We start from the raw sequence: 55,965 nt of genomic DNA on the forward strand, positions 1-55,965 counted from the left end.
CGCCCTGCGCCGCCTCGTCAGGGCTTGCACAGGCGACAGCGCCTAGCTGCGCCGCCTCTTCGCGCGCCTTTTCAGACAGATCAAATCCCCTCACGACAAAACTCGCCGACAGAAGGTTTGCCACCATCGGCAGCCCCATCTGCCCAAGCCCAATGAAGGCAATTACCGAAGGCGCAGCAATCCTGTCCATGTCACTCTCTCCCACCCGAGGGAAATACCTCCCATGCAATCAGACAACCTGTCAATCGGGTTTCCAAGGATGGCCGCCAGATCGGATACGGCCAAGTCGCGGCCCGGTCGTCAGCAAGATCAATGTGAAGGAAATGCGGCAGCTTCGACGCCGAAGCCGCCTTCGAGGCTGCCGCAAGCGTTGTGGATCAGGAGCAGCTTATTGGCACGAAAACGCATTTTTACGATTGCCTGATGCAGGGCGGAAAGAACAGCTGTGTCACGCAGGTGCTGACCTCGCTTCAGGGATTTGCGCCACTGGAGGCGGCGATAGCTACACGGCTGGCTGCGCGGCGTGGCTCAGCACCTTGCGGATATCGTCGCGGGTCATCAGCCCTTCCTCGACCGCAATATCGGTCAGGGGCAGGTTCAGCTCCTGTGCGCGTTTGACCATGGCAACCACGCGCTTGTACCCAAGCGTTTGCAGGAACACCGTCGAGACACCGAAGGAGCGGGCCAGATTATCGTAACTGCGCGCCTCGTCCACGCGCAGCCCCGCGATGCATCGTTCGGCAAAGCCATGGGACACGGCGGTGATCAGGTCCATCTGCTCGAAAAGGGCCAGCGCGATCACCGGCTCGAAATGGTTGATCTCCATCTGGCCCGCCTGCGCGGCGATCGCGATGGTGGCATCATTGCCATGCACCCGCATCCAGACCTGTTGAACCGCCATGGGCATCACCGGATTGACCTTGCCCGCCATGATCGACGATCCGGGTTGCACGGCGGGCAACACCACCTCGCCCAGACCAGCAGCCCCATCGCTGCCGAGGATAACGAAATCGCCAGCCAGTTTCGCCATGGTGGCCGCCAGATTGCGCAGCTCGGCCGAGAGGCGCAGAAATCCATCGGCCGATTGCATCGCGTCAAAGGCATCATCGGCCAGCCTGATATCCCGCCCGAACGCATCGCTGAGCGCGGGCGCGATGGCCTTGCGATACCCATTGGCAGCGCCAAGGCCAGTGCCGATGGCAGTGCCCCCCATGGGCACCACGCAGAGCGCGGCCACGGCGGCCTGAACCGCCTCGAGCGCGCGGGAGATGGCACTGGCGTGGCCGGTGAAATACTGCCCCCATGTCATCGGCTGCGCCGCCTGCATGCAGGTGCGGCCCACGCGCAGGATATGCTGCGTCTCGCCTGCCTTGCTGCGCAGAGCGGCCAGCACACTCTCGACGCTGCCCGTCAGGGACGGCTCGGCCAGGACGCAGGCCAGCTTGATCGCCGTCGGCACGGTATCGTTGGTGGATTGGCTACGGTTCACATGGTCGTTCGGATTGACTCGCGCATATGTGCCCGGCGCATCGCCCAGCATCTGGCTCGCGCGGTTCGCGATGACCTCGTTGAAGTTCATGTTCGTCGTCGTTCCGCCTGACCCCTCCAGCAATGGCACCGGGAAATGATCGACGTGGCCACCTGCGGCAATCTCGTCGCAGGCGGCAATGATGGCCTGCGCGACGTCCTGCTCCAGCGCGCCCGCGTTGCGGTTGGCGACGGCGGCAGCGCGTTTGACCAGCGCCATGGCGCGCATGAAATGCGGCCATTCGGGCAGCGGCGCACCGAGGCCCGCAAAATTCTCGACACCGCGCGCGGTGTTCGAGCCATAAAGCGCGCCCTCAGGCAGCAAGACATCGCCCAGACTATCGGATTCGATACGGGTTTTCATCGGGGCGCCTCGAGCGGTTAGAGGATTTGGCTCAGGAATTCCTGCGTGCGCGGGTCCTGCGCGTTGTCAAAGAACGTCGCGGGTGGGCCGGATTCCACGATGACGCCCCGGTCGGTGAAATAGATGCAATCGGCAATCTCGCGCGCAAAGCCCATCTCATGCGTGACGAGGATGCATGTCATGCCATCGGCGGCCAGATCCTTGATGGTCGTCAGCACTTCCTTGACCGTCTCGGGGTCGAGCGCGGCTGTCACCTCATCAAAGAGCATCACGTCGGGATTCATGGCGAGGGATCGCGCGATGGCGACACGCTGTTGCTGGCCGCCAGACAACTCGCCCGGATACGCATCCTCCTTGCCCTCCAGCCGCACCTTGGCGATGAGGGCGCGGGCGCGCTGTTCGACGTCGGCACGGTTCTGGCGCAGCACCTTGATCGGGGCCATCATCACGTTTTGCAGCACCGTCTTGTGCGGAAATAGATTGTATTGCTGAAAGACCATCCCGACCTTCTTGCGCAATGACAGCTTGTCCAGCTTGGCATCGTTGACCTCCAGTCCCTCGACAGTGATGGAGCCGGCCTGAATGTCGTTCAGCGCGTTGATGCAGCGAATGAGGGTCGATTTGCCCGAGCCAGAGGGGCCGATGATGCAGATCACCTCGCCCTTCATGACATCGAGCGTGATGCCGCGCAGCACTTCGACCGTGCCAAAGGATTTGTGCACGTCCTTGAGCGATACGATGGGCTGATCAGGGGTCCAGGTCATGTTGGCCTCGCTCATGTGTTGACCGCGTATTTCCGCTCGAGCACGCGTGTGGCGGCGCTGATCGGATAGCAGTAGATGAAGAACCAGCTGAGGATGTAAAGATACATCGGGATCAGCATGTCGATGCGCCCTTCGGCGCTGAGGGCGGCGCGCGTCAGGGCCATCACGTCATTCACGCCGATGATCGACACCAGCGGTGTTGCCATCGTGAGGACGGCGTAAAGGTTCATCCAGGATGGCAGCACGCGCTTGACGGTCTGGGGCAGGATCACGTTCGTCATGATCTGGCGGCGCGTAAATCCAAGGGTCTCGGCCGATTCCCATTGCCCCGTCGGGATGGAGAGGATCGCACCGCGCACATACTCGGACATATACGCCATCACGGGCAGCGACAGGCCGATGGTCGCCTTGATCCAGCCTGGAAAGGGAATTTCCGTTCCGAACATCTCGATCTGGAACGGGATCAGCAGGATGCAATAGAACAGCAGCACCAGCCATGGAGAGTTGCGAAAGAACTGCGTGACGAGCCATGCGACAGCCCGGATCGGACGAATGGGCGAGACCTGAAGGACACCCAGAATGACCCCCAGGATCGTGCCGATTGCCATCGACATGATCGAGATCAGCACGTTGAAGCCAAACCCCTTGCCAAGCGTCGGCGTCCATTCCAGAAGCACGGCAATGATGCTGCGCTTTTCTGGCGTTGCATCCTGGGCAAAGGCGGGCGCGATCAGAACGGCGGCGAATGCCAGCATGAGCGCGGTAAAGGTCCACAAGTTGAACATGCGGTCAGCCAGCGGCAACGCCTCGGCCCGGATGCGCATGGGGTGCAGGACGGCCATGTGGCCGCGAACGTGGGGTTTTTGCTGCATTCTCATTCACCATACCCCGGAATGCGCATGGCCTTTTCCCAGCGGTGCAGAACCCAGACTAGGACCGCGACAAGGCCCACGTAAGAGACGAGAAGAACGTTCATCATCTCGCGCACATTGAGGTCTTCGGACCAGATCTGGGCCGAGACATACAAAAGCTCGGGCACCGCGATGGCATAGGCAAGCGTGGTCGTCTTGACCAGATTGACAAGGTTCGTGCCCAGCGCAGGCAATGATATACGGATGGCCAGCGGCAGCACGATATCGCGATAGATTTGCAGGCGGGTATATCCCAGCGCCTCGGCAGCCTCGACGGTGGAGCGCGGCACAGCCTCGACGCCCGAGCGGAAAATCTCGACATTCAGCGCGCCCGCAAAGAGCGACAGTGCAATCACCGCCCAGCCAAAATTGCTGACCAGAGGCTGCGGCAGGCCATTCTCGCCGGTGATGCGCAAGACGGTGCCGATGGCGAAATAAAAGAAGTAAAGCTGCACCAGCGGCGGCGTATTGCGGAAAAACGCCACGAAGGCGCCGACGAGAACGCGCACCGCGCGCGTTGGTGCGCCTTGTGCTGCGGCCCCCAGAACGCCGACGATCAGCGAAAAGAAGATCGACAGCACCGAAAGCTGGATCGTGGTGACCAGCCCCGCCAGATAGCGATTGCGGTTATAAGCATCGCTCACGACCACGAGGTCGAAAAACCAGTCAGGCCGCAGCCAGTCTATCAGGGTATTGGCAAATTCCATGCGGGGGGTGCGGCCTTCATGAGCTTGGTCGGTTCGACCCGGCGCATGGTGGAGCGCCGGGCCGGGGATCGGCTTATTGCAGCTTGTCGTGCTGCTCTTGCAGGAAGGGGCTGGACGCGATGCCATTGGCCTCGTTCCGCTCGATCAGATAGCCCGTCTTGTGCCAGTCGGTCACGATCTCGGACATCTTTTCGCCATAGGGGCCGTCGAGTTCGTCAAGCGGGACGGCAATCGCCCAGGCCTGTGGATCTTCGGTCTCGAACGGCATCTCGTAATCGGCCCACTGATCGTCCGAGGCCAGCTGAGATTCAATCCATGTGTTGTCATAGAGAAAGGCAACGCAGCTGCCGTTTTGCAGGGCTGATGTCACCTCGGGGATACCCGCGAAAGACACCAGATTGGGCCCGTAAAGCTCGGTCACGCGGCGGTTGTAGTAGCTGCCCTGCAAGGCGCATACATCCTTGCCGCGCAGATCCTCCCATGTGTCCAGTTCGGCGGCCTTGGGGGCGATGACATTGGTTCCGCCCGCGTAATAGGCAGGCTCGATCATACCCACGACTTCGCGGCGTTTCTCGTTGTCGCCCATGGTCGCGATGATCAGGTCGATGCGGCCCTGCTGGAGAAACTCCATACGGTTGGACGCGACGACGGGCACCAGCTCGACTTCGACGCCAAGGCGCTCCGCGACGTCGCGGGCCAGGTCAATCTCGAGGCCGGTCAATTCACCATCCGAGGTCAGATAGCCCCAGGGTTTGTAGTCCTGCTTGACGCCGACAACGATCTTGCCGGCATCTGCGATGTCCTGCAATTTGTCGGCCATTGCGCCGGTGCCGATGACGGCGGCGATGGCACCCGTCATTGCGGCCTTGATGAACGCGTTCATTTACGTCTCCTCTGTTGTTTCTATCCGGCGCGGCTGCGCCGGTTTTCATTTTGATGCGGCTTTGACAGCCGCGAAGCAAGTCAGAAATAAATATCAGATGAAATATTTCTGGCAAGAAAATATCATTTGCACCAAACTTGATGAACAACAGGAAAATGGACGGCGCAGGTCATGAACCCAACCAGCACGACAATCGTCGAAAAGCTGACGCAAGCCTTGCCCGATCTGCCGCGCAAGCTGGCCGTGGCTGCGCGATATGCACTGGATAACCCCCATCGCATCGCGCTGGAGTCGATGCGCGCCAGTGCGCAGGCTTGCGGCGTATCCGGCCCCACCCTCTTGCGTCTGGCCCGGCATATGGGCTTCACGGGCTACGCCGGATTCAGAAAAGAGTTCCAGCATATGCTTCTGGGGCAGGGTTTTGCGCCGCGCGTCCAGACGCTGCGAAGCCATTTCAAAGGCGCGCGGCAGGCCGACCTGACTCGCGACCTCGCCGAGGCCGCCACGCGTAACATTGCCCAGACGGCCGCACAGCTTGACCCCGGCGCGATCGCGGCGTTCGTCAAGTCCACCAGGCGCGGCGGGCGAACCTTCGTGATCGGCGCCGGGTCGATGTATTGGCTTGCCGGTTTGATGGAGGCATCGGGCCGTATCGCGCTGTCGGATATGGTATCGCTGACCGGTGGCACCGTGGCCGCAGCAGAACGGATCTCGACGATACGCGCGCGCGACACGCTTCTGGTGCTGGGCGTGTCCCCCTATGCCGTGCAGACAATCGATGCCATGCACTACGCGCGTCAGGCGGGGGCCGATGTGTTTGCGATCACCGACAAGCCAAGCTCCCCCTTGGCTCCGCTTGCCCACAGGGTATTCCTGGCACCGACGGAGAGCCCGCATTATTATCCATCGACCATCGCCGTGCAGCTGGTCATCGAGACCCTGCTGGCGGCCTGCGTCGCCACCAGCGGCGATGCCACCCGCGATCGGCTGAAACAGATAGATGAGATCCGGCGCGCCAGCGGCGCCTATATGGACTGAGACCGCGTTGCTTCTGGGCACACCATTCCGGCCCGAAACGCCCGGCGCCCCGTCCTTGATGCTGTTGTCCGAAGCGCCCCAAGGCATCAATCATCCACCTTTCTCAATGCGATATGGTCACGCGAGCCGGGGACGCGCCGGCACACTCACCGATTTCAACCCTTCGGCGAAAGTGATGTCACCAGAAGAGCGCCCCTGCCCGGTGTCAGCCCCGCAGCTTGGCGCCCTTGGGATCGAACGGCGGCTCGCCCAGTATGACCGCCTTGTGCGGGCGGCCCAGCACCATGACCTCGACGGCGTCCCCCGGCTTGGCGCCTTTGACGTAGCCCAGCGCGAGGCTCATTCCGACGGAGTAGCCATATGCGCCCGACGTCACGCGCCCGATGCCTGTCCCATCCCTGAAAATCGGCTCGCCCCCGGTCGCGTCGGCGTTCGATGCGGCTGTGTCTGCCTCGTCCAGATGCAACAGCACCAGCGCCTCGCGCGCGTCCTTTTGCATCACGGCTGTCACCGCGTCCTTGTGCAGGAAATCCTTGTCCATCTTGACCAGCGGGGCCAATCCTACCTCTTGCGGCCAGTATTCGGGACTGTATTCGCGGCTCCAACTGCCATAGCCCTTTTCGATCCGGAGGCTCATCAGCGCGCGGCTGCCGACGGGGCCGGCGCCGCACGCGCGGCCCGCCTCCAGAAGCGCGGTATAGAGCTGCACCTGATCTTCGACCGCGCAGTGCAATTCCCAGCCCAGATCGCCGGTAAAGCTGACACGCAGCGCAAGGCAGTCGACTCCGCCCAATTCGATCCGCTGGGACCGCATGAAGGGAAAATCCGCCGTGGCGAGCGATGCATTTGTCAGCCGCTGCAATATCTCGCGCGATTTGGGGCCCGCGACGTTGAAGCCGCACATGGCCTCTGTCCTGCTCTCGAAAACCGTTCCCTCGGGCAGCGGCACCATGTTGAAAAAGCGCGCGTGATAGCGCTCGGCCATGCCCGATCCGATGACATGGAATTCCTCCGCCCCGGTGCGCGTCACGGTAAAATCGCCCGCGATGCCCCCACGGACCGAGATCAGCGGGGTGAGGCAGGAGCGGCCCACCTCGCGCGGAATCCGGTTGGCGAAAACGGCGTTCAGCCAATCTTCGGCCCCTGCCCCCGCACAGCGATATTTGGCGAAGTTCGAGATGTCGATGATGCCCGCCGCCTCGCGCAGCATACGGCATTCGGCGCCCACGGGCGCCCACCAGTTCTGGCGGGTAAACCCCTTGGTGTCCTCCACGCCCGGTTGGTCCGCGAACCACAGCGGGTGCTCCCATCCGTAGTTGAGGCCGAAAACCGCGCCCATGTCCTTTTGCATCTCATAGGCGGGGCGGACGCGGCAGGGGCGGCCTGCCGCGCGCTCCTCGTTCGGGAAGTGGATGGCAAAGCGGTTGGCATATTGGTCGCGCACTTTTGCCTTGGTAAAGGCCTTGTCCGCCCAGTCACCGAAACGGGCCATGTCCCACGCGAACATGTCATAGCGCATCTCGCCTTCCACGATCCAATCGGCGACCATCAGGCCCATGCCTGCGGACTGGCTGAAGCCGGGGATAATGCCGTTGCAGCAAAAATAGCCCTTTTTCTCGGGCACCGGCCCGAGGATGACGTTCGCATCCGGGGTCCAGATCATTGGGCCGTTGATGACCCGCTTGATCCCCGCCTCGCCCACGGCGGGCACGCGGTCAATCGCGCGCATCATGTTGTCTTCGATGCGGTCCAGATCATCGGCAAAGAGCTCGTGCGCGAAATCCAGCGGCGTGCCTTCTTCGGCCCAGAAACGCACGTCTTTTTCATAGGCCCCGATCAGCAGGCCCTTCCCCTCCTGGCGCAGGTAATATTCACCGTCGCGGTCCGCGACAGACGGCAAGCGCCGGTCCATCGCAGCAATCTCGGCAATGGTTTCGGTCACGAAATACTGGTGCTCGGTCGGTTGAAGCGGCAACGTGATACCGGCCAGCGCCGCAACCTCGCGGCCCCAGAGGCCCGCCGCGTTGATGATCCAAGGCGTATGGATGTTGCCCTTGGGCGTCTCGACGGTCCATGTGCCATCGGGGTTGTGGACAGTCGCCATGACGGGCGTGAACCGATGGATTTCGGCCCCTGCGGCGCGCGCGCCCGCAGCATAGGCCGCCGTGACGCCCGAGGGGTCGACATTGCCTCCATCGGGCTCCCACATGATGCAGCGGATCCCGTCGAAATTGACGAGCGGATGCAGCTCTTCGGCGCGGGCGCGGTCAATCTCGCTGAAGTTCATGCCATAAAGCTTGGCCTTGGCCGCCTGCAAGCGCAGCTGATGCTCCCGCGCTTCGGTCTGGGCCAGATAGAGGCTGCCGGGCTGAAACACGCCGCAGCTCTGGCCAGTGTCGGCCTCGAGCCGGTTGTAGAGCGTCATGGTGTAATGTTGCAGGCGGCTGATGTTGGCGCTGTCGTGCAGACCATGGATGTTGGCCGCCGCATGCCAGGTCGAACCGCTCGTCAGCTCGTCGCGCTCCAGCAGGACGACATCCGTCCAGCCCAGTTTTGTCAGGTGGTAGAGGATCGAGCATCCGATGACCCCCCCGCCGATCACGACGGCCTGTGCATGGTTCTTCATCTGTGCGCTCTCCTGGATCCGATTCTGCGCCAACTTGGCGTCAGAGCGTGCTGCAAACTTGCCATATCGCGACACATTTCGTCGATATTCTCCCAATAGAGTGCGCCCCTGTCCCGCCCATCCGGCGCTGGGCGCAAGGATCATCCGCTGCACCCGCCCTACGCCCTACCATTACCAAGCATCGTCGACTGCGGCCGCCAACATCCGGTGACATCAGCCCAAAAGAGCATTTGCGCCTTGCATGCCCGGACCGCTGCTTGATTGAACCATCTTGGATATGACGATAAGCAAACGGTCAAATTTACAACGATACGGAGATGTCAGCGCATGCTGCGATATGTAACGAGCTTTCTCATTTCCCTGTTCATCACGCTGGGCGCCGCATCAGCGCAAGACAATGCGCCAGAGCAAGCGAGTGCAGTTGAACAGCTGTCCGGCGTCGATCTGCTCCTTGAGGTGATCGAGGATGACGCCGCGCGCGCGGAGTTGATTGAACGGTTGCGCGCGGCAGAGCAAGAGACTGCCGATACCGCGGAGGAAGCCATCGTCGAAACGCTGGCACCGGGGGACGTGCCGCCCGCCGATCTGTCATTCGGTCGCCGGGTCGCACTGATCACCCAGGAAGCCGCAGAGGGTCTGGCGGACTGGAGTGCCAGCCTATGGGCCCAGGTGAAGCGCGCACCGAATGTTCTGGACGGTCTCAGCGGCGGCGAGACAGCCGTGCTTATGGATGCGCTGGCCGATCTGGCCGTGGTTATCGCCAGCACCTTCATCGTTTTCATTCTGCTGCGTCGCTTCGGCAAGAGGATCTACGCCCGATTGAGCGCCTCGGCCTATGAGAGCGGTATGGTGCGGACGTTCACACTGTTCGGCCTGTCGGCCATGATCGACGCGCTGATCGTCATTCTGGCTTGGGCTGCCGGCTATGCGATTGCAATCTGGGGGCTTGGCGATACGGGGCAAATCGGGATCAGGCAAACGCTATACCTCAACGCATTCCTGCTGGTCGAAATGGCCAAGGTGGCAGTCAGATTGCTTTTGTCGCCATCGGCACCGTCCCTGCGGCCTTTGAATATCGGGGATCGGGCAGCGGCCTACCTGTCGCTGCGCATCAACATCATCGTGGGCGTCGTGGGATATGGCCAGCTGCTGATCGTGCCGCTGATCAACAGCAATGTCTCCTATGACGCGGGCCGGGCCGTTTCGTCGCTGATCGCCTTCGCTGTTCTTGGGTTCGCCATCTGGCTGGTTCTGGGCAACCGCAAAACCGTCAGTGACTGGCTTGTGGAAGATCGATATGTCCAGGTCGCGGAGGCGCAGCCGGTCGAGACATTGGCCGCCTCAGGGCCAGGCTCCAGCGACAGCTACGCAATTGATACGGCGCCCCTCCAGCGCTCTCGCGCGGCCTCGGCGGGGGCCGTGCTTGCGCGGCACTGGCACTGGCCCGTTATGGTCTATCTGCTGGTGATGTTCGTCATCGTCATGCTGCGGCCCGGCGATGCGGTGTTCCAGACGTTCCTTGCATCCGGGCAAGTGCTGGCGATCGGTCTGCTTGGTTTCATGGTTGCAGGCTTCATCAGCCGCCTGATGGTGCGCGGTGTGATGCTGCCCTCCGGGCTGTCCCAGCGCGTGCCGTTGTTGCAGGTGAGGTTGAACGCCTTTGTGCCCAAGATGCTCTTTGTGCTGCGGAGTGTAATCTTTGCGCTGGTCGTGCTGCTGGCACTGAATGCGGTCGGCATGATTGATCTGCGCGGCTGGATGGTAAGCCAGTTCGGTCTCAGGTTGACCGGAACGATCATCTCGGTGTCTCTTGTGCTGCTGGTGGCCTTTGCCATCTGGCTGGCCCTGACGTCTTGGGTGGATTACCGGCTCAACCCCGAATTCGGCAGCGTGGCCACGGCCCGCGAGCAGACGCTGATGACGCTGCTGCGCAATGCCGCGACGATCGCGCTGGTCATCATCACCATGATGTTCGTTCTGGCCGAGATCGGATTGGATATCGGGCCGCTTCTGGCCTCTGCCGGTGTGCTGGGCCTCGCCATCGGTTTTGGCGCGCAGAAAATGGTGCAGGACATCATCACGGGCATTTTCATCCAGTTCGAGAACGCGATGAACGTGGGCGATGTCGTGACGGTCGGCGGTACGACCGGGACAGTCGAAAGGTTGACAATTCGCTCTGTCAGCCTGCGCGACGTCCAGGGCGTCTATCACATCATTCCCTTCTCTTCGGTCGACATGGTGTCGAATTACGTCAAGGATTACGGGTATTTCGTGTGCGACATGGGGGTCGCCTACCGCGAGAATGTGGACGAGGTAAAACAAGCGATGCTCGACGCCTTCGCCCAACTCAAGGGTGATCCGGCGCAGGCGGACGGCATCCTGGACGATCTGGAGTGGTTCGGTGTGAACAGCTTTGGCGACAGCGCCGTGATGCTGCGCGCGCGCATCAAATGCGTGCCGGGCCGGCAATGGGGGATCGGGCGGGCCTATAACGGCGTGCTCAAGGAGGTCTTTGACGATCGCGGCATCGAAATTCCGTTCCCGCATCAGACCATCTATTTCGGCGAGTCCAAGGACGGCAAGACCCAGAGCATCAAGGTGGACGTCGACGACCAGGACAAGGGCGCAGCTCCGGCCTAAGGGAGCTGGCATCCGATGGGCGGGGGCCTCGGGGGACATCACTTCCCCCGAGGCCCCCGCCACTTCGCGACACGGTCAAAGACATCTGGACGGGCCGCACCCGCCATGCGGCCCATGTCCATGCGCGCGCCGCGATGACCCTAGTAAGGCGTCACCACGTTCACTGACGACGCCCGAAACTTCACTGGCAGAAGGCCACTCGCGCGCAGGGTGCGACTGCCTGCCCCGTTAGCNGTTCACTGACGACGCCCGAAACTTCACTGGCAGAAGGCCACTCGCGCGCAGGGTGCGACTGCCTGCCCCGTTAGCCAATGTGCAAAGGCCTCGGCGGCAAAGGCGGGACAGACACGCCCAAGTCCGTGGCGTTTTCTGCGCCAATCGCCTGTTGCCAAGCCAGAAGCATGTGCGTATGTCCAAATTGTTATGATATTACATAACGAATCAGAAGTCGAACGACGCAGAAAGGATCACTTCAGTGCAACGCGCTTTCCTCACCACGACAGGTGCCATCACCATCCATCTCATGCTGGGCCTTGCGGTGCCGGCGCTTGCCGAGTTCGGCAGCCATGACCATGACCATGATCACGACCACTCGCACGACCATTCGCAGAATCCCGCATCAACAGATATCTACAACGGTTACTTTGACGACGACCAGATCGAGGACCGCAGCCTTTCGGACTGGGCAGGCGATTGGCAGTCTGTCTATCCCCTTCTGAAGGACGGCACTCTTGATGCGGTGATGCAGCACAAGGCCGAGCACGGCGCCAAGTCTGCCGAAGAATACACCCAGTATTACGAGATCGGCTACGCAACCGACGTGGACCGGATTACGATTGACGGCTCCACTGTAACCTTCTTCCGCGAGGGAGAGCCGGTTCAGGGTGAGTATATGTCCGACGGCTACGAGGTGCTGACGTATGAGGCCGGCAATCGCGGCGTGCGCTTCATCTTCGAGAAGGCGTCCGGTGACGCCGAAGCGCCGGGCTTCATCCAGTTCAGCGATCACCGCATCGCGCCCGCGGAGTCAGATCATTACCACCTCTACTGGGGCGATGACCGGGCCGAACTGCTGAGCGAAGTCACCAATTGGCCGACCTACTACCCGTCGCAACTGAGCGCCGACAATGTCGCCCAGGAGATGATGGCGCATTGACCCGGCGATCCGGTCACGCCGGGATCCGGCGTGACCATCCCTTCGCCCACCCCCATCAAACCAAGACACGGAGCCCCCATGACACAGAACGACACCCGCCTTCCGGTAACCGTGATTTCCGGATTTCTCGGCGCAGGCAAGACCACACTTCTCAATGCGGTTCTGAACAATCGTGACGGCCTGCGCGTCGCGGTCATCGTCAACGACATGTCCGAGGTAAACATCGACGCCGACCTGATCCGCGATGGCGGCGCCGCGCTCAGTCAGACCGAAGAGACGCTGGTCGAGATGACGAACGGGTGCATTTGCTGCACCCTGCGCGACGACCTTCTGGCCGAGGTTCGACGCCTCGCTCAGGCCGCGCGCTTTGATTACCTGTTGATCGAGTCGACGGGCGTGTCCGAGCCGCTGCCCGTGGCCACCACGTTCGAGTTCCGCGATGCCGAGGGGCAGAGCCTGTCGGATGTGGCGCGGCTCGATACGATGGTCACGGTTGTCGATGCCGTGAATCTGCTGGCCGATTACTCCAGCCACGATCTGCTGCGCGACCGGGGTGAGAGTCTTGGCGCCGAGGATGAGCGCACCCTCGTGGACTTGCTGGTGGATCAGATCGAATTCGCGGACATCGTGGTGCTGAACAAGATCACCGCCGCAGGCGAGGACGCGCGTCAGGCCGCCCGCCTCGTGATTTCCGCGCTCAATCCGGACGCCCACATCATCGAGGCCGATTTCGGGCGCGTCCCGCCAAACGAGATCCTCGGCACCGGGCGCTTTGATTTCGCCACCGCCCACGATCATCCGCTCTGGGCCAAGGAACTCTACGGCTTCGCCGACCACGTGCCGGAAACCGAAGAATACGGCATCTCGTCCTTTGTCTATCGCGCGCGGCGGCCCTTCCATCCAGAGCGGGTGCACAGCGTGCTGAACGGGCCGCTTGCGGGCGTGATCCGCGCCAAGGGTCATTTCTGGATCGCCACGCGGCCAGATTGGCTTGCCGAATTCTCGTTGGCCGGAGCGGTCAGCAGCGTCGCGCCGATGGGAGGCTGGTGGGCAAGCGTTCCAAAGGAGAGGCACCCGGATCACCCGCAGGCGCGCGAATACCTCGAGCGGCACTGGCAGGAACCGTGGGGCGATCGCCGTCAGGAGTTGGTCTTTATCGGCGCCGCGATGGACCAAGCGGGCATAACCGCAGCGCTCGACGCTGCCCTTGTGGAGGACGGCAGCTTTCTGCCCGAGGCGTGGGACGGGCTTCCCGACCCCTTCCCGCAGTGGCGCAGTGCACCCGAGGCGGCATGAGGCAGGGCAACACCGCATCCGGTCTGCCCCGGCGGCGGCGCGCAGAAGATCCGATGGCCTCCTACGACAGGTTGCCGCCAGCTCTCAGGCACTGGCTGGCACAGGCTGCGCTGCCATGGTCCCCGCGCTCGGCATTGGCTCTTTGGCGCCGCCTTGCGGCACAGGTCGGCAAGGATCCAGCCGCGATCCTTGGGCGCTTGTCCGAGATCGAGGCGCGCATGTTGTCTCGCGACCGATATGCGATCAGCGCCAAGACCCGTGCACCATAGCACTTGAGAGCGCGGCAGGCAGGCCCTGCCGCGCTTTGCGCAAGTGCCTCAGACCGTCACGGACCAATCGGCCATCTGCGGCAAAAGCGCATCCAGGATCGCCTGAAAGGCCGCGACGATTGCGACCGGCGTGTCATTGGCCGCAGCGGTCTGGTTGCGAAACACGGCCGTCTTGATGACGCTTTGGTCCCTGTCGCGCAGCAACGTCAAGCTGAGGTCGATCTTGGCGATCACGGCTGCGCCAGCCACCTCCACCTGAAACGCGTCGATCCGGGTCAAGAGCGCCAGATCGGGCACCGGCCCGGCCTCATTGGGGCCGACATAGCCCATGCGCCCGGTGCCCGCGATCGAGCGCACCAGCAGCGATTGCACCAGCGCAGGCAATTCGTCGGACCAACGGGCCTCCGGCAGATAGGTGATCGAGGCAGCGCCCGGTTTGACCATGATCCGGTCACTGGCGATGGCGGCTGGCGCGTTGGGCGTTGCAATCAGCAGCGTGCCCCCCGATCTGCCACCCGAGGTCGATCCTGCGGCAGGCGACAGGTCGTAGGTGTCCAGCGGCGTCGCCGCCGCATTCAGCGAGGATAGCGCGCTGCATCCGCTGAGGCTGGCGGCGGCGCCCAGCATGGCGGCACGGCGGGTAAGGGTCAGGGTCTGCATCATGTCATCTCCGATATTCGGGAACGCGCTCATCCAGAAGGAATCGCGCCGGGTCTCGTTCAATGCGTCGCACCAGTTGTTCCAGCGATTGCACCAATACGCGCGCCTCGCTGCTAAGCCGGCCCAGCTCGTTCAGGCCATTACCGGTAAAATTGCTGATGCCCGGCGCGGCGTCGCTGATGGTCGTCTGCACCTGTGCGACGACGGCATCGGCCCGGGAAATCAGCGCGCGCAAGTCTTCGGACAGTTCGGGCAAGTCGCCTGATATCTGCTCCGCCGCGCCGCCGATCTGGTCGGTGGCAGTGCGGATGTCGGACAGCACCGGACCCAGGTCGGTCGACATGATCTCATCGGCGCTGTTGAACGCACGTTCGGCCGAGCCAAGCGCGCGATCTGCTGCGACCAGTGAGCCGTCGATGCTCCCCAGTGTGGCATTGGCCCGCTCGAAGAGGTCCGTGGCGGCAGTGATCGCTTCGCGCGTGTCGCTTGCCAAGGGATTGAGGCCATCGGCGAAATCGGTGAGGTCGCTTGCGGCATTGTCCACCGCAATGGAAGCCGAGGTCACGGCACTGCGAATATCCGCGACGACGACGGGCACGTCTTCGTCGATCACCACCTCGATCTTGGAAATCGCGCTTTGCGCGCTTGCCAGAACCGCGCGCGCGTCCGACACCATCAAGGTCCCATCCCCCGCAACAAGGGTGGTGACGCTGTTTGAGGCATCCGTCACGGCGCTGAACGACACGCTGGCATCGGCCAGCGTCTGCTCCAGCTCTTCCAGGCGCGCATTCAGCAACGCGGCCGTCTGGTCAAACCCTTCCAGCGTGCTTCCCGAGCGGTCCGAGATATCGGCAACCGCCTTGTTCAGAATGTCGACGGTGCCCGCGATCTGATCGACGATCCCCGGCACTTGATCCTGCATGAGGGCCTCGACCTGCGCAAAGGCCCTGCCCGCGCTGTCGATGGCTGTGCCGGTTGTGTCGATGGTCGCCTTGGCCGAGTCGAATGCGCCGGTCGCAGAGGCCAGTGTTTCATCGACATTGCCCAGCGTCGTCTCAGCCGCCGCGCCGATGCTTTCCAGACGCGTGCTGAAATCCGAGATTTGCGCCGTCGCGTCCGAGACGGTGCTGGTGATGTCCGAAAAATCCGTCAGCGCCTGTTCCAGCCCGTCCGACGCATCGCTGAGGTTCGACAGGATGTTCTGGACGTAGGCCTGATTTTCCGACCCTGCAAGCTCTTGAAATTGTTCCAGCAACTTGGTTGCCTCGGTGAGCAGGTCGGGCGCGTCCTCGACCAGCTGCTGCACCGTCGACCGCCGTGAGGGGATAATTGGGGGCGCAGCGCCCGGAGACGTCAGAGGCGGCGCATTGCCGGTCTCGTTCCTGAGCGAGATGTAAGCCACGCCCGTTACCCCCGAACTGCTCAGCTGGGCCACGGTATCCTCGCGCACGGGCGTCGACGCGTCGATTTCAATGCCGACATAGACCTTGGACGTATCGGGCTGATGTATGTGCACGTCGATCACGCGGCCCACGTTTATGCCGTTGAAGACGACGTCTCCGGAGGCATCCAGCCCCGACACATCCTCAAAAAGGATGCCGTAATAGGAATACTGCCGGTCCAGTTGTACGCTTGAGATCCAGACGGCAAACGCAAGGCTGGCAATGATCCCGGCAAGGGTAAAGGCGCCGATCAGGATGTAATTCGCGCGGGTTTCCATCACTGCACCTTTTCGTTTTGATCAGTCGCCAGGGCCGCCCGGGCGCGGGGGCCGTGGAAATATTCGTGGACCCATGGGTGATCCACCTCCATCAGCTCGGCCATGGTGCCGACGGCCAGCACTTTTTTCTCGGCCAGCACAGCAATGCGATCACAGATCGCATGGAGCGAGTCCAGATCGTGCGTCACCAGAAACACCGTCAGTCCGAGCGCTCCCTGCAACTGGCGGATCAGCGTGTCGAAGGCGGCCGCCCCGATCGGGTCCAGCCCTGCCGTCGGCTCGTCCAGAAACACGATTTCAGGGTCCAGCGCGATGGCGCGGGCAAAACCGGCGCGCTTGCGCATCCCGCCGGACAATTCAGACGGGAACTTGCCCTGCGCGACCTCCTCCAGCCCGACCATGCGCACCTTGATCGCCGCCAGCGTCTCGCGGAGGTCATCGGGCAGATCCAGCTGCTCGCGCATCGGGGCCTCGACGTTCTGGCGCACCGTCAGCGACGAAAACAGCGCACCGTCCTGAAACATCACGCCCCAGCGGCGGCGAAGCTGGCGGTAATCCTCGGGCGACGTGCCCGCAACGCTCTGGCCAAAGACCTCGATGCTGCCGCCATCAGGCCTCAGCAGGCCGACGATCTGCTGAAGCAGCACGGATTTGCCCGTGCCCGATCCGCCGACAATGCCGATGATCTCGCCCCGGCGCACGTCCAGGTCCAGCCCCTCGTGCACCAGATGGGTGCCAAAGCCCTTGGTCAGCCCACGCACCTTTATGATCGGCTCTGCATCGCTCATCATATTCCTATCAGTGCAAAAACGACCGAGAAGATGGCATCCGCCACGATCACCATAAAGATCGACAACACAACCGATGTCGAGGTCAGACGCCCCAGCGACTCTGCGTTGCCGCCCACCTTCAGCCCCTCATAGCAGCCGATGATGCCGATGATGATGGCAAAGAAGGGCGCCTTGATCATGCCGACGAGGAAATGCCAGACATCCGTGTTGCTCACCAGTCGCGCCTGAAAGACGGCAGGCGACACGCCCAGTTCGATCCAGGACATGATGGCACCGCCCACAAGGCCCGATATGTTCGAGATCAATCCAAGGACAGGCAGCATCAGCACCAGCGCCAGAACCCGCGGCACCACCAGAATGTCGATTGGATCAAGGCCGAGGGTGCGCATTGCATCGACCTCCTCTCGCATCTTCATCGAGCCGATCGCGGCAGTATAAGCCGACCCCGAGCGGCCCGCGACGATGATGGATGTCAGCAAGATCCCCAGTTCGCGCAGCACCGAGATGGCAATCAGATCCACTACAAAGACTTCGGCCCCGAACTGGCGCAGCTGGACCGACCCCTGAAAGGCTAGCACCACGCCGATCAGAAACGACATCAGCGCCACGATGGGGATCGCGTTCCAGCCCACCTCCTGCATGTGATGCACCAACGAGGTCAGGCGCAGGCGGCGCGGATGGATCACCATATTGCCCAGCGCCGCGATGACCTGCCCCAGAAAGCCGGTCAATTCCACGGCCACTCCTCCGCTGGCGGCGGTCTTGCGGCCCAGCGCTTCTATGCGGTCCACAAGCGTGGTGCGTTTGGCCTGCGCATCCTGGCCTTGCGGCATGTTGCGGCGAACGACCTCGATCAACTGCGCCTGCATCTCGTCGGCGCCAGTGATCGCCACCTCGGCATCCTCACGGGCCATCTCGCCTTGCATCTTGATGATGTACCACGCGCCGGCGGTGTCCATGTGGCTGACCTCGGCGATGTCGATCGCCGTTGCACCCTCTGCCGTCTGCTCGAGCATGGCGATGTTGTCGATCAGCAGGCGCCCCGACAGCACCAGTATGCCGTCCACCACCTCGGCAGAGGGCGGCGGCGCCGGCAGCGTGCTGGCGCGAGGATCCGGCGCCGTTGTCTCACTGTGCTCAACCATGGCGCCTTCTATCCCGTAAAGATCGGATTGCGGTGATCGTTGCGCCGCGCGGGCACATGGGCACTCGCCACCAGATGCCGCCTCACCGCCTCAAAAGCTTCGTTCTGTAAAGACTTACGAAAATTATCGCCGCCAATCCAGCACTTCAATACGCGCCATTGCGCGCCCTCATTGTGTTCACCAACGCGCGCGGCACATATCCGTTGCTACGAAGGGGGCGCACACCTGCTCAAGCTCAAGGCACGCAGCCTGACCAGCAGGGTGCCCATCGCGCGGGCGCCGAGGGCCGGGCATGTCATGCGCGCGTCTCCCCTGCCCATTCGGTGAAAAGGCAGGGAAGCTCAGCAATCGCCTCAGGCCCTGAGGCGCCGCGCCGCGTCAGATTTCGAGCACGGTCGAGCCTGTCGTCTCGCGCGCCTCCAGCGATACATGCGCCTTGGCCACATCGCTGAGGGCAAAACGCTGCCCGATGTTGATCTTGACGTCCCCTGACAACACCTTGTCGGCCAGATGGCGCGCCATGTCCTGGCAGGTCTCGTGATCGGCCACATGGGTGAAAAGCGTCGGGCGCGTGATCTTGAGCGAGCCCTTCTTGCCCAGCAGAGCCACCTCGAAGGGCGGCACCAGCCCCGAGGCGGCACCAAACGAGATCATCATGCCAAGCGGCCTCAGCGACGAGAGCGAGCCGTCGAACGTGTCCTTGCCGACCGCGTCCATGACCACATCGACGCCCTTGCCATCCGTCAGGTCGCGCACCTTCTGCACCCAATCGCCGGAGCGGTAATTGATGCAATGCGCCGCACCATGATCCAGCGCTAGCTGGCATTTCTCGTCCGTGCCGGCCGTGCCGATCAACGTGATCCCCTCCGAGCGCGCCCACTGGCACGCGATCAGGCCCACGCCCCCCGCCGCCGCATGGAACAGAACCGTATCGCCGGATTGCAGCGGCGTTGTGCGGTGAAAGAGGTATTCGACCGTCATGCCCTTCAGCATCATCGCGGCCCCTTCCTCGAACGAGATGCCCTCCGGCAAGGGGCAGACCTGCGCGGCGGGCATCACGCGCGCCTCGGCATAGGCGCCCGGCGGGTTCGACGCATAGGCGGCGCGGTCGCCGACCTTCAGATGGGTCACCCACTCGCCCACGGCCTCGATCACGCCCGCGGCCTCCATGCCCATCGCATGCGGCAGCGTCATCGGATACGCGCCGGAGCGCTGGTAGACATCGATGAAGTTGAGACCAACGGCCTTGTGCGCGATGCGCACCTCGCCCTCGCCCGGCGCGCCAACGTCCAGATCGACCAGTTTGAACTTCTCGGGTCCGCCGTGCTCTTCGATGATTGCTGTCAGTGCCATGTTCTTTTCCTCCGGTTATTCGGAGCGAACATGACGGCAATTGCACCGGGATGTCCATGGTCGAGGCGCAAACGGAGACGCAGTCAGACCTTTGCGCAATCAGGCCCGCTCGCAGCGCACCAATGCACCGTTGAGCCTGCGCAACTCCTGCCGGTTTTCGCGGCAGCTTTGCTGCACCATCGCGCAGCGCGGCGCAAAGAGGCATCCCTCCGTGACGGCAAAGGGATCGGCCGCAGCCGCGCCCAGCCCCAGCGTGGGCAGGCCAAAACCCGGTTCGGGCCGCAGCGTCGCGGCCAGAAGCGCGCGGCTGTAGGGATGCTGCGCAAGGCGGAAGAGCGCGCCGGTCTCGGCCTCCTCAACCTTCTGGCCCAGATACATCACGGCCACCCGGTCGGCCAGATGCTCGACCACGGCGAGGTTGTGACTGACAAAGACCATGGTCAGGCCCAGCTCGGCCTTCAGTTCCAGCAGCAGGTTGATGATCTGCGCCTGCACCGACACATCGAGCGCCGATGTCGGCTCGTCGCAGATCAGAACACGCGGCTTGAGGATCAGCGCGCGCGCAATCGCAACACGCTGTCGCTGGCCACCCGACAGCTCGGCCGGATAGGCATCCGCAAGGCGCGCGGGCAGACCGACAAGGTTCAGCATGCGCGTCACCTCGGGCCCGACATCGCTGCCAGAGAGACGCCCGTGCAGACGCAAGGGCTGCGCGATGAGGGCGGAGATACGCTTGACCGGGTTGAGTGATGCGTTCGGATCCTGAAAGATCGGCTGGATCAAGCGCACACGCTCGCGCACGGGCATGGAGCCGATGGGCTGGCCGTCGATCTCGATCGTGCCGGAATCGGGCTTCATCAGGCCGAGCATGATGCTGACCGCCGTGCTCTTGCCACAACCGCTTTCACCGACAAGGCCCAGCGTCTCACCCTCGGCCACGTCAAGCGACAGATCGTTCACGGCCACCAATTCCTGCGGCGGGGCCAGAAGGCGGCGACGCAAGCGGAATGTCTTGCGGATGTTGCTCAGGCGGATCATCGGCGCGCTCATGTCTTGGCCTTTGCTTGGGATGTCTGGCCGTCGGCCTGAACGGCCTTGTAGCATTCGACGAATCCTGCGGGCGGGCGCGCAAGGCGCGGCACCGGATCGGCCGCGCATTCGGGGCCAGCCAGCGCGCAGCGGTCGCGAAAGGCACATCCCCTAAGAGTGCCGATCAGGCCCGGCACACGGCCCGGAATGGCAGGCAGGGGCGTGCCGCGCTCTGTCTTGCCCGGCACCGGAATGGCCCTGAGCAGCCCTTGGGTATAGGGGTGCCCCGGCGCCGCAAAAAGATCGCGCGCCGGGGCAAGCTCGGCAATGCGCCCGGCATACATGACTGCCACATCCGTCGCGATGGCGGCGACCACCCCCAGATCATGCGTGATCAGCATCAGCGACAGCCCCAGATCCGACTGCAACTCGGCCAGCACGGCAAGGATCTGCGCCTGAATCGTGACATCCAGCGCCGTCGTCGGCTCGTCCGCGATCAACAGGCGCGGGCGGCCCATAAGGGCCGAGGCGATCATGATGCGCTGGCGCTGACCGCCCGAAAAGGTGTGCGGATATTGCGTCAGCCGCGCGGTGGGGTTCGAGATGCCGACACGCTCCAGCATTTCGGCGGCGCGCTTGTCGGCGTCACTGCGGCTCAGCCGCTCGGTGCGCATGACGCCCTCGGTCAGTTGCCGCCCGACCGTCAGCGTCGGATTGAGCGAACTGGTCGGATCCTGAAAGATCATCGCCACCTCGCGCCCGCGCATCTGCGGCAGCCGCGCGCGGCCCTTGCCGGTGAGGTCATGGCCCACCATCTCGAACCGGTCGGCGGTAACCTTTGCATAGCGCGGTAAAAGGCCCATGATCGCCATCGCGGTCAGCGATTTGCCGCAACCGGACTCGCCCACGAGGCACAGCGTATCGCCGCGCCCGATCTGCAGGTCGATCCCGCGCACCGCGTTGAGCATGCCGCGATCCGTGGGCAGGGACACCCGCAGGTTCTGGATATCTAGCAGAAGATCACTCATCGCCTTGCCGGCCCCGTCACATCGCGCATGCCATCGCCAAAGAGGTTAACCGCCAACACCAATATGCACAGGGCCGTGCCCGGCATCGCAATCAGCCACGGATCAAAGAGGATATTGTCCCGCCCCTCCGAGATCATCAGCCCCCAGGAAGGCGTGGGCGGGCGCACGCCCAGCCCGAGGAACGACAGCGCCGCCTCCAGCAAGATCACATTGGCGACCTCCAGCGTGACGACGACGAGGATCGTGCTTTGCATGTTCGGTAGGATCTCGAGAAAGAGGATGCGCGCGCGGCTGGCGCCGATGGCGCGCAGGCCCATGATGAATTCGCGGTGCCTGAGGCTTTGCGCCGCCGCGCGCGAGACGACGGCGAACCTGTCCCACAGCAGCAGGCCCAGCACCGTAATCAATGTCCAGAGCGACGCGCCCCCCAGTGCGACAGCCGCCAGCGCGACCAGAACGATGGGCAGCGACAGGCGTGTCGTGATCGCAAAGCTGATGACCATATCGACCCAACCGCCGAAATATCCCGCCAAGAGGCCCAACGTCACGCCGATCACCCCTGAGACGAGGATGACGCCCACCCCCACGCCCAGCGATACGCGCGCGCCAAAGATCATGCGCGACAGGTAATCGCGGCCCAGATGGTCGGTGCCCAGCAGATGCTCGGGCACCGCGCGGTCATGCCAGAAGGGCGGCAACAGGCGGCGCGACAGATCTTGCGCGATCGGATCATGCGGCGCGATCAGCGGCGCAAAGATGGCGACAAAGACGATGATGGCAAGGATGCCACCGCCGATCATCACGCCAGAATTGCGCAGCACCTTGCGCCAGACCTTCGGCGGCGGTGTTTCGGTCGGTTCCGGCGGTTCGGGTGTATCGGTCGCGGCGAGGGTCATGTCAGGCAGCTCCTCTCAGGCGGGGATCGAGCGTGGCATTCAGGATATCGGCCAGCGTGGTTAGCAGCACGTAAAGCAGCGACAGGATCAGGATGATCGCCTGCACCACAGGCATATCGCTGCGCAGAAGGGACTCCCACGCCAGCCGCCCCAGACCGTTGAGGGCAAAGACACTCTCGATCACGATCGAGCCGGATAGCAGCAGGCCCAGCTGCACCGCGGCCAGCGACACCAGCGGCAGCACGGCATTGCGCAGGGCATGGCGAAAGACGACAGTGCCGCTGGGCAGCCCCTTGGCGCGCGCAGCGCGGATGTAATCGGTGCCCAGCACGTCGATCATGCCCGAGCGCGTGATGCGCATCATCGCGGGCATGGCGTAGTAACTCAGCACGATGACCGGCAGGATATAGCCCTGCCACGTTTCGGCCCCCGAAATCGGCACCCAGCCATACCAGACGCCGAAGACCACGATGGCCATCAGCCCCAGCCAAAAGCTGGGGATCGCCTGCCCGGTCACGGCCAGCACCAGCGCCAGCCGGTCGATCCAGCCATTCGGGCGCAGCGCCGCGGCAATCCCGAGGGGCACGGCCACGACCAGCGCCAGAAGGAACGACATCACCCCAAGGTTCAGCGTGACGCCCACGCGGTTAGCGATGATCTCGGTCACCGGCACGTTGAAATAGACGCTCGTGCCCAGATCTCCGGTCAGCGCGCTGCCCACCCAGTCAAGATATTGGATTATGATGGGCCGGTCGAAGCCGTAGGCGATGCGCACCGCCTCGGCATCCTGCGCCCGCCCGCCTGCGCCCGCGATGACGATGGCCGGATCGCCTGACAGGAACATCAGCGCAAAGCTGATGGCCGACACGGTCACGCAGACGCAAAACGCGACCAGCAGCCGTTTAGAGATGTAAAGCAGCATCGCCCCTCTCCTGTCCAAGGGTCCGGGCCGCAGCGGGGCGGCCCGGATGTGTCATGAAAAGGTGCGGCTTACTTCCAGTCGGACTGCCACCACCGCGCAAATTCATCGGGATGCGGGGTGAAGTTCAGATCGTTCGAGAGGCCGTAGTTGACGTTGAAGTTGTACATCGGCATCCAATACGCCTCATCGACGATCTTGTTGACCGCGAGGCTGTAGTTTTCCGCCCGCACGTCCCGCTCGGAGGCGGTGTCGGCGATGCGCAGCCACTCGATCAGCTCGTCGTCCTGCACCAGATCGTCGTCGCCCCCGCCAAAGAAGTTCGACAGGATGAAGACCGCATCCCCGATGCCGTAGCTGCCCCAGTTGGAAAAGAACGCCGGCAACTCCTTGGACCGCCACTGGCCGATGCCCGAGGCATACTGCTGCTCGTTCAGGGTCAGCGTGATGCCGACCTGCGCCAGATCCGAGGCCACAGCCTCGGCCGTTGGGCGCGGCATGGCGGCAAAGACCATCTCCATCTCGAATCCGTCCTCGAATCCGGCCTCGGCCAAGAGGGCGCGGGCCTTTTCGGGGTCGTATTCATAGCTGGTCACATCCTGCTCGCAGCCGAATTGCGCCGGGTTGCAGGGCGTGTCCAGCACCTTGGACGCGCCCCCCGCAAACGCCTCGACGATGGCGCCGCGATTGGTGGCATGGATGATGGCCTGGCGCACGCGCTTGTCCGCAATCGGGCTTTCGCCATCCATCGAGAGGGGGGCAAAGCCGACATAGCCGATGCGCATGATAGGCGCGCTGATGATCTGCACCCGGCTTTCCAACTGCTTGGCCTGATCGGGCGGAATCCGCCAGATCCAGTCCAGATCGCCGGACATCAGCTCGGCATATTGCGTGTTCATCTCGGGCATGGTGCGCACGATGATCTTTTCGATCGAGGCGTCGCTCTTGGGGCTGCCCTCGTAATGATCTTCAAAAAGCTCCAGCTCGTAGCGGATGCCCGCCTCTTGCGAGACGAGGCGGTAGGGGCCTGTGCCGATGGGCGTGGCCGCCATCCCTTGGGATCCGTTTTCAGCAAAGAATTCATGCGGATACATCGGCAGCGCATCGGCCAGCATCTCGACAGCCCCGGCAAAGGGCTTGGACATGTTGATGCGCACCTTGTAATCGTCCAGCTTTTCCACACTTTCGATCCAGTCGACTGAGATGGAATACCGCGTGCCGTATTCAGGCGTGATCACGGTGTTCAGCGTCTCCACCACATCATCGGCGGTGAAATCTGCGCCGTTATGAAACTTGACGCCTTGGCGCAGGGTAAATTCCATCGTCAGCGTGTCGGTGAACTCCCAGCTTTCGGCCAGCGCCGGCATGATCTCGCCCGTGTCTAGGTCCTTGTAGAGCAGCCCGTCATAGATGTGCCGCGCAAGGATCAGGCCCTCACGGCCCGCGATCTTGTAGGTATCGAGCGGCTCGGGCTCGGCAGAAAAGGCGACGTTGAGCGTGTTGTTGTCCTTGCCCGCCATGGCAGGCGCGGCGGTCAGTGTCAGCGCGGCGGCAATGGCGGCGGCGCTGGCGGCAAATCGCATTGGGATCTGATATGTCATGATGTCCTCTGTTGGCTGTTCTTGGGTTCGTCTTGTGTGGCGGTTAACCGCTTCTGAGCGTGCTATTTTGCACGCTTGGTTTTTTGATCCTGCCGGGCTGCTGGCCGCACGATCTGTGCCAGTGTCTCGCCTTGGCCCAGCCGCTCCAGGATGGCGATCTCGTCGTGCTGGATCTGGCGCGCACGGGCGACATGCGCCTCGGCGTCGCGCGGGTCCATCACGATGACACCGCTTTCGTCGGCCAGCACGAGGTCGCCGGGGCGCACCGCGATGCCGCCGCAATTGATCGGCACGTTCACATCCCCCGCAATGCCGCGCGGTTTGGTCGTTACCGGCGAGCGGCCCCGGCACCAGACGCCGAATTCGCTGCCCATGATGGCCGAGCGGTCGGTGACAAAGCCGTCGATGACGGCGCCCGCGACGCCGCGTGCCTGTGCGGCGCGGCTTGTAACCGCGCCCCAGCAGGCGTGGCGCAGATCACCGCAGCGGTCGATCACGATCACCTGCCCCGGCTCTGCGCAGGAGAGCGCATCGACCAGCGCCGCGCCGTCATCCCCCGGCAACCGCACGGTCAGCGCAGGGCCAAAAATCCGCCGCTCGGGCATGAGCCCTTGGATCGAGGGCGCCATGAAACCATCGCTCAGGAAGTGGCCGAGCGTGGCCGTTTCGACATCCGACAGATCGTGAAGTGCGTCCATTTGCGGCCCCTGCCCTTGCGTCGTTCAAGCCAAATGAGACGCTGCAACGGGGTTTCAGTCAAATAGCGGGAGGCTATGATTAGCATAGCATTTCCATAGGGCCGGCGTATGATCGAACGGAACCGATGCTCCACCAAACGGACCCTGTTCCATGGACGCCAGCCTGCATACCGACCTCAACTGGAACCTCCTGCGCGTGTTCTACATCGTGGCGAGCGAGCAGAGCGTGACACGTGCGGCCAAGCGCCTTGGCCTCAGCCAACCATCGGTCAGCAACGGGCTGCGGCGGCTGGAGGATCAGCTTGGCCGCCGGTTGGTGATCCGCGATAGCCGCCATTTCGAACTGACGCCATGCGGCACCAAGATTCTTGCGGAATGCGTCCAAATCTTTGACAGCGCGAGCCGGATATCGGCCATCGTGGGCGCGGATGAGACGGGCGAGCGCGGGCTGGTGCGTTACCAGATCGTCAGCAACCTGGCCTCGCCCATGCTGGACGAGATCATGCGCCTGTTTCACCAGCGCCACCGCGCCGTCACCTTTCAGGGCGAAATCCAGAACAGCCAGATCATCGTGCGCAACATTCTGGAAAACCGCCTCAATCTGGGCATCTGCCTGCTGGCAGAGCCACAACCGGGCCTTTGCGCCCTGCGCCTTTTTCGCGAAGAGTTCAGCCTTTTTTGCGGCGCCGAGCATCCGCTCTTCGGTCAGCGCCGCGTAAGCATCGAGGACGTGGAGAGCGAGCCGTTCGTCTCCTTTGCCTGCGCGACCCAAGGCGCGGGGCTGGAGCCGATGTCGACGCTGCTCGCGGGCACACGGCTGGGCCGCCACATCATCGGCCTCAGCACCAACATGGAGGAGGTGCGCCGCATGATCGTGTCGGGTCTTGGTATCGGTGTCTTGCCGCTGATGACGGCGCAGCAGGATATCCGCGACGGCGCGCTCTGGCCGCTCAGGATCACCGACGAGCCGATCGGCGCGGATGTCTACCTTGTCCACGCCCAGCCCGAGCGATTGGCCCCCGCCGAGCGGAACTTTGTCGCCATCGTCCACGAGTTGATCGCGCTCTATCCCGATATGAGCTGAGTTCCCGCCCTCCAGGTCCAGCGCTTGCGGTCGGGATCACCTTACCTCATCGGCCCTGCCGCCAGTGCGTGCCGTCATTGTCGGATAGCATCAGCAGGCCGCGGCACGGCATTGGAGGCGCGGAACGCTTGCCCGCCCTCTCGTGCACACCCCAGTCCGTGCTGGAGGCAGCGAAAGCTGCGCACGCTCTTTGACAATCGCTGGCGGCATCTTCTAGTGATGGATGAAGAACGGCGTGTAAGAAACCGTTATAAAAGGGATTTGAATTGGGCGGTGGCCTGAGCGCCCTCAAATCGCCGTTGCATCCCCGCCCTTCAGCCCCAGCATCTGCCGCGCCTCATCGGGCGCGGCCACGCTACGCCCCAGATCCTCGACGATGCGGCGGATCTTGCCGACCTGCTCGGCATTGGTCTGCGCCAGCGTGCCGCGCGAGATCATCAGAGAATCCTCAAGGCCCACCCGCACATGACCACCCAGAATGGCCGACATGGTAATCAGCGGCATCTGGTGCCGTCCCGCCGCCAGCACCGAAAAGATGTAGTCATCGCCAAAGAGCTTGTCGGCGATCCCCTTCATGTGCACCAGATTTTCGGGGTCCGGCCCGATCCCGCCCAGCACACCAAAGACGAACTGGATAAAGAGCGGTGCCTTGACCAGCCCGCGATCCACGAAATGCTTGAGCATGTAGAGATGCCCCACGTCGTAGCATTCGAACTCGAACCGCGCGCCACGTTTGGTGCCCAACTCGGTCAGGATATGGGCGATGTCGCGGGGCGTGTTCTTGAAGATCAGATCGTCTGAGTTCTCCAGAAACGGCGTTTCCCAGTCATATTTCCAATCGGTGATCTTGCTCGCCGCCGGGTAGAGCGCAAAATTCATCGACCCCATGTTGAGGCTGCACATCTCGGGCTCGGCCATGAGGGGCGCGGCAAGGCGCTGATCCAGCGTCATGGTGGCACTGCCGCCCGTCGTCAGGTTCAGCACGGCATCGCTGTTTTGCTTGATCCGCGGCAGGAACGCCTTGAAATGTTCGGGCGCGGCCGATGGGCTGCCGTCCTCGGGGTCGCGTGCGTGCAGATGCAGGATGGCTGCACCCGCCTCGGCGGCGCCGATGGCATGGGCTGTGATGTCATCCGCCGTGATCGGCAGATAGGGCGACATCGACGGGGTGTGGATCGAGCCTGTGATGGCGCAAGTGATGATGATCTTGGACATTTATTCAGCCGCCAATGCAGGCACTTCCGCCATGAACTGCGCCAGCGAGCGATCGAGCATATCCGTCATCTCGTCCAGTTGTGCCTCGGTCACGATCATTGGGGGGCAAACAAGGAAATGATCCCCCGATGTGCCGCCGCGCGTGCGGCGCGAGTAGATGATGAGGCCGTTGTCATAGGCGATGTCGACGAGGCGCGAATGGGCATTCAGCGCCTTTGGCAGCGGCTCCTTTGTGGCGCGATCCGCCATCAGCTCGAACGCGGTCAGCAGGCCCTTGCCGCGCACATCGCCAATCAGCGGATAGCGCTGCATCAGACCTTGCAGCCGCGCGGCCAGCGCATCACCCATGCGGGCCGAATTGCCCACCATATCCTGCCGGGCAATCTCGTCCAGCACCGCCGAGCCCGCCGCGCACGACAGCGGATTGCCCGCGTAGGTAAAGCCGTGGATGAAGCCCCCCGCCTCCATCACCGCCTCGACCATATCGCCGCGCGCGATCATCGCCCCCAAGGGCGCGTAGCCCGCGCCAAATCCCTTGGAAAGACAGATGAGGTCTGGCGCCGTCCCCCAATGCTCGGCGCCAAAGAAGGTGCCGGTGCGCCCGCCCCCGGTCATCACCTCGTCATGGATCAGAAGAACGCCATAGGTGTCGCAAATCTCGCGGATGCGCTGCATGTAGCCCGCAGGCGGCACCAGCGCGCCCGTCGACGCGCCGCCCACAGGCTCGACGATGAAGGCCATGACCGTCTCTGGACCCTCGTCGAGGATCTTTTGTTCAAGCATGTTGGCATAATGAAGGCCGGTCGCCTCGTCCTCGGGGTCCAGACCATCGAGATAGGCGCGCGGCGCCGGGATCTTGGGCATCCGGCCCATCATCGGATCAAAGGGCGCGGTCATGGTGGACATGCCGGTGATCGCCAGCGCGCCAAGGGTGCAGCCATGATAGCTGGGAAACCGGGAAATGACCTTGTAGCGCTGCGCCTGCCCTTTGGTCAGCACATATTGCCGCGCCAGTTTCAGCGTGCTTTCCACCGCTTCGGAGCCGCCTGAGACAAAGAACACCTTGTCGAGTCCCTCGGGCGTCAGGGCCACGATCTTTTCGGCCAGCTCCTCGGAGGCCTCGGTCTGGAAATGCAGGCGATAGCCGAAGGTGGATTTCTCCATCTGGGCGCGCATGGCGTCCAGCACCGCAGGGTTCGAGTGACCGATGTTCGACACCATCGCGCCGGATGAGCCGTCGATATAGCGCTTGCCATCGACATCATACATATAGATGCCTTCCGCGCGGTCCAGCACCGGGCGGGGCGATTTGGTCTGATAGAAAAGGTGAGACATTGTTTGCCCTTAGCGGCTGAGATGCTTGCGCAGGAAATTCTTGGTGCGCTCTTCCTTGGGGTTCTGGAAAATAACCTCGGGCGGCCCCTCCTCGACCACGACGCCCTGATCCATGAAGAGCACTCGGTCGCAGACGCTGGCCGCGAAATCCATCTCATGGGTGACGATGATCATGGTCATGTGCTCCTCGGCGAGCTTCTTCATCACCTGGTTGACCTCTTCGACCAGTTCGGGGTCCAGCGCCGATGTCGCCTCGTCAAACAACATCACCTTGGGCTTCATCGCCAAGGCGCGGGCAATCGCCACGCGCTGTTTCTGCCCGCCCGAAAGGCGCGAGGGAAAAACGTCGATCTTTTCCGACAGGCCCACATGCGCCAGCTGTTCCTCGGCCAGCTTGTTGGCGTCGGCGGTCGACAGCCCCTTCAGCATCTTGGGCGCCAGCGTGATGTTGTCGCGCACGTTCAGGTGCGGAAAGAGGTTGAAGTGCTGAAACACCATCCCGATGTCCTGACGGACCTGATTGACGTGTTTTTCATACTGGCGATGCGGAAGCTTCTTGTTGATCTGCACGCCTTCCAGCCAGACCTCGCCCGAAGTCAGGGGGTCCAGCTCGTTGATGGCGCGCAAGAGCGTGGATTTGCCCGAACCCGACGGGCCGATGATGGCCACGATCTGGCCGCGCTGCACGGTCAGGTTGATGTCCTTGAGCACCTCCAGCGCGCCAAAGCTTTTGGCGGCGTGGCGAATATCGACGAAGGGGGTATCGGTCATGAGTAAGGCTCCTTAGCGCGAGGCCGCGATGCGGCGCTCGAGGCGGCGCAATCCGGCCTCAAGGCACAGGTTGACGACGTAATAGCAGGCGGCGGCGGCGATGTAGAACTCGAAGGGGCGATACGTGCGGCTGATCGCCTGCTGCGCGGCCAGCGTCAGTTCGGCCACGCCGATGACAGACACCAGCGCGCTATCCTTGAGAAGCGCGATCATGTTGTTGCCCATGGGCGGCACCACGGCCCGCACCGCCTGCGGAATGACGATACGGCGCAGCGTCTGTCCGCGCGACAGGCCCAGAGTGCGCGCACCCTCGTATTGCCCCTTGTCCACCGCCAGGATCGACGCCTGGATCAGCTCGGAGTTATAGACCGCGAAATGCAGGCCGAGGCCGATCACACCAGCGACGAAGGCCGGCAGGTCGATGCCGATCTCGATCAGGCCGAAATAGATCAGAAAGAGTTGCAACAGCAGCGGCGTGCCCATGAAGAGCCACGCAAAGAGGCGGAAGGGCAACCGGATCACCCAGTGGCCATAAAGCGCGATCACCGCAAAGAAGATACCGCCGAAGAAACTGAGCAGCCCGGCGCAGATCATGATGGCGATGGTCCACGCCGTGCCCAGCAAGAGCACGTCGAAATACGCAGGCACAACGGTGAAATCAAGACCCATGACGGCCTCCTGTCATTGGGGCGCGACTCATACGATCTGCGCCCGGCGGTCGAGCCATTTGATACCGTGGCCAACGACGTAAATGATGATCATGTAGAGGATGCCCGCCAGCAGGAACATCTCGAACGGCTTGTAGGTCGACCCGATGAAGCGCTGCGCGGTATAGGTCAGCTCGATCACCGAAATCGGCGCGACAAGGGCGGTGCCCTTGATGAGCGCGTTGATGTTGACGCCGAGGGGCCGGATCATCATGCGCGCGGCCTGCGGCAGGATCACCTTGCGCATGGTCTGCGCGCGGCTCATGCCCAGCGTGCGCGACGCCTCGGTCTGGCCGCGATCGACCGAAATGATGGCGCCGCGGATCGTCTCGGTCATATAAGCGCCGATGTTCACACCCAGCGCGATGGTGCCGGCAGCAAAGCTGTCAAGGTTGATGCCGATCTGAGGGCCGCCGAAATAGAGGATGAAGATCTGGATCAGCGCGGGCGTGCCGCGAAAGACGCTGACGTAGGCCGCCGCGATCCAACGGATCGGGGCCAGCCGCGACAGACGCGCCGCCGCGCCCAGCGTGCCACAAGCAAGGCCCAGCGCGCAGGTCAGCACCGAGAGTTGCACAGTGACCCAGGCGGCCTCGATGAAAAATGGGTAAACGCGCAGGATCAGGTCGATGTCCAAGGGCGGTCTCCAGTGTCAGGGGCTTGCGCCCTCAATGGTGGTCTTTGCGCTCCAGAATCGGCAGCGCGTGGATTTCGCGGATGAGGGCGGTCGTTTCTTCGATGGCCGCCTTCAGGAATTTCTCGCCATTCTCGGGCGTGGCGACGGTCGGATCGCCCATCGTGCCATCGGGCGACACCTCGGACCACCAGCGCATCAGCATTGCGCCCCCGCCCTTGCCTGCAAGATCCAGGTTGAAGAATTTCGACTTTGGGTCATGCAGGTTCTGCGTCGCTGCCTTGCTCAGGTCCACCCGCTCGGGGTGCAGATGCATATACATCGCCGCCTCGAATTCGCCCGCATGGGCAATGCCGCCCAGATCGGATGCGCGGATCTCGTTGATACGGTCTGACATCAGGTTCCAATAGGAGGCCGAGACGCAGATGATGCCCGTCTCGATCACCGTCTTGCGCGCGGCCAGATCCAGAACCGGATGGTTCGATCCATGCGAGTTGAGCAGAAGGATCCGGCGAAAGCCATGATGCGCGAGCGATTTGGTGACATCGGTGACAAAGGCGATCAGCGTTTCGGGCTGGATCCAGATGACACCGGGAAAATCCTTGTGATGCTCGTTGAAGCCGTAGGGGATCGGCGGCATCACGAAAACCTCGTCCGGCGCGGCAGCAGCCACACCTTCGGCCACGGCCATGCCCAGCACCGTGTCGGTGTCCAGCGGCATGTGTGGCCCATGATCCTCGGTGGCCGAGACGGACAGAATCACGACCCGATCCTTGTCGGCATCGCGCACGTCCTCCCAAGTCAGATGTCCATACGTCGTCGTCACGCGTCCTGCCCTCATTTCGGTCTGAATGTTTGCCTCAAACATGCATCAGGCCCGCCAATCAGCGTGGCGGGCCTGCGCAGTCAGTCAGATCAGCGGATGTCGCCGCCGACCCATTCGTTGGCGATTTCCATGTAGGTGCCATCTTCCATCATCGCGTCGAGCGCCTCCTTCATGGCCGCGGCCAGCTCGGGGTTGTTCTCGCGGATGGCGATGCCGGCACCGATCGGCTCGGCCGACGGATCTTCGATGACGGCAAGGTCATACTGACCGTCCTTCATCGCCAGCATGACGGGGATCGAATCGTTCACGATGGCGTCGACGCGGCCATTGGTCAGCTCCAGCAGCAGCTCGGGCAGGCCCTTGTATGTCTTGATGTCATAGCCCTGCTCGCGCGCCCATTCCTCGTGCGTCTCGCCCAAGGTGACGCCGACGACGGCATCATCCAGCCCCTCAACCGTGGTCAGATCCGAATCTGCGACGGTAAAGATCGCCCGCTTGGTCGTGTAGTAGGGGCCGACGAAATCGATGACCTTGTCGCGCTCTTCGGTGATCGACATCGAGCCGACGACCGCGTCGTATTTATTGGCCAGAAGGCCGCCGATGATACCGTCCCACGCGGTGGTGACGATCTCGGTCTCGAGGCCCATGCGCTTGGCGATCTCGGTGCCGATGGCCGGATCGAAGCCGACAACCTCGTTGGATTCGTTGACAAAATTGAAGGGCGGATACTGCCCCGTCATGGCGATCTTGAGCACGCCGCGCTCCTTGATGCCCTCCAGCTCGTCTGCGGCGGCGGGCCCTGTGATGAGGGCTGCGGCGGCCAGTGCCGTCGTGGCCAGGAACGTGCGGCGAATCATGCTTGTGGTCGTTGTCATATGTCGGTTTCTCCCGTTGGTAACTTTTCTGGCAGTCCCAGAGCACAAGAAGACGAAGGAGCGCGCAGCGCATCTTGTCCGCCCAGGCGGTCTGGTCTGCGCAAATGGTTGCACAGCCGCCAATCATCGTGCAAATAGATAAAAGAAATAATCAAAATTGATGAAATCTATGGGCCCTCCAAATTCGCAACGCTTTGCCTGGAATCTCGACTGGAATCTTCTGCGCACCTTCATGGTGCTTGTGGACGAGGGCGGCATCACGCCCGCCGCAGTCTTCCTCGGGCTGAAACAGCCTACGATCTCTTCGGCGCTCAAGCGGCTGGAGGATCAGGTGGGCCGCCGCCTCATCAACCGCAGTTCGACACATTTCAGCGTCACGCCGGCAGGCCAGACCCTCTACCGCGAGGCGGCCACGGTCTTTGGTGCCGTCACGCAGCTGCCAACGATCCTCGGCGCGGCCGAGGACAAGGTGACGGGCCATGTCGCCATCGCGCTGGCCAGCCATGTGGTCAGCCCGCACCTCGACGCAGTGCTGGAGCGGTTCAATGCGGCGCATCCCGACGTCACCTATTCGCTGTCGATCGCCGAAAGCGAGGAGGTGATCGGGCGCGTCGCGCATAATCGCGTCGCCTTTGGCCTCTGCCTCGTGTCGCATCCGGCGCCGGGGTTGGACTACCGCGTGCTCTACCGCGAGTTCTTCGGGCATTACTGCGGGCCGGGGCATCGCCTCTTCGGCAAGACGGGGCTCAAGCTGCGCGACCTGCGCGGCGAGCAGGCGGTCTCGTTCCAGACTGATACCGCTGCGGGGCCGCTGTTCGAGTTGGCGCGCCTGCGCCAGCAGGCCGAGATGCGCCCCGACCTCAAGGGCGTGTCATCGAGCCTGTCGGAGGTGCGCCGCCTCATCGTGACGAATGTGGGCATCGGCGCCCTGCCCGTCCATGTCGCTGCGCGTGACGTGGCCGCCGGACGCCTGTGGCAATTGCCGCCCGAAACGAATCTGCCTGCGATCGACATTCATCTGGTCAGCAATCCCGCGCGCACGCTCAACCGTGCCGAGGCGGTGCTGACCGATATGCTGATCCGGGAAATCGCGGATGTTCCTCTGGCCGAGCGGTCGTATCACTAAAGCGTTTCGCCTTTAACCTGAGGCATCAGCAAAGTGCGAAACGCGTGCAACGCCTGTATGTGGGTCTGCGTTTCGCGAAACTCTGTGATTCAGGTTTTTTCGCGAAACGCTTTAGGCAGATCTCCGCGCTATTCTTCGCCTATCCATCGCCCCTGCCTGAGATGCCCGGCTCAGCCGTTGACACGCGCCGCAAGGCCCCTACTACTCTCCGATAAGGCTGCCCCCTGCGGCCACCGATCCGGGAGGATCCCTCATGACCGCCAAAACCCTGCTGCTGACCGGCGCGAGCCGCGGCATCGGCCACGCCACCGTCAAATCGTTCCAGGCGGCGGGCTGGCGCGTGCTGAGCGTCTCGCGCACCGCCTTTGACGACCGATGCCCCTGGCACGCGGGCGCGACCGACCATTTTCAGGGCGATCTGTCGGATGCGGACGCGCGCGCCGATCTGGTGAAACGCGTGCGCGCGACGTTGGGGCCAGAGGGGCTGAACGCCATCGTCAACAATGCCGGCATCTCGCCCAAGGGCGAAGGCGGCGCGCGACTTGGCATCGCGTCCACCGACGATGCGACGTGGCACCATGTGATGAACGTCAACCTTTTCGGCCCCGCCGCGCTGATGCGCGACCTCATGCCCGAGCTCGAGATTGCCAAGGGCTGCGTCGTCAACGTCGGCTCGATCGTTGGCAGCCGCGTGCATCCGTTTGCTGGCGCGGCCTATGCCTGTTCCAAGGCGGCGCTGGCGGCCCTGACGCGCGAAGCGGCAGCCGAATTCGGGCCGCGCGGCATCCGCACCAACATGGTCACCCCCGGCGAGATCGAGACCGAGATTCTCTCGCCCGGCACCGAGGAAATCACGCGCACCATCCCCCTTCGGCGCCTCGGCCAATCCGAAGAGGTGGCGCGAGTCGTGCTGTTTCTGTGCACCTCGCATTCGTCCTACGTCAACGGCACCTCCATCGACGTGAACGGCGGCCAGCACGTCTAGCGCGTCAGCGCCGCCAGCATGTCGTCAAGGCCCGCGCAAGGATGCGCGCCCGCCGCGCGGATCTGGTCGGTGACATCAACGGGCAGGCTCGAATTGCTGTCTTGCGGGATCTCGTTCAGCTTGCCGCCCATCAGCACCGGAATATCCGCGCCCCGCGCCGCCAGCTCGGCGACAAGCCTGCGCGCATAGCCCAAACCGATCCCGTTATAGGTGCTGACGGCAATCGCATCGGCGCCCGCGGAAATCGCGCGGTCCACCATGACCTCGGCGTCGATGGCGACGCCCGCCTCGATGACTTCGGCGCCCAGCCCTTCCAGCGCGCGGCGCACCAGATAGGCGCCATGCTCGTGTACATCCGTGGTGCCCAGCGCGACGCGGCGCTGCGCCAGCGCCGCGCCCTGCTGGCACCGGGTCCAGGCGTGCGCCATCTCGTCCAGCTCCTCGGCCCAGTCGGCGGCAACCAGCGGTCTGCGCCCCGCGCCCTCCAGCGCGCCTGCGCCAAAAAGCGCCTCCATCCGGCGCGCGCCCATCCGCCGGATCGCCAGCATCAGCGCAGCGGGATCGGCGGTGTCGACGCCCCGCTCGGCCAGCCCCATCAGCGCTGCCTCGGCAAAGGTGCGCCCGCCCGCAATCAGGCGGTCCGCCATGTCTCCGATCAGCGCACCGTCCCTGACCGCCGCATGGCCCGGCGCGTGATCTGCCAGCCGCGCGGCAAAGAGCTGTGCATCAAGGATTTCGTCCACATCGGGGATACGTAGATTTTCGGTCACCGGCACCGGATTGACCGCATGCCCCGAGGGGTGTTCATGCAAAGCTGCAAGATCGGCCAGCAAGTAACTGGCAAGGCTTGCATAATTCTGTGCAGGCCCACCCTGATAGGCGACCGTATTGCCAAAGATCATCGTGCCGGGCGTCTGCGTCTCACGCGCCAAAGCCGCCTGAAAAGCCGCGCGCGTCAGCGGCGCTGAAAAGTGATGCCCGAAGCAGAACGAGGCCGATGCGCCGATCAGATCCTCGACGATATGTTTTTCGATCAGCATCATTCCAAAGGCCGATGTCATGTCGAGAAAGAGGCCCGCAAACCCGTCATCAAGGTTGGAATGCACGAGGATCTCGGCCTCCTGCGCGGCGATCAGGCCAAGAGCGCGCAGCGTCGCTTCGGTCGTGGCGACGTCATCATCCCAATAGGGCAACCGAAAGGTGAAATACTGCCCCAGATTGCCGATGGCCGTCGCCCCCGCCGCAATCGCGGCGCGCGTATTCTCCAGCGCGCCGGGCAGGCCCAGCATGAAATCACCAAAATGCGCGGCGGCCGGGCTGGCCCCCGTGATGCGCGCAAAATCCTCCGGCCCGTTCAGCACGATCCCGGTGCCACGCGCAGCCCCCGCGCGCCGGTCGGCCGGATAGCCCATCGTCCAATCCAGCGTCACGCCAAAGCGGTCGATGCGCACCCCTTGGGCGGCGGCGCGTGCGTGAAGCTCGGACATCGCATCGACCGTTCGGTCGATGCTGCGAAACCCGATATGCGCATGCTGCATCATGCGCCCGTCAGCCATCGCGCGGCGCTTGTAGTCTGCCTCGGACGCCACCCCTTCGGCATCCAGAAATGCCGACCGGCCCAGCCGCCATGTGGCCGCCATGCTGCGCCCCTCCGCCAATAGTTCGCGCCCCGGCGCGAGGGCCGGATCCGTCAGCAAGGGCTCGTTTTGCAGTCTGTCAGCTGTCATTCGCCTTCCTTTGGCACCCTGCGCAAGCGCCGGTGCAGACCTTGGGTGCCGGGGCCTTGTCATCGCGGGCCTCTGTGACACTATGGGATGGTGTTGCACAAGATTGGGACGGAATGAAATGAAATTGGGTGTTATCGGTGTAGGTCATCTGGCGGTCTCCATGCTGGACGGTGTGCTGCGGGCGGGTCATGCCCCAGAGACCATCCTGCTGTCGCCGCGCGGCCGCGGCCTTGATCTGGCGCAAACCCGAGGCTTTGCGCTGGCCAAGGATAATGCCCAGATCGTCGCCGATTGCGATCTGGTGCTGCTCGCCGTCCGCCCGGATGAGGCCGCTGGCGTTGTGCGCGGGCTCGAGTGGCGGGCGGGGCAGACCCTCTTGAGCGCCTGCGCGGGCGTTCCGCTTGCCGCGCTTGACGCGGGGCCGGCAGATGTGATGCGGATCATGCCCATCACCGCGTCCAAACTGGGCGCAAGCCCGACCCTCGCCTATCCCGATCTGGCTGCTGCGCGGCCGCTTCTGGATGCGATCGGCACGACAATCGCCCTGCAAACCGAGGACCAGTTCGAGGCGGCCACCCTCTCGGCCGTGATGTATGGACTGGCGCAGGCCCTGATCCGCACGGGCGCCGAATGGACGGCCCGGCAAGGCATGGATCCGTCGGATGCGCGCCAGTTGGTCGCGCGCAGCTTTACCGCCGCCGGGCGCATGATCGCCGAGGAGAACGCGCCCATGGATGACATCCTCGCCAGCCTCTGCACCCCCGGCGGCCTCACGCGCGCCGGGCTCGATCATCTCGAGGCCGAAGGCGTGCCCGAGGCGTGGGAGGGTGCCTGCGACGCGATCCTGGCGCGCCTGCGCGGCTGATAGCCCCAGAGGCCCCGGTATCGTCGGCGTCGCCCGCATGGTTTCACGCAGATGCAGCCGCATCATGCCCGATTTCGAAGTTGTTGCCTGCCCGGTCCTGCCCGCTGACCAGATGCAGGGGCCGCGTGCCATAGCCCTGAGAGGGGTGCTTTTTGCCAATCTCGGCGCCCCATGCGTGATCATAGAAGGACGTGGCCGGCATCAGCCGCACGATAAAGGCCGCGCGCCGGTGATCGGTATGGTTCGCCTTGGAGCCATGGATCATGTACACATCATGGAACGACACCTGCCCCGCCCGCAGGATCAGCGGCTCGGCCTCGGCTTCGTCGAAATGCTCGGCGTCGCAGACGAGGTTGATCGTCTTGTTGTCGCCCTCCTGCCATGAATGGCTGTAAAGCTCATGCGCCTTGTGCGAGCCGGGGATGAAGGTCATCGGGCCATTTTCTGGCGTGACATCATCCAGAGGGATCCACATGGTCAGCGTCTCCAGCGGCTTGATCGGATAATAGCCGCCATCCTGATGCCACGGCGTCTCCTTGCCGTTTCGCGGCGGCTTGCCAAAGAGGGTCGTGCCCCAGAGGACGATATCATCCCCGATCAATTGGCGCGCGGTCTCCATCAGCTTGGGGTGCGTCGCGAACTCAAGCCATTTGCGGCTGCCCTTGACGCCCATCGACCCGCCGCTTTCCTGATGCGGCGCCAGGATGATGTCCGATCCGATATCGGGGTTGCGCGCCAAAAGCGCCTCGTATTCAGCCCGCATCTCGGCGATCAGCTCGGCGGGCAGCTCCCAATCGGGGATGACCCAGCCGCGCTCGTTATATTCGGCGACCTGCGCATCGCTCAACGCCGTGTCTTTCGATCCCGCCATATGTCAAATCCTCCTTGATGAGTTTGCTGCCGAAAATTGTCGACAATACTGTCGGCAGTGTTGACAGCAATCACGAACCTGTCAAGCTTGCAGTCCCACACCCTCAATGAGGCCCGCCAATGTCCCCTGCCCGCGAAACCACCGTCGATCTGGCGTATCAAAGCCTTAGGGCGCAGCTTGTCGGCTTTCGCATGAAGCCCGGTGCGCGCCTGAATGAAAGCGCGCTTGCGGGCGATCTGGGGATAAGCCGCGCGCCCATTCGCGAGGCGCTCAACCGGCTGATCGCGGACGGTCTGGTCCGATTCGAGCCGGGGCGCGGCTTTTTCTGCCGCAAGCTCAGCACGCGTGAGATCACCGAACTTTACGAGGCGCGCTTCGATCTGGAGGCCGGCGGGCTGAAAGCCGCTCTGCGCCGCGCGCCGGATGCGGATATCGCCGCATTCGCGCGCGATTGGCAGCAAGACGGCACATCCCAAAACCCGGACCCCGAGGCCCTTATTGCTGCCGATGAGGCGTTCCACATGGCGCTTGCAAGGCTGGGCGGCAACGACGTGCGCCTGACCTTCCTGCAAAACATCAACGACCGCATCCGTTTTGTGCGCCGGATCAACCTCGAGCATGAGACGCGCCGCCGCAGCGCCCATGACGAGCATCGGGCCCTCGCCGCCGCTCTCACCAGCCGGGACGAGCGCGCCGCCCTCGCGATCCTGGCCGAGCATCTGGAGCGTTCCGCCGCCGAGGTCCAGACCCAGGTGCGCGCGGCCCTCGCCCATATCTACGAGGGCGACATTGCCTGAAAAGGCGCGGTTATGGCTTTTTCTTGGAGGAAACACCCAATATCTCGCCATATGCCGCTGGACCCGTGGCTAGATCCCGGCCTCCAGCCGGGCAATGATCCGGTCCATCATCGCATCACAGGCGACCAATTGGCCCGCGCTGATGTATTCGTCCGGGCGATGCCCCTGCGCCATGTGGCCCGGCCCGCAAACAGCCGCCGGCACGCCCAGCCGCGCATCGAAAAGCCCGCCCTCCGTGCCGAACGCCACCTTGATCGCCGCTGCGTCGCTGCCGGTCACATCCCGCAGAAACGCTATGATCGCCGCATCCTGCGGTGTGTCGAGGCCCGGATAGGCATTCGTCTCGGCCATATCGATGGCCACATGGGGATACGTGTCCCGGTAGGGTGCGACGATCCTGGCCGCATCCTCGGTGATCGCCGCGACCAGCTCTGCGGGATCATCGGCGGCGATGTTGCGGATCTCGAAATCGAGGCTGCAATGATCCGGCACGATATTGAGCTGCACGCCCCCCCGCATGATCCCCGCATGCAGTGTGGTATAGGGCACCGAATACGCCGGATCGCGCGCGCCATGCGCCGCGATCTCGGCCTGCCGCGCGCGCAGACGCGCCATCAGATCGGCCCCCAGATGCAGCGCATTGACCCCCTCGGGTGCCAACGCCGAATGGCTGGCATGGCCGGTGCAGGTCGCGCGCAGCGCCGTCTTGCCCTTGTGCCCGCTGGCAATCTGCATACCCGTCGGCTCGCCCACGATGCAAAAGAGGGGTTTTATGGCACGCGGCGCCAGCGCATCCAGCAGGCTGCGCACCCCGATGCAGCCGATCTCTTCGTCATAGGACAGCGCCAGATGCAGCGGCGTGCGCAGATCGCGCCCCGCCGCCCGCCGTGCCGCGCCCAGCGCAGAGGCGACAAAGCCCTTCATGTCCGTCGTGCCGCGCCCGAAGTAAAGGTCCCCGTCCTGCCGCATATGGAACGGATCGCTCGACCAGTCCTGACCTTCGACGGGCACGACATCCGTGTGCCCGGACAGCATCACACCGGGCCGATCCTGCGGGCCGATGGTGGCAAAGAGGTTGGCACGGCTGCCGTCCTCGGTGCCGATCACCTCACATGTGATACCCGCCTCGCCCAGCAAGGCCCTGACATAGCCGATGAGGTCACGGTTGGACCGCCGGCTGATGGTGGGAAAGGCGATGAGCCTGTCGAGGATATCAAGGGTTTCCATGGCGTCAAAGGTCTCCTGGCACGCCATAACTCGGTGCCGCACCGGGGTCGAGCGCGCGCCCGACATAGGCGTCCATCTCGCCCCTCCAACGCTCCCAGAGCGCGGCCAGTTCCGCCACCGGGCAGGCATCGGTCCAATCGATGCGCAGGTCCGCGACGGGCCACGCTACCTCCCGCGCCAGCAGCATCCCGGCGGAGTGGACATCCCCCTCCTCGCCGCCCGCTTCCAGCGCCGCCTGCATCGCCGCGATCAGACGATCCCCGAGGGGCTGGCCCGCCCCTGCGGCAAAGGCGGTGATCATCGCCTCGACCACGGCGCCCGAACTCAGCATGTTGCCCGCCGCAACCACGCCATCCGCAGCCAGCGCATGATGCGTGCCGAGGGTGCGCGCCCCCGAAAAATGCGCCGCACCGCCCTGCGCATCCACCAGCGCCAACTGTCGATAGTCCATATGCGGTGCCTCGCGCTTGAGCGCCTCCAGCGCCGCCGCCGCGCCCATCCCCTGCGCCATTAGGTCAAGGCCCTTCGGCCCAAGGCGCGGATCGGTGATGTTCTGGGTCGACACCGCGCCCACGCCCGCGCGCACATGCGCACAACGCGCGGCGACACAAGGCGACGAGGACGAGACGGCTGTGCCCACCATGCCGGTCTCGGAACAATGGGCGGTGATGGAAAAGGTCATGAATTGCCTCCGTTCAGGTCAGTCCGGGATGACGGCGGTGACTTCGATCTCGACCAGCCATTCAGGGCGCGCAAGCGCCGACACCACGATCCCGGTCGAGCAGGGATGCACCCCCTTCAACCACGCGCCCATCTCACGGTAAACCGCCTCACGGTGGCGAATATCCGTGAGATAGACGACAATACGGGTCACATGCGCCATTTCGCTGCCCGCCTCGCCCAGCAAAAGGTCGATGTTCTCCATCACCTTGCGGGTCTGCGCAGCGGGGTCGCCGATGCCAATGTTCTCGCGGCTGTCGAGGTCCTGCGCGACCTGGCCGCGCAGGAAAACCATGGTGCCGCGCGCGACGACGCCTTGGCTCAGGTCATTGTCCAGCTTCTGCTCCGGGTAGGTGTCCTTGGTGTTGAGCGGGCGAAGGCGTTTGTGAATCATCTGTCAGGTCCTCGTGAGTGCAGCGAATCCGGGTGCCATGTCTGAGTGTTCAGCCTGCAGGCCCGCCCCAGCATAGAGCGCGGCGCGCGCGCCGTCTTGCGCGTTTTCACGGCAGCCATCGGGCCCAGATTGCGCACCCGCCCTGCTTCATCTTGGCAAAAATACTCAAACTCCGCGCCCAAAACCCATCCCTTGCCTTGCCGCCTGCGCGAGCCCTGCGGCACGCAGGATCAAGCCGATTTCAAGGCTGGCACCGGCCCATTGCCCGCCGCCCAGTGCCGCGCCGCCTCGCCAAAGGCCGCGAAGAGAGGGCGCGACACCGGATCCTCGGATGCCTTCCATTCGGGGTGCCACTGAACGGCAAGCGCAAAGCCGGGCGCGCCGCTGACGTGAATCGCCTCGGCGGTGCCATCGGGCGCATGGCCCTCCACCACGATGCGCGCGCCCGCTGTCTTGATCCCCTGCCCGTGCAGCGTGTTGGTCATCACCTCGCGCGCGCCCATCAGGCGGTGAAACACCCCGCCGTCGGCAAAGCTGACGAGGTGGCGCAGCGCATATTGCTCCTCCAGCGTGCCTTCGGGGGGCATGCGGTGGTTGTCGCGCCCTGGCAGATCGCGGATCTCGGGGTGCAGCGTGCCGCCCATGGCCACGTTGATCTCCTGAAAACCGCGGCAAAGCCCAAAGATCGGCTGGCCCCTCTCGACGCAGGCCCGCACCAGCGGCAGTGTGATCGCATCTCGCGCCGGATCGAAAGCGCCATGCGCCTCGGTCGGATCTTCGCCGTAGTGATCGGGGTGAATATTCGCGCGCGCGCCAGTCAGCACAAATCCGTCACAGACCTCCATCAACTCATCCACGCTGACCAATGCGGGGTCGGCGGGCACAATGTAGGGCATGCCGCCCGCGACCTGCGTCACGGCCTCGATATTCATCCGCCCGACAAAATGGACTGGGTATCGGTCTTCGATCACGTGCTGATTGCCGATGATGCCGATGACGGGACGTTTCATGGATGTGCCTGCGCTGCTGATAGGACCGGCCTCAGTGTCGCCACGCCCGGATGAAACTTCAACCCCTTGGTGCCGTTGGCATCAGCGACCTGTGGGTTTAGACGCTGCATTAGGATGGGGGTGGCCCTTACTGCTCTGTCCAGCGCCACGATTGCGCCTGCATTTTTCGCTGCAATGGCGCACGTTTTCCCAGTCGCGCTCCCATTTCTTGCGCCAGGAAAAGGCCAGCCCGCAGGTCGCGCAGGTTTTCGAGGGCAGATCGCCCTTCTTGCGATGTTTCATGGCGACCTCTCTACTCGCAATCTCAGCACTCAAAAAGACCCGCATGGCGATGCCTGCGGGTCTCGGTCGAAATGCGTTGAAAAAGCGCTGAGCGGACAGCTTTCGAGCCCGGCGCATCCACGCCTAGGCTGGAAGGCTGTTTGACACCACATCGGTTATCGCGCCGACGTCAGTGCCTTCAACACCTTCAGGAGCACCGCCCTCGGGATCGTTTCCGGCAAAGCTGAGATAGGTGACCAGCGCAAAAAGCAAGACAATCGCGAACACCACAACAGCAATCATTCCGGCGATCGGCGTCTTGTGGGCGGGTTTGGTTTTTTCGGTGTTGGTATCGGGTGCTGACATTTCGCATCCTTTCTGCATCTTGCGATGCGGCACTCATGCCGCAAAAGGGCATTGAACGGGTATCGTTATCCCACTAACTCTGCGCAGAGCCAAGAGGTTCCGACCGAAAGGACGCATCATGAAGGACGCCGCCCCCCAGACCATCCATCTGGTCGATTACACCCCGCCGAACTGGCTTGTGAAGGGAGTCCATCTGACCTTTCGCCTCGATCCGACCCGCACCCGCGTGCTGAGCCGGATCACCTTCGCGCCAAACCCCGAGGCCACCAGCCGCGTCTTTACGCTCGACGGCGAAAAGATGACCCTGATCCGCGCGCGTATCGACGGGGCCGATGTTGCGCCGCTGGTCACCGAGACGGGCCTGACCTGCGACGTGCCGGACCGCGAATTCGTCTGGGAGGCCGAGGTCGAGATCAACCCATCGGCCAACACCGCGCTCGAAGGGCTGTATATGTCGAGCGGGATGTATTGCACGCAATGTGAGGCCGAGGGTTTTCGCAAGATCACCTACTATCCCGACCGCCCCGATGTCATGGCCGTCTTTGACGTGCGCATTGAGGGCGGCGAGCCTGTGATGCTGTCCAATGGCAATCCCGGGAAGGTGGGCGATGGCTTTGCAGAATGGCATGACCCGTGGCCGAAACCTGCCTATCTCTTTGCACTGGTGGCCGGACGGCTGGTCAATCATCCCGGCAGCTTCACCACCATGTCAGGCCGCGAGGTCGAGCTGAACATCTGGGTGCGCCCCGGCGACGAGGGCAAATGCGCCTTTGGCATGGAGGCGCTGAAGGCGTCGATGCAATGGGATGAGACCGAGTATGGGCGCGAATACGATCTGGACCTCTTCAACATCGTTGCGGTCGATGATTTCAACATGGGCGCGATGGAGAACAAGGGGCTGAACATCTTCAATTCCTCCTGCGTTCTGGCCAGCCCCGAAACCTCGACCGACGCCAATTTCGAGCGCATCGAGGCGATCATCGCGCATGAGTATTTTCACAACTGGACGGGCAACCGCATCACCTGCCGCGACTGGTTTCAGCTCTGCCTGAAAGAGGGCCTGACGGTTTTCCGTGACGCGCAATTCACCTCTGACCTGCGCAGTGCGCCGGTCAAGCGGATCGAGGATGTTATCGCCCTGCGCGCGCGTCAGTTCCGCGAGGACAACGGGCCATTGGCACACCCTGTCCGCCCCGCAAGCTTTGTCGAGATCAACAATTTCTATACCGCGACCGTCTATGAAAAGGGCGCCGAGCTGATCGGGATGCTCAAGACGCTGGTTGGCGATGATGCATGGTCAAAGGCGCTGACGCTCTATTTTGATCGGCACGATGGACAGGCCTGCACGATCGAGGACTGGCTGCGCGTCTTCGAGGATGTGACAGGCCGCGATCTGGCGCAGTTCAAGCGCTGGTACGAGGAGGCTGGCACACCGCGCCTGTCGGTGACCGAAGAGTACGACGGCGGCACCTATACCCTGCATTTCAAACAGGAAACGCCGCCCACGCCGGGCCAGCCGGAAAAGGCGCCGCGCGTCATTCCGATCAAACTGGGCCTTTTGGCAGACAATGGCGATGAGGTGGTGCAGACCCGGCTTCTGGAGATGACCGAGGCCGAGCAGAGCTTTGAGTTCACCGGGCTGGCCGCGCGCCCGATCCCGTCGATCCTGCGCGAATTTTCGGCCCCCGTGATCCTGACACGCGAGGCCAGCAATGCCGAGCGCGCCTTCCTTCTGGCCCATGACACCGACCCCTTCAACAAATGGGAAGCAGGCCGCGCCTTGGCCCGCGCTTGCCTCGTGGACATGATCCGCAACGGCGCCGCGCCCGACATCGCCTATCTTGAGGCGTCTCAGGCGATGGCGCGGGACGAGACGCTTGATCCTGCTTTTCGCGCTCTGGCGCTGGGGCTGCCCAGTCAGGACGATCTGGCGCAGGCCATCCATGAGACGGGCGGCACACCCGATCCACAGGCCATCTGGGACGCGCTCGAAGCGGTGAAAGAGGCGCGCGCCGAAGTCATGGAGCAGACCGCACGCGATCTTTATGCCGCCCATCAAGTAACCGAATCCTACAAGCCCGATGCCGCGCAATCGGGTGCGCGCGCGCTGACCAATACCGCGCTGGCGATGATCACGCGGCGCGATGGCGGCGCGGCGGCACAGGCGCAATACGATGCGGCAGACAACATGACACAGCAACTGGCCGCGCTTGGCTGCCTCTTGCAGGCGGGCCGTGGGGGCGATGCCGTGCTCGCCTTTTACGATCAATGGCAGGACGACCGGCTGGTCATCGACAAATGGTTCAGCCTGCAAGTCGCCTATGCGGACCCCGCCGAGGCCGCCGGTGTGGCGGGCGAGCTGACGCAGCATCCTGATTTCACGATGAAAAACCCCAATCGCTTCCGCGCCACACTCGGCGCGCTGGCCGGGTCGCCTGCGGGTTTTCACCATGCGTCGGGCAAGGGATACAAACTGCTGGCCGATTGGCTGATCCAGCTCGATCCGCTCAACCCGCAGACGACGGCACGCATGTGCTCGGCCTTCGAGACGTGGCGGCGCTATGATACGGCCCGCCAATCCCTGATCGAGGCCCAACTGCGCCGCATCGTCGAGCAACCGAAACTCAGCCGGGACACCGCCGAAATGGTCGGGCGCATTCTCAAGAGTTGAAGCGCCGCGCCTTTGCCCTGCTGATGCGTTCGCCGCGCTCAGGCGCGCGTTCCCTCCAACGGGCGCGGCGCTCCGCCAAGGCTGTGGTCCTGCTGCTTGGCGGACCACTTCAGGCGCTCAGCGCGCGGTCCTACCGCTGCGCTGGGTTTCGATGGATTTGGGCCGAAGCTGCGGCCGCGGCGAGCGGGTGATCGCACAATACTCCTGCCCGCGCAGCCACGAGGCCATGTCGGCCCGCTTGGCGGCGCTGCGCAACGGGCCCCAGTCGGCAGCGACCCCGCGCCATCGCCCGTCATTGACGGCGATGGCGTTGTCGCGCGGCACGGTGCGGGCCATGATGCGGATCGCGCAGCTGAGGTTGTCCCCCCCATTGGTCAATGCCCCGCCCGAGGTCGCCTTGCAACCATAGCCGCGCGCGGTGCTGGGCAGGATCTGCAAGAGCCCATACCAAAGCCCCCCGCCCCCCACGGCCTTGGCGCGATACGTGCTTTCATGCTTGGCCAGCGCAGACAGGAAGCCGACCCAGAACGCGCGCCTTTGCGTTGCCTCGCCGGAGGCATAACCGGGGCACCAGGAGGCGATATCGCGCGGCACAGTGCGCACCAGAGGCGTGCCGTGCTGGGCCAATGCCGTCAGCGCGCTGCGTGTCCACGCCGCGCTGCTGGGGCGATGATCCCAGCGCGCATTGGGAATCTCCATGGTCCGGGATTGCGGCCGGGTAGCGCTCGCTTGAGTGCTTGTACCGGTTTCGGATGCGTGCAATTGCCCCGCGCCCACCGCCAGCCACGTCATCACACAAAGGAAAATGCCCATCCGTCTCATGCGCCATGATCGCCCAAAATATCAGGTCAGGCAATGGCCCGCGGGGGGCACCGGCGGGCAATCACCCATTCTCCCAAGTGGCGACATGATTTGGCCCGAATGGAAGGCCACCTGATGCAGGCAAGAAGACATGACCAAAGGCCCTCCCCACATGACGCACCCCAAGCCTCGATCCGCACTCTCGCTGCTAGGTCGCCTGCACGGCGCATTCGGGCGCAATCCGGGGCGCCGCAAAGCGCGCCGCGTGCTACGCCCGCCGGCCGAGTTGGACCGTCTCAGCCGTCACATCATCCTGCCCTCGATGTCGGTCACGGACGAGGAATTGGCCCGCGCGACCTTTCAGGACAAGGGCATGAAACTGGCCCGCCAGGAAATGTGGGAAGAGCTGTCGGACATGATGCGCGAGGCCGACGAGGCCCGCAGCGGCACGCCCGGCGGCGAATCAGCGGCGATGCTGATGGCTTTTGGCGCGCGCAGCGATGTCGTCGCGATGGTCGAGGATTCGCTAAGCGAGGGGCGCGCGCCCGCGCGCCACGGCATCGACGCGTTGGATGTCGTGGCCGCAGAGCTGCGCGGCGACTACCCGGTCGGGGCCGTCGTGGCGATGGCGCATATCGACATGGCCTGGGCCTGGCGGGCCATGCCCGAAGCGAGCGCGCTGGAGGGCGCGGGCGCGCAGGCCGCATATCACAGCGCGCAGGCCGCGGATTTGCTGCGCCCGCATGGCAGCGCCGAACTGCCATCCCCTTTGCTGGCGGCGGCGCAGTGCGCGCTGCTGCGCATCCAGCCCACCTGCACCGACGCCGCGCTGAGGAATGTGGCGGATCAATATCAGCGTCTGATTGATCTGGATCCGGGCAGCCCGCGCCATATGCGCGCGCTCGGCGCGGCCGTCCTTGCGGCGCAGCCCGGCGGATATCAGCAGCTTGAGCTTGCCGCCCGCCGCACTGCCGCGCGCACCGGCGCCACCTGGGGTGCGGGCGCCTATGCGTGGGTCTATCTCGATGCGCTGGCTCTGGATGCGCGCGCGCTGGCGCAGCTGGATCCTGCGTTCTTCATCGACGGTCTGCGCGATATCCTGCGCCTCTGCCCGGATCAGCATACCGCCAATCTGATGGCCGCCTTCTGCGCCATCACAATGCGAAGCGCAGGCGCGGGTCTGGCCGCAGGCGCGCGCCTGCGCGCCGCCCTGCACGACTGCCTGACGTGGATCCTGCGCGATCACCTGCACGAGTTGCACCCGCTGATTTGGACGCAGGCGCTGCACTGTCCCGGCGCGGGGCCGTTGCCACCCCGCCGCGCCCTGATTTCCGAAGGCCGCCGCACGGCGCTGAGGGTCATCGCCGCGCAATATGCAGACGATATCGCAAGAGGGCATTCGATCGCCTTCTCGCCCTCGGGGATGTATATGTTGCCCTCGCTCTGAGAGGCGTCCCGCGCCTCTTGCCCAGCCGCGCCGCCTGTCCTAGAAGTCGCTGGCATCTGACAAAGGACGCCGCCATGCTGGATCTGACCTACGAGCCCCCGAAACCCCGCGTGATCGCTGGCGCCCAGCATGACTGGGAACTGGTCATCGGCATGGAGGTGCATGCGCAGGTTGCCTCGAACGCCAAGCTGTTTTCAGGCGCATCGACCAAATTCGGCGCCGAGCCCAACTCCAACGTCGCCTTCGTCGACGCGGCCATGCCCGGCATGCTGCCCGTCATCAACGAATATTGCGTCGAGCAGGCGGTGCGCACGGGCCTTGGCCTCAAGGCGCAGATCAACCTGAAATCCGCGTTCGACCGCAAGAATTATTTCTACCCCGACCTGCCGCAGGGCTACCAGATCAGCCAGCTTTACCATCCCATCGTCGGCGAGGGCGAGGTGCTGGTGGACATGGAGCCGGGTATCGCCCGCCTCGTGCGGATCGAGCGCATTCACATGGAGCAGGACGCGGGCAAGTCGATCCACGACATGGACCCGAACATGAGCTTCGTGGACCTGAACCGGACCGGCGTCTGCCTGATGGAGATCGTCTCGCGCCCCGATATTCGCGGCCCTGAGGAGGCCGCCGCCTACGTACTGAAAATGCGCCAGATCCTGCGCTATCTCGGCACCTGCGATGGCAACATGCAAAACGGCAACCTGCGCGCCGACGTGAATGTCAGCATCTGCCGCCCCGGTGCCTATGAGAAGTATCAGGAAACGCAGGATTTCTCGCATCTCGGCACCCGCTGCGAGATCAAGAACATGAACTCGATGCGCTTCATTCAGGCCGCCATCGAGGTCGAGGCGCGCCGCCAGATCGCCATTGTCGAGGCCGGCGGCGAAGTGGTGCAGGAAACGCGCCTTTTCGATCCCGACAAGAACGAGACGCGCTCGATGCGCTCCAAGGAAGAGGCGCATGATTATCGCTACTTCCCGGACCCCGACCTGCTGCCCTTGGAAATCGAGCAGGCATGGGTCGATGGGATCGCCGCCACGCTGCCCGAGTTGCCGGACGCCAAGAAGGCGCGCTTTGTCCTCGATTTCGGCCTGAGCGAATATGACGCATCCGTCCTGACCGCCGAGGTTGCCAACGCCGCCTATTTCGAGGCCGCCGCCGAGGGCCGCGATGGCAAGCTGGTGGCCAATTGGGTCATCAACGAGCTTTTTGGCCGCCTGAAGAAAGAGGGCGCGGATATCACGGGCAGCCCCGTGTCGCCCCAGCAACTGGGCGGCATCGTGGATCTTATCGCGTCGGATGCCATCTCGGGCAAGATTGCCAAGGATCTCTTTGAGATCGTCTATACCGAGGGCGGCGACCCCGCCCGGATCGTCGAAGAGCGCGGCATGAAACAGGTGACCGATACCGGCGCCATCGAGGCCGCCGTCGATCAGATCATCGCCGACAATCCCGCACAGGTCGAAAAGGCCAAGGCCAATCCCAAACTGGCGGGCTGGTTCGTCGGCCAGACGATGAAGGCAACGGGCGGCAAGGCCAATCCCAAGGCGGTCAACGAGATCGTCACGGCCAAGCTGGGGCTTTGAATGGTCGATCTGCCCGATAGCGTCACGAATGGCCCCGCCCAGTCGGACTGGATGACGGTCCGTCCCGAGTGGATCGACTTCAACGGCCATCTCAACATGGCCTATTACAACGTCCTTTTCGACGAGGGCATCGACGATGTCTATCGCCTGATGGGCTTTGGCGCGGACTATGCGCGCACGCGCGGCATGACGACCTATGTAGCCGATTTTCGCGTGCGATACCTGCGCGAGCTGCATGAGGGCGACCGAGTGCGCTGCTCGGTGCAGCTGCTGGACCACGACGAAAAGCGCTTTCACAGCTTTCAGGAACTGCACCATGAGGATGGTTGGCTGGCTGCCACCGCCGAGGCGCTGACACTGCATGTCGACATGAGCGGGCCGCGCGTCGCCCCCATGCCCGAGGATATCGCGGCGCGGGTCGCCGCGTTGCAGGCCGCGCATGACAAGCTGCCCCGCCCCGAGGCCGTTGGCCTGCCCATGGGCATCCCCGCCAAGGGCGCGCGCAAGGGCTAGCCACTTTCATCCCACGCCGGGCTTGGATAGGCTGCGACCCGGACGACAAGGAACGAGGCCCAGATGGCAAGCTACGAGTACAAGGTGATCCCCGCCCCGACAAAGGGCGCCAAGGCGCCCGGCCTCAAGACCGCCGAGGCGCGCTTTGCCGCTACGATCGAGGACACGCTGAACGCACAGGCAGCAGAGGGGTGGGAGTATCTTCGCACCGATATCCTGCCGTCGGAAGAGCGTCAGGGATTGACCGGATCGCAGACCGTCTATCGCACGCTCATGGTATTTCGCCGCGCCAAGGCGGGTGAGGACAGCAGTGCCGGGGACGTGATTCAAACCGCGCAGGATGTGGCCGAGGCGGTCTCGCCCAGCGTGGACGTGGGTGGCCCTACGCGCCGCGAGCCGACGCTGACACCCGTCCAGCCGTCGCGCGGCGATCCCGCCCCCAAGCCGGAGGAGCCTGATCCGGATGCGCCCAAGCCCGAAGGCCCCGAGCCCGACGTCCCTGGGCCCGCAGAGCCTGCGCCCACAGAACCTGAGCAGCCGGACACGCCAAAGCCCGACGCACCGGATCCCGAAACCCCCAAGAAGGACTAAAGCGTTTCGCGAAAAACCTGACTCACAGAGTTTCGCGAAACGCAGCGCGACATAAAGGCGTTGCACGCGTTTCGCCTTTTGCTGATCCTCAGGTTAAATGCGAAAAGCTTTAGCGCTCAACAGCGCGGCGCCCCCCCGCCTCAGGCATCCACGTCGATGGCCAACGCATGAATACGCCCGATCAACTCGGGCCCGATGGCGGCATGGATCGCGCGATGGCGACCAAGACGCGACATCGGCGTCAACGCGCTTGCCCGAATGCGAACACGAAAGTGCGACTGACCGCCCTCAGGCGCACCCGCGTGGCCATGATGCGCCGCACTTTCGTCAATGACTTCAAGGAATTGCGCGTCAAAGCTGCGCTCTAATGCCGCGTGGATTTCTGCTGCCTTGTCCATCTTTCTACTCTTCGCCCCCTTCAACTTCGGTGCAATTAGACTAGAGTGTCTGCTTCGACTCGCAAAGGGGTACCCGATGAGCAAATCCGATCCATTTGGTTTCGACATGTCCGTCTCGTCGGCCAAGAAGAAGAATCCGCGCGGCCGGCGCGGGATGTCCGGCGCATCAGAGACATCCAAGCGTCAGTGCGAGCATGAGGGCTGCACGCAGCCCGGCCTTTACCGTGCGCCCAAGGCGCCGGATGTGCTGGATGAATTCTATTGGTTCTGCCAGGAGCATGTCCGCGAATATAACCTGAAGTGGAATTTCTTCGACGGCACCACCGAGGCCGAGATGAATGCCCAGATGTCCAAGGACAAGGTGTGGGAGCGCTCGACCAAGGCGTTTACCGACCCCGAGGCGCGCGCTTGGGCCCGCCTTGGCATCGAGGACCCGCATCAGGTGCTGGGCGTTAACGCCACGCGAAACCCGGGCAAGGAAAAATCGGGCGGCGGCAAGCGTCTTCCCCCGACCGAGCGGCAGGCGGTCGAAATCCTGGAGGCCAAGGACAGCGACACCAAGGCCGATCTGCGCAAGGCCTACCGCGCTCTGATCAAGGTGCTGCACCCGGACATGAACGGCGGGGATCGCAGTCAAGAAGAGCAGTTGCAGCAGGTGATGTGGGCGTGGGAGCAGCTCAAGAACAGCCGCAATTTCAAGTGAGCGCTGCGCCTCGCCGGTAAACGGAGTGGCGCGGCCCCTGCGCGCGCCCAGCGTGAGGCCCATACATTATTGTGGGCCTCTGAATCGGCCTGGCCCACCTGTGGGCGGGCCCCGAACAGCATATGAGTGAAGTATCACGCGCAAGATGATCTCCATCGCTTCCCGGCAGGGCATTGCTGCGCCTTGCCGTTTGGGCAGAGGATCAAAGTCCGGATCCGGAATTTACGCGCAAGGCTGATGGCTTGTCCCAAAGCTCGCCCCACAGAGTGTCAACCAATCTGGACAAATCGTTCATCTTTGCGCAGGATTACCGCAAGTAAACCTCGGCGGCTGGACTATGACGACGCGATACGCAAATCTTTTGATCGACGCTGCCGATACATTGTCAGAGGCCAGGACGGATGACGCCGCTTGGCAGGCCATCAACGTCATAGCACGCCGGATTGGCGCCAACGCGGTCAACGCCGGTGCATTTCTCACGGGCGCTTCGCAGATCGCATGGATGCGAAGCTCGATGACTACGGCTTGGCTCGATGACTATGCGGGGCAAAGCTTTCATGACAATGATCCTCTGATAAAGGGGGCCTTGGCGGGGGCGCTGCCCGTCCTCTATGACGTCGCAGCGCGTGATCGAGGCGACGGCACGGGCGGCCAATACAGCGACCTGCATGACGGGCTGATGAGCCATGACTACAACTACATGATCTCCCACAGCTGGTTCGACGGGGACATCAACAAGGGCATCGTTCTGAGTAGCAGGGAAGATCCAACGGATCTTTTCGGTCCGGGAACGATGCGTGCATTCTCTGCCGTGTCCGCCATGATGTCCTACAGGCTTCAGGCGCCTGACGGCAGCGGGCCCGATGGGCGGGCCTTCGGATCTAGCTGGCGCCAGTTGGAGGAGGATGAGCGCGACGTGGTCAGCTACCTCGCCATCGGCATGAGCGTGGATATGATCGCGCACAAGCTGAAAGAGAATGAGGCGACGATCCTGAGACTCATTGAAAGAGCATCCCTCAAGATGAACGCAGAGACCAAAGATCAGACCGTGGCACTTGCTTTGACGCGCGGGCTATTGGCGATCTGAAATCTGTCTGCCTGGCCCCTACATGCGGGGTATGGCGCAGACGCCTAGCCGGGTGGCTGGGGCGTTTGCGATCCGTCTCGTTGATGTTGTGCCGGATTTGCGGCCCCCGGCACTTGCGCCGGAGTTTCCGGATCCTGGTAGCGTTCAGGATCCGGACGCAAAAAGGCCCCGGACGATATCGCCGGGGCCTGCAATGTCGATGCGATAACGGATCAGCCCAGTTTGGCGTCCAATGTGATCTCGGCTGTGAGCAGCTTGGAAATCGGGCAGTTCTTCTTGGTTGCTTCAGCGATCTTCTGGAAATCCTCTTCGCTGATGCCGGGAATCTTGGCCGAGACGTCCAGATGCACCTTGGTGACGGCAAAGCCGCCATCGACCTCTGAGAGTGTCACAATGGCACTGGCATTGATTTCTTCGGCCTTCAGACCCTTTTCGCCAAGGCCCAGCGACATCGCCATCGCATAGCAGCTGGCATGGGCCGCTCCCACCAGTTCTTCGGGGTTCGTACCGGGCTCGTCCTCGAACCGGGTGTTGAAGCCGTAGGGCACATTCTTGATCGCCGCGCTTTCGGTGCTGACCTGCCCTTGGCCGGATTTCAGATCTCCGCTCCAAACCGCTGAACCTTTGCGTTCCATGTGTCGCTCCTTGGGTTTTTAAAATTTGAACCGCGCACATCCGGCGCGGCAAGGCCGCCCCTGCGACCCGTCTGGATGGCAACGCGGGGACGGCCCTGAAAGTTGCATTCCTGAAAGTTGATCGGACCCAAGCGCGTGCGGCTCAGGCCCCTGCAGCCACGAAGCTCAGCGAAACACCGTTGATGCAGTGACGCTTGCCGGTCGGTTCGGGGCCGTCGTCAAAGATATGCCCCAAGTGGCTGCCGCAACGCCGGCAATGGCATTCGGTGCGCAGGGAAAAGAACGAGCGGTCTTCCTTGGTGCCGATCGCGTTCTCCTTGGCCTCCCAAAAGCTGGGCCAGCCCGTGCCGCTGTCGTATTTCGTCTCGGATGAATAGAGCGGCAGATCGCAGCCGCGGCAGTTATACGATCCCTCGGCGGTGTTCTTGTCCAATGGCGAGGTAAAGGCGCGCTCGGTGCCCTCTTCGCGCATGACCTTGTATTCAAGCTCGCTCAGCATGGCGCGCCATTCGGCCTCGGTCCGGGTCACTTCGAACGTCCCGCTCTCAGAGGTGCTGGCCCCGCCCAGCCGGGCAAAGACCGTAGCCGAGCCTGCAACAAGCGCTGCTGTGATGAAATGGCGTCTATCCATTCGTTATGCTCCTAATCGATATGCGCAAACCCCTCTGGCCGCGCCATTTTCTTACAATGTGAAAGCATCGGGCCCGGCAAGCAAGTGCCGGGCCCGCGTTCTCACCTGATCGTGTAGGCGCGTGTGCGCCTCGCCCGCATGGCCTTACTCGGTTGCGGACAGGATCACCGTGTCAACCACGTGGATCACGCCGTTGGACTGCTCCACATCTGCGATGGTGACAGTGATCGTCTGGCCCTGCTCGTCTTCGAGCATGATCATGTCGCCGTCATAGGTGGCGTTCAGCATGCAGCCGCCCAGCGTAGGGACGACATGACTGCCGCCGTCATCGTCGATCATGCCCATGATCGCGCCAGACATCGCATCGGCGCCGACCACGTGGCAGGTCAGGATCTGCGCCAGCTGTTCCTTGTGCTCGGGCTTGAGCAGGGCCTCGACCGTGCCATCGGCCAGCTTGCCAAAGGCGGCATTGGTCGGGGCAAAGACAGTGAACGGGCCTTCACCCGACAGCGTCTCGACAAGGCCCGCGGCCTTGACGGCGGCGACCAGCGTGGTGTGATCGGCCGAATTCACGGCATTCTCGATGATGTTCTTGTCGGCATACATGGCCGCGCCGCCAACCATCGGGTTGTCGGCATAGGCGCCGGTGGCAAGGACGGCTGCGGTGGCAGTGGCGGTCATCATGGTCTTGAAAGTCATGAACTTCTCCTGGGGTTGCTCAGGCACTATCGCCTGTTGACCCTCACAGCCACGCAACCCGGCAAGATATAGTTTCAGAAAAAATCAAGATTGCTGCCAGCCGCGCAATTCTCAGAGCGGTGTGACCGATCCTGTCGCCAGAACGCTGCCCGTGGGCGCGCCGGTTGGCGAGCCGCCCGGCGGCTCGTCCGAGATGGCCAGAACACCGCCCGCCATGCGCGCGCCGATCGCCGGATCAACCTCCAGCCGTGCCGCATCCTGATCGGGCAGCACGCCCAAGGACACAGGCGCATCCTGCCCCGCGATCAGCCACAGCTCCAGCACGCGGCCCTCGGGCGCCGTGCCTGCACGTCGCTCGATGCTGAGCGTGCCACCATCCTCGTCGT

At 63.4% G+C, this 55,965-nt stretch carries 56 protein-coding genes (2 of these 56 running past the window's edge); 17 read left to right on the forward strand and 39 right to left on the reverse strand.

All coding sequences use genetic code 11. The annotated features are described in order from the left end of the window. The 6 genes from V8352_RS07415 to V8352_RS07440 all read right to left on the reverse strand — a co-directional run. On the reverse strand, window positions 1-190 hold the start of the coding sequence (locus V8352_RS07415) for an NAD(P)-dependent oxidoreductase (RefSeq protein ID WP_336423639.1). Its footprint begins 704 nt before the window's first position; 190 of the gene's 894 nt are visible here — the first part of the coding sequence; its start codon is at window positions 188-190; its stop codon lies beyond the left edge, outside the window. A gap of 312 nt (window positions 191-502) precedes the next feature. Then, entirely contained in the window at window positions 503-1,891 is a 1,389-nt protein-coding gene (locus V8352_RS07420) for a lyase family protein (protein ID WP_336423640.1), read from the reverse strand. Between the two features lie 17 nt (window positions 1,892-1,908). Then, window positions 1,909-2,655, reverse strand: coding sequence for an amino acid ABC transporter ATP-binding protein (locus V8352_RS07425; RefSeq protein ID WP_336423641.1), 747 nt, complete (start codon window positions 2,653-2,655; stop codon window positions 1,909-1,911). 11 nt (window positions 2,656-2,666) lie between these two features. After that, complete coding sequence (locus V8352_RS07430; protein ID WP_336423642.1) at window positions 2,667-3,533, reverse strand: amino acid ABC transporter permease; 867 nt, start codon at window positions 3,531-3,533, stop codon at window positions 2,667-2,669. Beyond that, window positions 3,530-4,273: an amino acid ABC transporter permease gene (locus V8352_RS07435; RefSeq protein WP_336423643.1), complete on the reverse strand. Its 744-nt coding sequence runs from the start codon at window positions 4,271-4,273 to the stop codon at window positions 3,530-3,532. Before V8352_RS07435 ends, V8352_RS07430 begins: the two co-directional genes overlap by 4 nt. Window positions 4,274-4,346: 73 nt before the next feature. Further along, window positions 4,347-5,156, reverse strand: a complete 810-nt coding sequence (locus tag V8352_RS07440; protein WP_336423644.1) for a transporter substrate-binding domain-containing protein — start codon at window positions 5,154-5,156, stop codon at window positions 4,347-4,349. A 171-nt stretch (window positions 5,157-5,327) separates the two neighbouring features. Between V8352_RS07440 and V8352_RS07445 the strand changes: the two genes are divergently transcribed. Further along, window positions 5,328-6,194 (forward strand): MurR/RpiR family transcriptional regulator, encoded by an 867-nt coding sequence (locus tag V8352_RS07445; protein WP_336423645.1) that lies wholly within the window; start codon window positions 5,328-5,330, stop codon window positions 6,192-6,194. 205 nt (window positions 6,195-6,399) lie between these two features. Here the strand turns inward: V8352_RS07445 and V8352_RS07450 are convergent, their stop codons facing one another. Further along, on the reverse strand, window positions 6,400-8,820 hold the full coding sequence (locus V8352_RS07450) for a GcvT family protein (protein WP_336423646.1): 2,421 nt from the start codon (window positions 8,818-8,820) through the stop codon (window positions 6,400-6,402). Between the two features lie 327 nt (window positions 8,821-9,147). On the opposite strand from V8352_RS07450, the gene V8352_RS07455 reads away from it, so the two are divergent. The 4 genes from V8352_RS07455 (at window position 9,148) to V8352_RS07470 (ending at window position 14,181) form a co-directional block, all read left to right on the forward strand. Continuing rightward, window positions 9,148-11,460 carry a mechanosensitive ion channel domain-containing protein gene (locus V8352_RS07455; RefSeq protein ID WP_336423647.1) on the forward strand — a complete coding sequence of 771 codons (2,313 nt, stop codon included), beginning with the start codon at window positions 9,148-9,150 and terminating at the stop codon, window positions 11,458-11,460. Window positions 11,461-11,935: 475 nt separating this feature from the next. Continuing rightward, entirely contained in the window at window positions 11,936-12,616 is a 681-nt protein-coding gene (locus tag V8352_RS07460; protein WP_442970977.1) for a metal-binding protein ZinT, read from the forward strand. A gap of 78 nt (window positions 12,617-12,694) precedes the next feature. Next, window positions 12,695-13,912 (forward strand): GTP-binding protein, encoded by a 1,218-nt coding sequence (locus V8352_RS07465; protein WP_336423648.1) that lies wholly within the window; start codon window positions 12,695-12,697, stop codon window positions 13,910-13,912. Then, window positions 13,909-14,181 (forward strand): DUF6525 family protein, encoded by a 273-nt coding sequence (locus V8352_RS07470; protein ID WP_336423649.1) that lies wholly within the window; start codon window positions 13,909-13,911, stop codon window positions 14,179-14,181. Before V8352_RS07465 ends, V8352_RS07470 begins: the two co-directional genes overlap by 4 nt. 48 nt (window positions 14,182-14,229) lie before the next feature. Here the strand turns inward: V8352_RS07470 and V8352_RS07475 are convergent, their stop codons facing one another. The 11 genes from V8352_RS07475 to V8352_RS07525 form a co-directional block, all read right to left on the reverse strand. Continuing rightward, window positions 14,230-14,844, reverse strand: coding sequence for an ABC-type transport auxiliary lipoprotein family protein (locus V8352_RS07475; protein ID WP_336423650.1), 615 nt, complete (start codon window positions 14,842-14,844; stop codon window positions 14,230-14,232). A gap of 1 nt (window position 14,845) precedes the next feature. Further along, complete coding sequence (locus V8352_RS07480; protein ID WP_336423651.1) at window positions 14,846-16,561, reverse strand: MlaD family protein; 1,716 nt, start codon at window positions 16,559-16,561, stop codon at window positions 14,846-14,848. Then, window positions 16,561-17,352, reverse strand: coding sequence for an ABC transporter ATP-binding protein (locus tag V8352_RS07485; protein ID WP_442970978.1), 792 nt, complete (start codon window positions 17,350-17,352; stop codon window positions 16,561-16,563). Before V8352_RS07485 ends, V8352_RS07480 begins: the two co-directional genes overlap by 1 nt. Further along, window positions 17,349-18,497, reverse strand: a complete 1,149-nt coding sequence (locus V8352_RS07490) for an MlaE family lipid ABC transporter permease subunit (protein ID WP_442970979.1) — start codon at window positions 18,495-18,497, stop codon at window positions 17,349-17,351. Before V8352_RS07490 ends, V8352_RS07485 begins: the two co-directional genes overlap by 4 nt. A 378-nt stretch (window positions 18,498-18,875) precedes the next feature. Then, complete coding sequence (locus tag V8352_RS07495; RefSeq protein ID WP_336423653.1) at window positions 18,876-19,850, reverse strand: quinone oxidoreductase family protein; 975 nt, start codon at window positions 19,848-19,850, stop codon at window positions 18,876-18,878. A 99-nt stretch (window positions 19,851-19,949) separates the two neighbouring features. Next, a complete protein-coding gene (locus tag V8352_RS07500) occupies window positions 19,950-20,900 on the reverse strand; it encodes an oligopeptide/dipeptide ABC transporter ATP-binding protein (protein WP_336423654.1) in 951 nt (316 codons plus the stop codon). Beyond that, window positions 20,897-21,907, reverse strand: coding sequence for an ABC transporter ATP-binding protein (locus V8352_RS07505; protein ID WP_336423655.1), 1,011 nt, complete (start codon window positions 21,905-21,907; stop codon window positions 20,897-20,899). Before V8352_RS07505 ends, V8352_RS07500 begins: the two co-directional genes overlap by 4 nt. Further along, window positions 21,904-22,803, reverse strand: a complete 900-nt coding sequence (locus tag V8352_RS07510) for an ABC transporter permease (protein WP_336423656.1) — start codon at window positions 22,801-22,803, stop codon at window positions 21,904-21,906. The genes V8352_RS07505 and V8352_RS07510 overlap by 4 nt, the downstream gene beginning before the upstream one ends. A 1-nt stretch (window position 22,804) precedes the next feature. Further along, window positions 22,805-23,725 carry an ABC transporter permease gene (locus V8352_RS07515; protein WP_336423657.1) on the reverse strand — a complete coding sequence of 307 codons (921 nt, stop codon included), beginning with the start codon at window positions 23,723-23,725 and terminating at the stop codon, window positions 22,805-22,807. A gap of 68 nt (window positions 23,726-23,793) precedes the next feature. Next, the gene (locus V8352_RS07520; protein WP_336423658.1) at window positions 23,794-25,323 is read right to left on the reverse strand and encodes an ABC transporter substrate-binding protein; all 1,530 of its coding nucleotides are present in this window, start codon (window positions 25,321-25,323) and stop codon (window positions 23,794-23,796) included. Between the two features lie 62 nt (window positions 25,324-25,385). Then, window positions 25,386-26,021: an RraA family protein gene (locus V8352_RS07525; RefSeq protein ID WP_336423659.1), complete on the reverse strand. Its 636-nt coding sequence runs from the start codon at window positions 26,019-26,021 to the stop codon at window positions 25,386-25,388. A 151-nt stretch (window positions 26,022-26,172) separates the two neighbouring features. On the opposite strand from V8352_RS07525, the gene V8352_RS07530 reads away from it, so the two are divergent. Beyond that, window positions 26,173-27,105, forward strand: a complete 933-nt coding sequence (locus V8352_RS07530) for a LysR family transcriptional regulator (RefSeq protein ID WP_336423660.1) — start codon at window positions 26,173-26,175, stop codon at window positions 27,103-27,105. A 288-nt stretch (window positions 27,106-27,393) separates the two neighbouring features. On the opposite strand, the gene V8352_RS07535 is transcribed toward V8352_RS07530, so the two are convergent. From V8352_RS07535 to V8352_RS07565, 7 genes are read right to left on the reverse strand one after another with little or no spacing between them, the layout of a single operon-like run. After that, window positions 27,394-28,320 (reverse strand): 3-keto-5-aminohexanoate cleavage protein, encoded by a 927-nt coding sequence (locus V8352_RS07535; protein WP_336423661.1) that lies wholly within the window; start codon window positions 28,318-28,320, stop codon window positions 27,394-27,396. Beyond that, window positions 28,321-29,655: an aminotransferase family protein gene (locus V8352_RS07540; protein WP_336423662.1), complete on the reverse strand. Its 1,335-nt coding sequence runs from the start codon at window positions 29,653-29,655 to the stop codon at window positions 28,321-28,323. 9 nt (window positions 29,656-29,664) lie between these two features. Next, window positions 29,665-30,426 (reverse strand): amino acid ABC transporter ATP-binding protein, encoded by a 762-nt coding sequence (locus tag V8352_RS07545; RefSeq protein WP_336423663.1) that lies wholly within the window; start codon window positions 30,424-30,426, stop codon window positions 29,665-29,667. A 12-nt stretch (window positions 30,427-30,438) separates the two neighbouring features. Continuing rightward, window positions 30,439-31,095 carry an amino acid ABC transporter permease gene (locus V8352_RS07550; RefSeq protein WP_336423664.1) on the reverse strand — a complete coding sequence of 219 codons (657 nt, stop codon included), beginning with the start codon at window positions 31,093-31,095 and terminating at the stop codon, window positions 30,439-30,441. Window positions 31,096-31,122: 27 nt separating this feature from the next. Beyond that, the gene (locus V8352_RS07555; protein ID WP_336423665.1) at window positions 31,123-31,770 is read right to left on the reverse strand and encodes an amino acid ABC transporter permease; all 648 of its coding nucleotides are present in this window, start codon (window positions 31,768-31,770) and stop codon (window positions 31,123-31,125) included. Window positions 31,771-31,801: 31 nt separating this feature from the next. Further along, the gene (locus V8352_RS07560; protein WP_336423666.1) at window positions 31,802-32,635 is read right to left on the reverse strand and encodes a creatininase family protein; all 834 of its coding nucleotides are present in this window, start codon (window positions 32,633-32,635) and stop codon (window positions 31,802-31,804) included. A 47-nt stretch (window positions 32,636-32,682) separates the two neighbouring features. After that, on the reverse strand, window positions 32,683-33,468 hold the full coding sequence (locus V8352_RS07565; RefSeq protein ID WP_336423667.1) for a transporter substrate-binding domain-containing protein: 786 nt from the start codon (window positions 33,466-33,468) through the stop codon (window positions 32,683-32,685). A 169-nt stretch (window positions 33,469-33,637) separates the two neighbouring features. On the opposite strand from V8352_RS07565, the gene V8352_RS07570 reads away from it, so the two are divergent. Continuing rightward, on the forward strand, window positions 33,638-34,594 hold the full coding sequence (locus V8352_RS07570) for a LysR family transcriptional regulator (RefSeq protein ID WP_336423668.1): 957 nt from the start codon (window positions 33,638-33,640) through the stop codon (window positions 34,592-34,594). A 253-nt stretch (window positions 34,595-34,847) separates the two neighbouring features. Beyond that, window positions 34,848-35,579 carry an SDR family NAD(P)-dependent oxidoreductase gene (locus V8352_RS07575; RefSeq protein WP_336423669.1) on the forward strand — a complete coding sequence of 244 codons (732 nt, stop codon included), beginning with the start codon at window positions 34,848-34,850 and terminating at the stop codon, window positions 35,577-35,579. Here V8352_RS07575 and V8352_RS07580 read toward each other — a convergent pair. Then, window positions 35,576-37,306: a cobalamin-dependent protein gene (locus V8352_RS07580; RefSeq protein WP_336423670.1), complete on the reverse strand. Its 1,731-nt coding sequence runs from the start codon at window positions 37,304-37,306 to the stop codon at window positions 35,576-35,578. The two genes, V8352_RS07575 and V8352_RS07580, sit on opposite strands and share 4 nt — an antisense overlap. A gap of 118 nt (window positions 37,307-37,424) precedes the next feature. On the opposite strand from V8352_RS07580, the gene V8352_RS07585 reads away from it, so the two are divergent. Further along, window positions 37,425-38,171 carry a pyrroline-5-carboxylate reductase family protein gene (locus V8352_RS07585; protein ID WP_336423671.1) on the forward strand — a complete coding sequence of 249 codons (747 nt, stop codon included), beginning with the start codon at window positions 37,425-37,427 and terminating at the stop codon, window positions 38,169-38,171. A 43-nt stretch (window positions 38,172-38,214) separates the two neighbouring features. Here V8352_RS07585 and V8352_RS07590 read toward each other — a convergent pair whose 3' ends face one another. Further along, entirely contained in the window at window positions 38,215-39,042 is an 828-nt protein-coding gene (locus tag V8352_RS07590) for a phytanoyl-CoA dioxygenase family protein (protein ID WP_336423672.1), read from the reverse strand. A 119-nt stretch (window positions 39,043-39,161) separates the two neighbouring features. On the opposite strand from V8352_RS07590, the gene V8352_RS07595 reads away from it, so the two are divergent. Next, window positions 39,162-39,839 carry a GntR family transcriptional regulator gene (locus V8352_RS07595; protein WP_336423673.1) on the forward strand — a complete coding sequence of 226 codons (678 nt, stop codon included), beginning with the start codon at window positions 39,162-39,164 and terminating at the stop codon, window positions 39,837-39,839. 69 nt (window positions 39,840-39,908) lie between these two features. Here the strand turns inward: V8352_RS07595 and argE are convergent, their stop codons facing one another. From argE to V8352_RS07625, 6 genes are all read right to left on the reverse strand, one after another. Next, window positions 39,909-41,066, reverse strand: coding sequence for an acetylornithine deacetylase (gene argE, locus V8352_RS07600; protein ID WP_336423674.1), 1,158 nt, complete (start codon window positions 41,064-41,066; stop codon window positions 39,909-39,911). Between the two features lie 4 nt (window positions 41,067-41,070). Next, window positions 41,071-41,748 (reverse strand): DUF1028 domain-containing protein, encoded by a 678-nt coding sequence (locus V8352_RS07605; protein ID WP_336423675.1) that lies wholly within the window; start codon window positions 41,746-41,748, stop codon window positions 41,071-41,073. Window positions 41,749-41,766: 18 nt separating this feature from the next. Continuing rightward, window positions 41,767-42,180 (reverse strand): RidA family protein, encoded by a 414-nt coding sequence (locus V8352_RS07610; RefSeq protein WP_336423676.1) that lies wholly within the window; start codon window positions 42,178-42,180, stop codon window positions 41,767-41,769. 230 nt (window positions 42,181-42,410) lie between these two features. Next, complete coding sequence (locus V8352_RS07615; protein ID WP_336423677.1) at window positions 42,411-43,190, reverse strand: gamma-glutamyl-gamma-aminobutyrate hydrolase family protein; 780 nt, start codon at window positions 43,188-43,190, stop codon at window positions 42,411-42,413. An 81-nt stretch (window positions 43,191-43,271) separates the two neighbouring features. After that, on the reverse strand, window positions 43,272-43,589 hold the full coding sequence (locus V8352_RS07620; RefSeq protein ID WP_336423678.1) for a DUF2256 domain-containing protein: 318 nt from the start codon (window positions 43,587-43,589) through the stop codon (window positions 43,272-43,274). A gap of 6 nt (window positions 43,590-43,595) precedes the next feature. Further along, window positions 43,596-43,817 carry a hypothetical protein gene (locus V8352_RS07625; RefSeq protein WP_336423679.1) on the reverse strand — a complete coding sequence of 74 codons (222 nt, stop codon included), beginning with the start codon at window positions 43,815-43,817 and terminating at the stop codon, window positions 43,596-43,598. Between the two features lie 118 nt (window positions 43,818-43,935). Here V8352_RS07625 and pepN point away from each other — a divergent pair, with 118 nt between their 5' ends. Continuing rightward, a complete protein-coding gene (gene pepN, locus V8352_RS07630) occupies window positions 43,936-46,488 on the forward strand; it encodes an aminopeptidase N (RefSeq protein ID WP_336423680.1) in 2,553 nt (850 codons plus the stop codon). A 117-nt stretch (window positions 46,489-46,605) separates the two neighbouring features. On the opposite strand, the gene V8352_RS07635 is transcribed toward pepN, so the two are convergent. Continuing rightward, window positions 46,606-47,187, reverse strand: a complete 582-nt coding sequence (locus V8352_RS07635; RefSeq protein WP_336423681.1) for a transglycosylase SLT domain-containing protein — start codon at window positions 47,185-47,187, stop codon at window positions 46,606-46,608. A 274-nt stretch (window positions 47,188-47,461) separates the two neighbouring features. Here V8352_RS07635 and V8352_RS07640 point away from each other — a divergent pair, with 274 nt between their 5' ends. From V8352_RS07640 to V8352_RS07655, 4 genes are all read left to right on the forward strand, one after another. Continuing rightward, the gene (locus tag V8352_RS07640; protein WP_336423682.1) at window positions 47,462-48,736 is read left to right on the forward strand and encodes a hypothetical protein; all 1,275 of its coding nucleotides are present in this window, start codon (window positions 47,462-47,464) and stop codon (window positions 48,734-48,736) included. A 74-nt stretch (window positions 48,737-48,810) separates the two neighbouring features. After that, the gene (gene gatB, locus V8352_RS07645; RefSeq protein ID WP_336423683.1) at window positions 48,811-50,322 is read left to right on the forward strand and encodes an Asp-tRNA(Asn)/Glu-tRNA(Gln) amidotransferase subunit GatB; all 1,512 of its coding nucleotides are present in this window, start codon (window positions 48,811-48,813) and stop codon (window positions 50,320-50,322) included. Further along, complete coding sequence (locus V8352_RS07650) at window positions 50,323-50,835, forward strand: thioesterase family protein (RefSeq protein ID WP_336423684.1); 513 nt, start codon at window positions 50,323-50,325, stop codon at window positions 50,833-50,835. Window positions 50,836-50,898: 63 nt separating this feature from the next. Beyond that, a complete protein-coding gene (locus V8352_RS07655; RefSeq protein ID WP_336423685.1) occupies window positions 50,899-51,426 on the forward strand; it encodes a DUF4177 domain-containing protein in 528 nt (175 codons plus the stop codon). Window positions 51,427-51,566: 140 nt separating this feature from the next. Here the strand turns inward: V8352_RS07655 and V8352_RS07660 are convergent, their stop codons facing one another. Further along, window positions 51,567-51,824, reverse strand: a complete 258-nt coding sequence (locus tag V8352_RS07660) for a BolA family protein (protein WP_336423686.1) — start codon at window positions 51,822-51,824, stop codon at window positions 51,567-51,569. Between the two features lie 76 nt (window positions 51,825-51,900). On the opposite strand from V8352_RS07660, the gene V8352_RS07665 reads away from it, so the two are divergent. Both V8352_RS07665 and V8352_RS07670 read left to right on the forward strand, forming a co-directional pair. Next, complete coding sequence (locus V8352_RS07665) at window positions 51,901-52,527, forward strand: J domain-containing protein (protein WP_336423687.1); 627 nt, start codon at window positions 51,901-51,903, stop codon at window positions 52,525-52,527. A gap of 337 nt (window positions 52,528-52,864) precedes the next feature. Next, entirely contained in the window at window positions 52,865-53,614 is a 750-nt protein-coding gene (locus V8352_RS07670; RefSeq protein WP_336423688.1) for a helix-turn-helix transcriptional regulator, read from the forward strand. A 212-nt stretch (window positions 53,615-53,826) separates the two neighbouring features. Here the strand turns inward: V8352_RS07670 and V8352_RS07675 are convergent, their stop codons facing one another. The 4 genes from V8352_RS07675 to V8352_RS07690 all read right to left on the reverse strand — a co-directional run. Further along, complete coding sequence (locus V8352_RS07675; RefSeq protein ID WP_336423689.1) at window positions 53,827-54,249, reverse strand: OsmC family protein; 423 nt, start codon at window positions 54,247-54,249, stop codon at window positions 53,827-53,829. Between the two features lie 142 nt (window positions 54,250-54,391). Then, the gene (gene msrB, locus V8352_RS07680) at window positions 54,392-54,880 is read right to left on the reverse strand and encodes a peptide-methionine (R)-S-oxide reductase MsrB (protein ID WP_336423690.1); all 489 of its coding nucleotides are present in this window, start codon (window positions 54,878-54,880) and stop codon (window positions 54,392-54,394) included. Window positions 54,881-55,024: 144 nt separating this feature from the next. Continuing rightward, the gene (locus V8352_RS07685; protein ID WP_336423691.1) at window positions 55,025-55,579 is read right to left on the reverse strand and encodes a fasciclin domain-containing protein; all 555 of its coding nucleotides are present in this window, start codon (window positions 55,577-55,579) and stop codon (window positions 55,025-55,027) included. Window positions 55,580-55,690: 111 nt separating this feature from the next. Beyond that, window positions 55,691-55,965 carry the 3' end of an anti-sigma factor gene (locus V8352_RS07690; RefSeq protein WP_336423692.1) on the reverse strand. Its footprint extends 433 nt past the window's final position, so 275 of the gene's 708 nt are visible here — the last part of the coding sequence; the start codon falls outside the window, past its right edge; its stop codon occupies window positions 55,691-55,693.

Source organism: Roseovarius sp. D0-M9, from assembly GCF_037083805.1.
Lineage (GTDB): Bacteria > Pseudomonadota > Alphaproteobacteria > Rhodobacterales > Rhodobacteraceae > Roseovarius.

Coding starts and splice junctions, on each gene's coding strand:
- argE (WP_336423674.1), bottom strand. CDS start 41,066: ATGGAAACCCTTGATATCCTCGACAGGCTCATCGCCTTTCCCACCATC.
- msrB (WP_336423690.1), bottom strand. CDS start 54,880: ATGGATAGACGCCATTTCATCACAGCAGCGCTTGTTGCAGGCTCGGCT.
- V8352_RS07485 (WP_442970978.1), bottom strand. CDS start 17,352: ATGATGAGCGATGCAGAGCCGATCATAAAGGTGCGTGGGCTGACCAAG.
- V8352_RS07530 (WP_336423660.1), top strand. CDS start 26,173: ATGGACGCCAGCCTGCATACCGACCTCAACTGGAACCTCCTGCGCGTG.
- V8352_RS07430 (WP_336423642.1), bottom strand. CDS start 3,533: ATGAGAATGCAGCAAAAACCCCACGTTCGCGGCCACATGGCCGTCCTG.
- V8352_RS07440 (WP_336423644.1), bottom strand. CDS start 5,156: ATGAACGCGTTCATCAAGGCCGCAATGACGGGTGCCATCGCCGCCGTC.
- V8352_RS07640 (WP_336423682.1), top strand. CDS start 47,462: ATGACGCACCCCAAGCCTCGATCCGCACTCTCGCTGCTAGGTCGCCTG.
- V8352_RS07610 (WP_336423676.1), bottom strand. CDS start 42,180: ATGATTCACAAACGCCTTCGCCCGCTCAACACCAAGGACACCTACCCG.
- V8352_RS07650 (WP_336423684.1), top strand. CDS start 50,323: ATGGTCGATCTGCCCGATAGCGTCACGAATGGCCCCGCCCAGTCGGAC.
- V8352_RS07660 (WP_336423686.1), bottom strand. CDS start 51,824: ATGGACAAGGCAGCAGAAATCCACGCGGCATTAGAGCGCAGCTTTGAC.
- V8352_RS07480 (WP_336423651.1), bottom strand. CDS start 16,561: ATGGAAACCCGCGCGAATTACATCCTGATCGGCGCCTTTACCCTTGCC.
- V8352_RS07545 (WP_336423663.1), bottom strand. CDS start 30,426: ATGACCGATACCCCCTTCGTCGATATTCGCCACGCCGCCAAAAGCTTT.
- V8352_RS07655 (WP_336423685.1), top strand. CDS start 50,899: ATGGCAAGCTACGAGTACAAGGTGATCCCCGCCCCGACAAAGGGCGCC.
- V8352_RS07420 (WP_336423640.1), bottom strand. CDS start 1,891: ATGAAAACCCGTATCGAATCCGATAGTCTGGGCGATGTCTTGCTGCCT.
- V8352_RS07520 (WP_336423658.1), bottom strand. CDS start 25,323: ATGACATATCAGATCCCAATGCGATTTGCCGCCAGCGCCGCCGCCATT.
- V8352_RS07500 (WP_336423654.1), bottom strand. CDS start 20,900: ATGAGCGCGCCGATGATCCGCCTGAGCAACATCCGCAAGACATTCCGC.
- V8352_RS07525 (WP_336423659.1), bottom strand. CDS start 26,021: ATGGACGCACTTCACGATCTGTCGGATGTCGAAACGGCCACGCTCGGC.
- V8352_RS07505 (WP_336423655.1), bottom strand. CDS start 21,907: ATGAGTGATCTTCTGCTAGATATCCAGAACCTGCGGGTGTCCCTGCCC.
- V8352_RS07470 (WP_336423649.1), top strand. CDS start 13,909: ATGAGGCAGGGCAACACCGCATCCGGTCTGCCCCGGCGGCGGCGCGCA.
- V8352_RS07635 (WP_336423681.1), bottom strand. CDS start 47,187: ATGGAGATTCCCAATGCGCGCTGGGATCATCGCCCCAGCAGCGCGGCG.
- pepN (WP_336423680.1), top strand. CDS start 43,936: ATGAAGGACGCCGCCCCCCAGACCATCCATCTGGTCGATTACACCCCG.
- V8352_RS07590 (WP_336423672.1), bottom strand. CDS start 39,042: ATGGCGGGATCGAAAGACACGGCGTTGAGCGATGCGCAGGTCGCCGAA.
- V8352_RS07560 (WP_336423666.1), bottom strand. CDS start 32,635: ATGTTTGAGGCAAACATTCAGACCGAAATGAGGGCAGGACGCGTGACG.
- V8352_RS07685 (WP_336423691.1), bottom strand. CDS start 55,579: ATGACTTTCAAGACCATGATGACCGCCACTGCCACCGCAGCCGTCCTT.
- gatB (WP_336423683.1), top strand. CDS start 48,811: ATGCTGGATCTGACCTACGAGCCCCCGAAACCCCGCGTGATCGCTGGC.
- V8352_RS07675 (WP_336423689.1), bottom strand. CDS start 54,249: ATGGAACGCAAAGGTTCAGCGGTTTGGAGCGGAGATCTGAAATCCGGC.
- V8352_RS07595 (WP_336423673.1), top strand. CDS start 39,162: ATGTCCCCTGCCCGCGAAACCACCGTCGATCTGGCGTATCAAAGCCTT.
- V8352_RS07510 (WP_336423656.1), bottom strand. CDS start 22,803: ATGACCCTCGCCGCGACCGATACACCCGAACCGCCGGAACCGACCGAA.
- V8352_RS07535 (WP_336423661.1), bottom strand. CDS start 28,320: ATGTCCAAGATCATCATCACTTGCGCCATCACAGGCTCGATCCACACC.
- V8352_RS07605 (WP_336423675.1), bottom strand. CDS start 41,748: ATGACCTTTTCCATCACCGCCCATTGTTCCGAGACCGGCATGGTGGGC.
- V8352_RS07625 (WP_336423679.1), bottom strand. CDS start 43,817: ATGTCAGCACCCGATACCAACACCGAAAAAACCAAACCCGCCCACAAG.
- V8352_RS07565 (WP_336423667.1), bottom strand. CDS start 33,468: ATGACAACGACCACAAGCATGATTCGCCGCACGTTCCTGGCCACGACG.
- V8352_RS07550 (WP_336423664.1), bottom strand. CDS start 31,095: ATGGGTCTTGATTTCACCGTTGTGCCTGCGTATTTCGACGTGCTCTTG.
- V8352_RS07670 (WP_336423688.1), top strand. CDS start 52,865: ATGACGACGCGATACGCAAATCTTTTGATCGACGCTGCCGATACATTG.
- V8352_RS07490 (WP_442970979.1), bottom strand. CDS start 18,497: ATGGTTGAGCACAGTGAGACAACGGCGCCGGATCCTCGCGCCAGCACG.
- V8352_RS07515 (WP_336423657.1), bottom strand. CDS start 23,725: ATGCTGCTTTACATCTCTAAACGGCTGCTGGTCGCGTTTTGCGTCTGC.
- V8352_RS07445 (WP_336423645.1), top strand. CDS start 5,328: ATGAACCCAACCAGCACGACAATCGTCGAAAAGCTGACGCAAGCCTTG.
- V8352_RS07465 (WP_336423648.1), top strand. CDS start 12,695: ATGACACAGAACGACACCCGCCTTCCGGTAACCGTGATTTCCGGATTT.
- V8352_RS07540 (WP_336423662.1), bottom strand. CDS start 29,655: ATGTCTCACCTTTTCTATCAGACCAAATCGCCCCGCCCGGTGCTGGAC.
- V8352_RS07450 (WP_336423646.1), bottom strand. CDS start 8,820: ATGAAGAACCATGCACAGGCCGTCGTGATCGGCGGGGGGGTCATCGGA.
- V8352_RS07575 (WP_336423669.1), top strand. CDS start 34,848: ATGACCGCCAAAACCCTGCTGCTGACCGGCGCGAGCCGCGGCATCGGC.
- V8352_RS07585 (WP_336423671.1), top strand. CDS start 37,425: ATGAAATTGGGTGTTATCGGTGTAGGTCATCTGGCGGTCTCCATGCTG.
- V8352_RS07570 (WP_336423668.1), top strand. CDS start 33,638: ATGGGCCCTCCAAATTCGCAACGCTTTGCCTGGAATCTCGACTGGAAT.
- V8352_RS07435 (WP_336423643.1), bottom strand. CDS start 4,273: ATGGAATTTGCCAATACCCTGATAGACTGGCTGCGGCCTGACTGGTTT.
- V8352_RS07665 (WP_336423687.1), top strand. CDS start 51,901: ATGAGCAAATCCGATCCATTTGGTTTCGACATGTCCGTCTCGTCGGCC.
- V8352_RS07475 (WP_336423650.1), bottom strand. CDS start 14,844: ATGATGCAGACCCTGACCCTTACCCGCCGTGCCGCCATGCTGGGCGCC.
- V8352_RS07620 (WP_336423678.1), bottom strand. CDS start 43,589: ATGCGCCGGGCTCGAAAGCTGTCCGCTCAGCGCTTTTTCAACGCATTT.
- V8352_RS07425 (WP_336423641.1), bottom strand. CDS start 2,655: ATGACCTGGACCCCTGATCAGCCCATCGTATCGCTCAAGGACGTGCAC.
- V8352_RS07455 (WP_336423647.1), top strand. CDS start 9,148: ATGCTGCGATATGTAACGAGCTTTCTCATTTCCCTGTTCATCACGCTG.
- V8352_RS07615 (WP_336423677.1), bottom strand. CDS start 43,190: ATGAAACGTCCCGTCATCGGCATCATCGGCAATCAGCACGTGATCGAA.
- V8352_RS07495 (WP_336423653.1), bottom strand. CDS start 19,850: ATGGCACTGACAGCAATCATCGAAGAGCACGGCGGACCCGAGAAGTTC.
- V8352_RS07580 (WP_336423670.1), bottom strand. CDS start 37,306: ATGACAGCTGACAGACTGCAAAACGAGCCCTTGCTGACGGATCCGGCC.